This is a genomic window from Streptomyces sp. NPDC057474 (genome assembly GCF_042802555.1).
Taxonomy (GTDB): domain Bacteria; phylum Actinomycetota; class Actinomycetes; order Streptomycetales; family Streptomycetaceae; genus Streptomyces.
In genome coordinates this window covers 56273-98120 of record NZ_JBHVDX010000008.1, presented here as the reverse complement: position 1 = coordinate 98120, position 41848 = coordinate 56273, and the positions used below count along the sequence as shown (strand labels likewise).

36 protein-coding genes and 1 pseudogene (1 of these 37 only partly in view) are annotated in these 41848 nt (G+C 71.2%); 14 read left to right on the top strand and 23 right to left on the bottom strand.

Annotated elements, in window-relative coordinates:
• Positions 1-1026 (bottom strand): lytic polysaccharide monooxygenase (locus ACFU53_RS03965; RefSeq protein WP_383985776.1); only part of this gene is annotated, 1026 nt, incomplete at its 3' end.
• Positions 1027-1306: 280 nt separating this feature from the next.
• On the opposite strand from ACFU53_RS03965, the gene ACFU53_RS03960 reads away from it, so the two are divergent.
• Positions 1307-2077 carry a dienelactone hydrolase family protein gene (locus tag ACFU53_RS03960; protein ID WP_383985774.1) on the top strand — a complete coding sequence of 257 codons (771 nt, stop codon included), beginning with the start codon at positions 1307-1309 and terminating at the stop codon, positions 2075-2077.
• Positions 2074-2535, top strand: a complete 462-nt coding sequence (locus ACFU53_RS03955; RefSeq protein ID WP_383985772.1) for a GNAT family N-acetyltransferase — start codon at positions 2074-2076, stop codon at positions 2533-2535. Before ACFU53_RS03960 ends, ACFU53_RS03955 begins: the two co-directional genes overlap by 4 nt.
• Before the next feature lie 80 nt (positions 2536-2615).
• Here the strand turns inward: ACFU53_RS03955 and ACFU53_RS03950 are convergent, their stop codons facing one another.
• Entirely contained in the window at positions 2616-2750 is a 135-nt protein-coding gene (locus ACFU53_RS03950; RefSeq protein WP_086751667.1) for a hypothetical protein, read from the bottom strand.
• A gap of 137 nt (positions 2751-2887) precedes the next feature.
• Between ACFU53_RS03950 and ACFU53_RS03945 the strand changes: the two genes are divergently transcribed.
• Positions 2888-3547, top strand: coding sequence for a class I SAM-dependent methyltransferase (locus ACFU53_RS03945; protein WP_383985770.1), 660 nt, complete (start codon positions 2888-2890; stop codon positions 3545-3547).
• Between the two features lie 81 nt (positions 3548-3628).
• On the opposite strand, the gene ACFU53_RS03940 is transcribed toward ACFU53_RS03945, so the two are convergent.
• Complete coding sequence (locus ACFU53_RS03940) at positions 3629-4141, bottom strand: DUF402 domain-containing protein (protein WP_383985768.1); 513 nt, start codon at positions 4139-4141, stop codon at positions 3629-3631.
• Positions 4122-5051 carry a GNAT family N-acetyltransferase gene (locus ACFU53_RS03935; protein ID WP_383985766.1) on the bottom strand — a complete coding sequence of 310 codons (930 nt, stop codon included), beginning with the start codon at positions 5049-5051 and terminating at the stop codon, positions 4122-4124. The genes ACFU53_RS03940 and ACFU53_RS03935 overlap by 20 nt, the downstream gene beginning before the upstream one ends.
• 71 nt (positions 5052-5122) lie before the next feature.
• Between ACFU53_RS03935 and ACFU53_RS03930 the strand changes: the two genes are divergently transcribed.
• Positions 5123-5491 carry a GntR family transcriptional regulator gene (locus ACFU53_RS03930; protein WP_383985764.1) on the top strand — a complete coding sequence of 123 codons (369 nt, stop codon included), beginning with the start codon at positions 5123-5125 and terminating at the stop codon, positions 5489-5491.
• 150 nt (positions 5492-5641) lie between these two features.
• Here ACFU53_RS03930 and ACFU53_RS03925 read toward each other — a convergent pair whose 3' ends face one another.
• Positions 5642-6412 carry a DUF72 domain-containing protein gene (locus ACFU53_RS03925; RefSeq protein WP_383985762.1) on the bottom strand — a complete coding sequence of 257 codons (771 nt, stop codon included), beginning with the start codon at positions 6410-6412 and terminating at the stop codon, positions 5642-5644.
• 44 nt (positions 6413-6456) lie between these two features.
• Entirely contained in the window at positions 6457-7551 is a 1095-nt protein-coding gene (locus ACFU53_RS03920; RefSeq protein WP_383985760.1) for a DUF5925 domain-containing protein, read from the bottom strand.
• A gap of 167 nt (positions 7552-7718) precedes the next feature.
• Between ACFU53_RS03920 and ACFU53_RS03915 the strand changes: the two genes are divergently transcribed.
• On the top strand, positions 7719-9140 hold the full coding sequence (locus ACFU53_RS03915) for a xylan 1,4-beta-xylosidase (RefSeq protein ID WP_383985782.1): 1422 nt from the start codon (positions 7719-7721) through the stop codon (positions 9138-9140).
• A gap of 67 nt (positions 9141-9207) precedes the next feature.
• Here ACFU53_RS03915 and ACFU53_RS03910 read toward each other — a convergent pair whose 3' ends face one another.
• From ACFU53_RS03910 to ACFU53_RS03880, 7 genes are all read right to left on the bottom strand, one after another.
• The gene (locus tag ACFU53_RS03910; RefSeq protein ID WP_383985758.1) at positions 9208-13101 is read right to left on the bottom strand and encodes a lipopolysaccharide biosynthesis protein; all 3894 of its coding nucleotides are present in this window, start codon (positions 13099-13101) and stop codon (positions 9208-9210) included.
• Positions 13094-13909 (bottom strand): polysaccharide deacetylase family protein, encoded by an 816-nt coding sequence (locus ACFU53_RS03905; protein WP_383985756.1) that lies wholly within the window; start codon positions 13907-13909, stop codon positions 13094-13096. Before ACFU53_RS03905 ends, ACFU53_RS03910 begins: the two co-directional genes overlap by 8 nt.
• Entirely contained in the window at positions 13906-14928 is a 1023-nt protein-coding gene (locus ACFU53_RS03900) for a glycosyltransferase (RefSeq protein WP_383985754.1), read from the bottom strand. Before ACFU53_RS03900 ends, ACFU53_RS03905 begins: the two co-directional genes overlap by 4 nt.
• The gene (locus ACFU53_RS03895; RefSeq protein WP_383985752.1) at positions 14925-15770 is read right to left on the bottom strand and encodes a glycosyltransferase family 2 protein; all 846 of its coding nucleotides are present in this window, start codon (positions 15768-15770) and stop codon (positions 14925-14927) included. Before ACFU53_RS03895 ends, ACFU53_RS03900 begins: the two co-directional genes overlap by 4 nt.
• A 354-nt stretch (positions 15771-16124) precedes the next feature.
• A complete protein-coding gene (locus ACFU53_RS03890) occupies positions 16125-17246 on the bottom strand; it encodes a GNAT family N-acetyltransferase (RefSeq protein WP_383985750.1) in 1122 nt (373 codons plus the stop codon).
• A gap of 3 nt (positions 17247-17249) precedes the next feature.
• The gene (locus ACFU53_RS03885) at positions 17250-17639 is read right to left on the bottom strand and encodes a hypothetical protein (protein ID WP_383985748.1); all 390 of its coding nucleotides are present in this window, start codon (positions 17637-17639) and stop codon (positions 17250-17252) included.
• A gap of 206 nt (positions 17640-17845) precedes the next feature.
• Complete coding sequence (locus ACFU53_RS03880; RefSeq protein WP_383985746.1) at positions 17846-19051, bottom strand: S8 family peptidase; 1206 nt, start codon at positions 19049-19051, stop codon at positions 17846-17848.
• A gap of 314 nt (positions 19052-19365) precedes the next feature.
• Between ACFU53_RS03880 and ACFU53_RS03875 the strand changes: the two genes are divergently transcribed.
• Positions 19366-20172 (top strand): SGNH/GDSL hydrolase family protein, encoded by an 807-nt coding sequence (locus ACFU53_RS03875; protein ID WP_383985744.1) that lies wholly within the window; start codon positions 19366-19368, stop codon positions 20170-20172.
• Here the strand turns inward: ACFU53_RS03875 and ACFU53_RS03870 are convergent.
• The 4 genes from ACFU53_RS03870 to ACFU53_RS03855 form a co-directional block, all read right to left on the bottom strand.
• Positions 20156-21928, bottom strand: coding sequence for a serine/threonine-protein kinase (locus ACFU53_RS03870; protein WP_383985742.1), 1773 nt, complete (start codon positions 21926-21928; stop codon positions 20156-20158). The genes ACFU53_RS03875 and ACFU53_RS03870 overlap by 17 nt on opposite strands.
• A gap of 60 nt (positions 21929-21988) precedes the next feature.
• Positions 21989-23779 carry a nickel transporter gene (locus ACFU53_RS03865; protein ID WP_383985740.1) on the bottom strand — a complete coding sequence of 597 codons (1791 nt, stop codon included), beginning with the start codon at positions 23777-23779 and terminating at the stop codon, positions 21989-21991.
• On the bottom strand, positions 23776-25350 hold the full coding sequence (locus ACFU53_RS03860) for a tetratricopeptide repeat protein (RefSeq protein WP_383985738.1): 1575 nt from the start codon (positions 25348-25350) through the stop codon (positions 23776-23778). The genes ACFU53_RS03865 and ACFU53_RS03860 overlap by 4 nt, the downstream gene beginning before the upstream one ends.
• A 137-nt stretch (positions 25351-25487) precedes the next feature.
• The gene (locus ACFU53_RS03855; RefSeq protein WP_383985736.1) at positions 25488-27008 is read right to left on the bottom strand and encodes a DUF4331 domain-containing protein; all 1521 of its coding nucleotides are present in this window, start codon (positions 27006-27008) and stop codon (positions 25488-25490) included.
• Between the two features lie 265 nt (positions 27009-27273).
• On the opposite strand from ACFU53_RS03855, the gene ACFU53_RS03850 reads away from it, so the two are divergent.
• The 3 genes from ACFU53_RS03850 to ACFU53_RS03840 all read left to right on the top strand — a co-directional run bounded on the left by ACFU53_RS03850 (position 27274) and on the right by ACFU53_RS03840 (position 29084).
• Complete coding sequence (locus ACFU53_RS03850; protein WP_257547173.1) at positions 27274-27816, top strand: sigma-70 family RNA polymerase sigma factor; 543 nt, start codon at positions 27274-27276, stop codon at positions 27814-27816.
• 82 nt (positions 27817-27898) lie between these two features.
• Positions 27899-28702, top strand: a complete 804-nt coding sequence (locus ACFU53_RS03845; protein ID WP_383985734.1) for an anti-sigma factor domain-containing protein — start codon at positions 27899-27901, stop codon at positions 28700-28702.
• A gap of 115 nt (positions 28703-28817) precedes the next feature.
• The gene (locus tag ACFU53_RS03840; RefSeq protein ID WP_383985732.1) at positions 28818-29084 is read left to right on the top strand and encodes a hypothetical protein; all 267 of its coding nucleotides are present in this window, start codon (positions 28818-28820) and stop codon (positions 29082-29084) included.
• A gap of 47 nt (positions 29085-29131) precedes the next feature.
• Here ACFU53_RS03840 and ACFU53_RS03835 read toward each other — a convergent pair.
• From ACFU53_RS03835 to ACFU53_RS03825, 3 genes and pseudogenes are all read right to left on the bottom strand, one after another.
• Positions 29132-29377: pseudogene (locus ACFU53_RS03835) on the bottom strand (hypothetical protein); the annotation flags it as partial.
• A 223-nt stretch (positions 29378-29600) separates the two neighbouring features.
• Positions 29601-30383, bottom strand: a complete 783-nt coding sequence (locus ACFU53_RS03830) for an ABC transporter permease (RefSeq protein ID WP_383985730.1) — start codon at positions 30381-30383, stop codon at positions 29601-29603.
• Positions 30380-31348, bottom strand: coding sequence for an ATP-binding cassette domain-containing protein (locus ACFU53_RS03825; RefSeq protein ID WP_383985728.1), 969 nt, complete (start codon positions 31346-31348; stop codon positions 30380-30382). The genes ACFU53_RS03830 and ACFU53_RS03825 overlap by 4 nt, the downstream gene beginning before the upstream one ends.
• 63 nt (positions 31349-31411) lie before the next feature.
• Here ACFU53_RS03825 and ACFU53_RS03820 point away from each other — a divergent pair, with 63 nt between their 5' ends.
• Positions 31412-32119 (top strand): TetR/AcrR family transcriptional regulator, encoded by a 708-nt coding sequence (locus tag ACFU53_RS03820; RefSeq protein WP_383985726.1) that lies wholly within the window; start codon positions 31412-31414, stop codon positions 32117-32119.
• A 105-nt stretch (positions 32120-32224) separates the two neighbouring features.
• On the opposite strand, the gene ACFU53_RS03815 is transcribed toward ACFU53_RS03820, so the two are convergent.
• From ACFU53_RS03815 to hmgA, 3 genes are read right to left on the bottom strand one after another with little or no spacing between them, the layout of a single operon-like run.
• Positions 32225-33418, bottom strand: coding sequence for a type ISP restriction/modification enzyme (locus ACFU53_RS03815; RefSeq protein WP_383985724.1), 1194 nt, complete (start codon positions 33416-33418; stop codon positions 32225-32227).
• Positions 33419-33430: 12 nt separating this feature from the next.
• The gene (locus tag ACFU53_RS03810; RefSeq protein WP_383985722.1) at positions 33431-34180 is read right to left on the bottom strand and encodes a GntR family transcriptional regulator; all 750 of its coding nucleotides are present in this window, start codon (positions 34178-34180) and stop codon (positions 33431-33433) included.
• A gap of 28 nt (positions 34181-34208) precedes the next feature.
• Positions 34209-35525, bottom strand: coding sequence for a homogentisate 1,2-dioxygenase (gene hmgA, locus ACFU53_RS03805; protein WP_383985720.1), 1317 nt, complete (start codon positions 35523-35525; stop codon positions 34209-34211).
• A 308-nt stretch (positions 35526-35833) separates the two neighbouring features.
• Between hmgA and ACFU53_RS03800 the strand changes: the two genes are divergently transcribed.
• The 4 genes from ACFU53_RS03800 to ACFU53_RS03785 form a co-directional block, all read left to right on the top strand.
• Positions 35834-36451, top strand: coding sequence for a TetR family transcriptional regulator (locus tag ACFU53_RS03800; protein WP_383985718.1), 618 nt, complete (start codon positions 35834-35836; stop codon positions 36449-36451).
• A gap of 240 nt (positions 36452-36691) precedes the next feature.
• Complete coding sequence (locus ACFU53_RS03795) at positions 36692-38947, top strand: molybdopterin oxidoreductase family protein (RefSeq protein ID WP_383985716.1); 2256 nt, start codon at positions 36692-36694, stop codon at positions 38945-38947.
• 121 nt (positions 38948-39068) lie between these two features.
• Positions 39069-40532, top strand: a complete 1464-nt coding sequence (locus ACFU53_RS03790; RefSeq protein WP_383985715.1) for a CitMHS family transporter — start codon at positions 39069-39071, stop codon at positions 40530-40532.
• Between the two features lie 78 nt (positions 40533-40610).
• On the top strand, positions 40611-41848 hold the 5' portion of the coding sequence (locus ACFU53_RS03785; protein ID WP_383985713.1) for an MFS transporter. The gene runs 19 nt beyond the window's last position; 1238 of the gene's 1257 nt are visible here — the first part of the coding sequence; it begins with the start codon at positions 40611-40613; the stop codon falls past the right edge of the window.

Genomic DNA, 41848 nt, shown 5'->3' with positions numbered 1-41848 from the left:
GAGAAGGGAGGAGCCGAGCGCCAGGACGGCCGCGCCGCCCAGGGCCACGTACGGGGTCACTCCCTCGCCGCCGGTGTCGGCGAGGCCCTCCTTGCCTCCGGCGGGCTCCGCGAGGCCGGCGGTGACGGCTCCCGCGGCCGACTCGTCGCTCGTCGACTTCGCGGTCGGTGACGCGTCGTCGGACGCGGCCTTCGCGGACGCCTTCGGTGTCGGGTCCGTCGCCGTGCTCGCGTCGTCGTCGCCGTGGCCGCCGTGGCCGCCGTGCTCGACGGTCGACTCGTCGGTACCGTCCTCGATCTGCTCATCGGAGGGCGCGGAGGCGCTCGGGGGAGGGGAGGAGGTGTCGTCGCCCGTGCCCGTGCCCGTGCCGGTGCCGGTGCCGCCGAAGGCGACGTCCGAGCAGGAGTAGAACGCCTCCGGGCTGTCCGAGCGCTGCCAGACCGCGTACAGCAGGTGCTTGCCGGAGCGTTGCGGGAGAGTGCCGGAGAACGTGTAGAAGCCGCCCGACGCGGCCGGGTCGGTGGCCGTAGCGACGGGGTTCGCGAGGTCGAGGTCGTCCCAGGCGAGCGGCTGGGACGGGTCGTAACCGGCCTTGGTGACGTACACCTCGAAGGTGCCCTTGTGCGGGGCCGTCACCCGGTACTCGAAGGTGTACGAGCCGGCGCGCACGCGCGTCGCCGACCAGTCGGCGCGGGCCAGGTCGAGGCCCTTGAACGCCTCGTTGCCCGCGCTGCACAGCTTGCCGTCCGGGATCAGCTCCCGGTGCCGGCCGGCCGCGTCGCCGATCCGTATGCCGTTCCAGTCGTAGAGCGCCTGCGTGCCGCCGGCCGTGACCGCCGCCCCGCAGGCCGCCGACCTCGGGCTCTCGGGGCCCTCCGCGTAGCACTGCGCCACCCGGCTCACCGGGTCCCCCATCGAACCGTGCGCCGCGGCCGGCCCGGCGCCGAACGCGGTCAGGGCGAGTGCGGCGACACCGACGACACCGGCGGTGGCGAACGCGGCGGCCTTGCGGTGGGCAGCGGGCATGGCGGGGCACTCCTCGAAGCGGTCCTGGGCGGCTCCGGGGTGGGTCCCGGGCACCGGGGGCGATCAGCAAGCTAGCCCCAATGAACCGTGGAATCGCCTGCTGAGGGCGGGTGCGGGGGATCCTTATGGTGGCGTTAAGGATGGGCTAACCGAGGGCTCAGGAACGAGGGTTCCCGTAGCGGCCGGTGATCCGTTTCTTACTTGGGCGCGGAACAATGCGGCTGCTCGCGTCAGTTCATGACCGGTTGAGGACCAGTCGCAGAGAAGAAGAGGAACGCCCATGACCGCTGTGCGCGGAACCACCGTGGACATCACCACCCAGGACGGCACCGCCGACGCCTACCTCGTCCACCCCGACGACGACGCCGCGCATCCGGCGGTCCTGTTCTACATGGACGCATTCGGGCTGCGGGCGCATCTGAGGGCGATGGCCGACCGGCTGGCCGGTGCCGGGTACACGGTCCTCGTGCCCAACGTCTTCTACCGATCGGGCCGGACCCCGGTGTTCGACCTGCCCGAGTTCATCGACCCGGCCGCGCGTCCGGAGATATGGGGCCAGATCGGCCCGGTCATGCAGGCGCTGACGCCGGGGCTCGCGCTGCGGGACGCGGCGGCCTACCTGGGGTGGCTGGCCGACAGCCCGCGGGCCGCTGCCGGGCCCGTCGGGATCACCGGGTACTGCATGGGCGCCCGGTTGGCCCTGCACACCGCCGGTGCCTTCCCGGAGCGGGTCGCCGCCGCGGCCGGCTTCCACGGCGGGCGCCTGGCGACCGACGCCCCGGACAGCCCGCACCTGGCGGCGGCCCGGATCACCGGCGAGGTGTACCTCGGTCACGCCGACGAGGACCCGTCCCTGCCGCCGGAACAGATCGACCTGCTCGACAAGACGCTCACCGAGGCGGGCGTCCGCCACCGCACCGAGGTCTACACGGGCGCCTCGCACGGCTACACCCAGTCCGACACCGCCGCCTACGACGCCGAGGCGACGGAGCGCCACTGGACCGCGCTGCTGGACCTGCTGGACCGCGCCCTCGCCCGGTCCCGGTCGTGACGGAGCTCCCGCACGGGCAGGCCATCAGGGCTGCGGGCCCCGCCGACGTGGCCGCCGTGAAGGCCGTGACCGACGCGGCCTACCACCACTACATCGAGCGCATCGGACGGGTGCCGCAGCCCATGGAGGCGGACCACGCGGCGAACGTGGCCGCGGGGCGGGTCTTCGTGACCGGGGACCCGGTGATCGGACTCGTGGTCGTCGAGGCGTACGAGGATCATCTGTTCCTCGACAACATCGCCGTCCGTCCCGACGCCCATGGTCGGGGCGTCGGGCGGCGACTGCTGGAATTCGTGGACACGCGCGCGCGTGCCCTCGGTCTGCCCGAGGTCAGGCTCTGTACGAACGCGCTGATGTGGGAGAACCAGAAGATCTACCCGAAGTTCGGGTACGAGGTCGTGGAGCGGCGTGTGGACGGGCCCTACGACCGGATCCACTACCGCAAGAGGCTCGCCTGACGGGACTCGTCGGACTCGTGGACTCATGGGAAGGGGTCTGACGTCGGTTCTCGTGGTCGGGCGGGCTGGAGGCGTGGTGCTCAGCCGTCCGGCCACCAGGTGCGCGCGATGTCCTTTCGCACTTCCCGGCGCTCGACGGGGCGTTCGTCGGCCTCGTCCCGCACCCGGCGGGACGTGGACTTCCTCAGGGGCTTCTGCACGGTCGTACGGCGCATGGCTGCCTCCTTGCGTCTACTGGGTTCCGCGCTTTCACGGAGGTAGACCTTTTCCGGGAGCGTTACTCATCGTTCGTGCTCTGTCAGTGGCGGCTGTCACCATCTGGACTGTCAGTGGCAGGTGTCACTCTGGCGGCATGACCAACATCGACGACGGTGAAACCTCCCGAGCCCTTGGAACACCGAAGAACCCGGCGGCAGATGACCCTTCGGAGACCATCGACTGGGACGCGGAAGCCCCCGCTTTCGACGACGAACCCGATCATGGCCTGCGGGAACCCGCTGTCCGGGAGGCCTGGGCGGCCCGGTTGCGGGACTGGCTGCCGCACCGCCCCTCCGACGTGCTGGACCTCGGCTGCGGCACCGGCAGCCTGTCACTTCTCGCGACCGAGCAGGGGCACCGGGTGACCGGGGTCGACGCCTCACCGGCCATGGTCACCCTCGCCCGCGGCAAACTCGCCGGGCGCCCCGCCGTGTTCCTCGTCGGCGACGCGGCGGCCCCGCCCGTGGGGGAGGAGCGGTTCGACGTGATCCTCGTCCGCCATGTGCTGTGGACCCTGCCCGACCCGGGCCGCGTCCTGCGGCGCTGGTGCGGACTGCTGCGGCCCGGCGGGCGGCTCGTGCTGGTCGAGGGGGTGTGGGGCACGGTCAGCCCGGTCGGCATACCCGCCGAGCGGCTGTACGGGCTGGTCGCGCCGCTCGTGTCCGACGCGGTGGTGGTGTGGCTGGGGGACGACTCGCCGCTGTGGGGGAAGCAGGTCGAGGACGAGCGGTACGCGGTGGTGGCCCGTCTCTGACCGCCTGCGTCAGCGCCGCCTGCGTCAGCGCCGCCTGCGTCAGTGCCGTCCGCGTCGGCGCGCCGTCCACGTCAGCGCCGTTTACGCCAGCAGAGACTCCAGGCCGCCTTCGCCGGTGGCGAGCGCTTCCAGTTCGTCGAGGGCGGCGACGGCGGCCGCCGCGGCCTCCGGGTCGCTCTCCGTGAGCCCGCTCTCCTCGAACTCGTCCTCGTCCAGCCGCAGTACGGTCCTGCCGTCGGCGGAGCGCCACAGGTCCAGGTCGAGGTCCTCGACGACGAGTTCCCCGTCGGAGAGCGTGGCGGGCCTGGTGATGTCGCAGTACCAGCCCTTCAGCGTGCCAGCCGCGTCATGGACCTCCTTCACGGCGTACCACCGGTCGCGCCAGTAGTACTCGGTGAAGACATCACCCGGCCCGAACCGCACGAACCCGAAGTCCCGTACGCCGTCGGTCGCCCAGGCGGCCTGGACCAGGATCCGGGTGCCGTCGTCGCTCAACAGGCGCGCGGGGTAACGGATCTTCGTACGGCCCGCCTTGAGCAGGACGACATCCAGCTCGTACGGCTCGTCCCCGGGCTCAGCCGAGTTCGCGGACATGACGCACCTCCGTCGCGCATACCTCGTACCCGAACCACTTGTTGATCGCGAGCATCGGGCCGTTGTCGGTGTCGTTGCCGGTGAACGCCTCCGTGTAGCCGGCGGCGCGGGCCCGGTGCAGGGAGTCGTTCTTGGCGAGCTTGGCGAGGCCCCGGCCGCGGAAGGCGCGGGCGGTGCCCGTCATGCCGGTGAAGTAGCGGTCCCGGCCGTCCGTGCGGACAGCGGTGAACGCGGAGGGAGTGCCGTCCACGACGACCACCGTGCTCAGGGCATGGTCGAGGAGCGGGTGGCGATAGGTCTCCGCGAGCCACAGCTCGTAGTCGTCGAACTCCGCGTCGAGGTCGCCGGGTTCATCCGCCGTCGTCTCCGCGTCCAGGTCGAACAGGGGGCGCGGGTCGTCGGCGAAGTCGGCGGCCGTGCGTAGTTCCACGCCCCTGGGCGGGGTCCGGAGCGGGGGGAGGGTGCCGTGGGCCAGGTCCAGGCGCAGGAAGTGCGCGGAGCGGCTGGGTGTGTAGCCGCGCCGCTCGGCGAACGCGCGGTTCTCCGGGGTGTCCAGCACCCACGACAGCAGCCGCTTCGCCCCCGCCGCCGTCAGCCGCTCCTCGGCGGTGCGCACCAGCAGACCGCCGGCGCCCCGGCGCAGCTGCTCCGGGTGCACGTACACGTTCAGGTAGCCCTGGCCGGGTACGGGGCTGTCGTCGGCGATGCCCATCTGTACCGTGCCGATCACCTGGCCGTCCGCCTCGGCGACCAGCTGCTGGTAGTGGGCCTCGGGAGTCGCGTGGGTGGCGTCGTGGAGCAGGGAGTCGGTGGTGCTGACCATGAAGGGCAGGGCCCGGCGTCGTACCTCGACGAAGGCCTCGGCGTCCGCGGGGTCGGCGGCGCGGAGGTCGCGCACGATCAATGTCATGTGTGCGCACGGTACGCGGGGCGCACGGTGGACTGCCTCCGAATTTCCGGTGGGTACGGGACAATCGCCGCGTGACCTTGAAGATTCGCATCGTGGAGGGGGGCGCGCCCTACGAGCAGGTGCGCGCCCAGATCTCGGAACAGGCCCGCTCCGGCGCGCTGCCCGTGGGATACCGGCTGCCGACCGTACGGGGGCTCGCCGAGCAGCTCGGGCTCGCCGCCAATACCGTCGCCAAGGCGTATCGGGCGCTGGAGACGGACGGGGTGATCGAGACGCGGGGGCGCAACGGGACGTTCGTGGCCGCGGCCGGCTCCGCCGCGGAGCGCGAGGCCGCGACGGCCGCCGGGGCGTACGCGGAGAGGGCGCGCCGGCTCGGGTTGAGTGAGGCGGAGGCTTTGGCGGCGGCCCGAGACGCCCTGCGGGCCGCGTACGCGGAGTAGAGCGCCGAGCCGGGGGTTCGCGCCGCTACGGCACCGCCGAAATCCGCCGCCGTGGCTGAGTGCCGTTGCGGCGGAAAAAGGTTGAGCGGTGGAGGGAAAGAGCGGCGGGCGGAAGTGAGAGCGGGTACAGCAGGGTGGCGAAGAGCTTCTTTACGTTCGTGCCGGATGTTCCGGCGTTCGTGTCGGCTTCAGGCCCGCCTTCCGCGCCGCCGTCGCGAACGTCATCGCGTCCTCCACGGCCGCCGCGTGCGGGTCGTTGTTGAAGTAGACGTATGCGTCGGTGGTGGGGGGCCAGGTGTCGGCGATGCGGTGGGCCCAGGTTGTCAGGGCTTGGCGGCCGTAGTGGGGCCAGGGGTGGGCTCGGCCCTGGTGGAGGCGGAGGTAGGACCAGTCGGTGGTGCGCCAGAGGGGGGTTGCCGGGCGGGAGTGGGTGTCGGCCCAGCACAGGGCCGCGCCGTGGGACTCCAGGACCTCGCGGACCTCGGGGGTCCACCAGGAGTCGTGGCGGGGTTCGACCGCGACCCGGGTGCCGGAGGGGAAGCAGCCCAGGCAGGTGTTCAGGAGATCCGCGTCGGCCCGTAGCGTCGGTGGCAGTTGGAGCAGGATCGGGCCCAGGCGGCCGCCCAGACCCTCCGCGTGGCCCATCAGGCGGTGCACCGGCTCCTCGGGGTCCCGTAGCCGCTTGATATGGGTGAGGTATCGGCTCGCCTTCACCGCGACCACGAAATCCCCCGGCACCCTCTCCCGCCACGCCTCGAAGTTCTCTCGCGTCGGCAGTCGGTAGAACGCGTTGTTGATCTCGACCGTGGCGAAGCGCGCCGCGTACTCCTCCAGCCACAGCCGGGTGGGGCAGCCCTCCGGATAGAGGGCGCCCCGCCAGTCCTTGTACTGCCACCCCGACGTGCCGACGAACAGGGTCATATGCCTATCAAAGCACTACCGGTAGTAGCGCTGCAGGTGAAGCACTACAGGTACAGGCCCGCGTCCGCCCCGTCCCTCGGCTCCGGGAGTGCCGTCGGTGACGTGCCGCGACGCAGTGCGTACAGCTCGGCCAGGGTCGCGCCCTCGCGGCCGACACCCTCGTCCGTGCCGAGCCAGCCCACCGCCTCCGCGCGGGTCAGGGCGCCCACCTCGATCCGGGCGAGGCAACGGCCGGGGCGGACCACGGCGGGGTGGAGGCGCTCCAGGTCCTCGTTGGTGGTGACGCCGACCAGGACGTTGCGGCCCTGGCCGAGCAGGCCGTCCGTGAGGTTCAGCAGACGGGAGAGCGCCTGGCCCGCCGTGTGCTTGGCCTCGCCGCGGATCAGTTCGTCGCAGTCCTCCAGGAGCAGCAGACGCCAGCGGCCCTTGCCCGTGGAGTCCTCCTCGCCGATCGCGATGTCCATCAGATAGCCGACGTCGGAGAAGAGCCGCTCGGGGTCCAGGACGCAGTCGACCTGGCACCAGTCCCGCCAGGAACGGGCCAGCGTGCGCAGGGCGGAGGTCTTGCCGGTGCCGGGCGGCCCGTGCAGCAGCAGGAGGCGGCCCGCGATGTCCTCGGGGGTCGTCTTCATCAGGTGGTCCATCGCGTCCGCCACCGGCGCCGTGTAGTTCGGCCGTACCTCTTCCCATGTGCCCGCCGAGATCTGCCGGGTCGTGCGGTGCGGGCCCCGGCGCGGCGAGACGTACCAGAAGCCCATCGTCACGTTCTCCGGCTGCGGCTCGGGCTCGTCGGCCGCGCCGTCGGTGGCCTGGCCGAGCACCTTCTCCGCCAGCTCGGCGGTGGTCGCGGTGACCGTGACGTCGGCGCCGCGGTTCCAGCGGGAGATGAGCACGGTCCAGCCGTCGCCCTCGGCGAGGGTCGCGCTGCGATCGTCGTCCCGCGTGGCCCGCAGCACCCGGGCGCCCGGCGGCAGCAGGGTGGCGCCGGACCGTACCCGGTCGATGTTCGCCGCGTGCGCGTACGGCTGCTCGCCCGTCGCGAAACGGCCGAGGAACAGCGCGTCGACGACATCGGACGGTGAGTCGCTGTCGTCGACGTTGAGCCGGATCGGCAGTGCGTCGTGTGGGTTGGCAGACATGTCGCCATGATCCGTCACCGAGGGCTCCCCGTGCATCCGCTTTCCGTAGTGCGCCGGTCGTGTCGGCGGGAGCCCGCGCTCCCCGTCCACACGGTTGGTCCGATTGCCCAGGAGTTCACCGGCGGAAGCTCCCCTACCACCACCCCGCGCGGTTACTGTTGCCCATGATGGGACGTCATGGGTGGAATTCGGGGGACCGGCGGTGGCGGCTCACCGCGCTTCTGGGCGTGGGCGCGGCCGCTCTGGCCCTCGTCGTGACCCTGCTCAACACACTTCCCGGGACCGGCGGCAGCACCGCCGGCACCACGCGCGACGGCGACAAGGTGCACGGCACGCCCGCCACCCCGTCCGGGGACACCGGGCCCGACGTGGGCTGGGGTTTCACCCACACCCAGTTCAGCGCGGACGAGGGCAGCAAGTCGGCCGTCGAGCGCGTCGAGGAACGTCTCGGTGAGCAGCCCCTGCCGCAGATCCAGCACATCATGGGCTGGGGCGCCGGCAACCCCGAACCCGTCGAGGGGCGTTACGACTTCGAGGAGATGGACCGGCGCATCGACTTCGTCCGCGCCACCGGCGGCACCCCCGTCGTCACCCTGTGCTGCGCGCCCGACTGGATGAAGGGTGGCAAGTCCGGCGCCGACAGCACCGACTGGAGTCAGGCCGCGCTGGAGACCGCGCCCGAGCCCGAGCACTTCGCGGACTACGCCGCCCTCGCCGCGACCGTCGCCAAGCGCTACCCCGACGTACGGCACTTCATCGTCTGGAACGAGTTCAAGGGCTTCTGGAACAACGCGGAGGCCCGCTGGGACTACGAGGGGTACACCGAGCTGTACAACCTCGTCCACAAGGCCCTGAAGAAGGTCGACGAGGACATCATGGTCGGCGGGCCGTACCTCGTCATGGACAGCCTCGACCCGCGGCAGAAGCAGGACGCGTCGACGTCGTTGAAGGGTCCGTGGGGCGTCATGGACCAGCGGATCCTCGACGCCTTCGCCTACTGGAACAAGAACAAGGTCGGCGCGGACTTCGTGGTGGTGGACGGGTCCAGCTACACCAACGACGACGATCTGATCCCCGACGAGTTCGCGGCGACCGACAAGTTCACGGCCGTGAGCGAGTGGGTGCGGGAGCGGTCCGGTGATCTGCCGCTGTGGTGGGCCGAGTACTACGTCGAACCCGCCGACGGCGACGACAACCGCCACGGCTGGTCGGAGAACCGCCGCGTCGCCGTGCAGGCCTCGGGGCTGATGGCCATGGCCCGCGGTGGGGCGACCTCCGGGTTCTACTGGAATCCGGAGGAGGAGAAGGGGCCCGAGTGCCCTGGGTGCCTGTGGTCTCCGACGGACACGAAAGAGGGCGGCGAGTCGCTTCCCATGTACGGGCTGTTGTCGCGGTTCAGCAAGGAGTTTCCGCCGGGGACGACGTACGAGACGGTGTCCGTCGCGGCGGACGACAAGCCGAACGTCCGGGTGCTCGCCGATGACAAGGTCGTGCTTGTGGTCAATACCCTCGACCGCAAGATCAGTGCGGAGATCGATGGTGAGAAGTTCGACATGGGTGCGTACGAACTGAAGTGGCTCGAAAGGTAGTCGGGGAACTGCCGGCCGTCCGTGGCTGGTCGCGCAGTTCCCCGCCCCCGAAAGGGGCTTCGGCCCCTCAAGTGGCGCCCATGGTCAGGAAGCGCTGCACCAGCGACGCCAGGAGGAGCGCCAGCAGCGGCAGGCTGAACCAGAAGCTGCTCTGGAGCCAGCGGAGTTGGCGAACACCGGGCCGCACTGACACCCGTACGACCTCACGGATGCTCAGCAGGACGATCAGGGCGATCGCGGCCAGGCCGCCCACCACCGACCACGGGGTCCAGGTGACCTGGGGGCCGATCGGGCCGGGGTCGGGGGCCGGAGCCTTTCCGGTCTGGTCGCGCGGCGCGAAGATCGTGGCGTCGGCGTTGGAGAAGACCTGCTTGAGGTCGTCGCGTTTGTCCAGGTTCTGGATGAGCCGGGACTCCCAGTTCCCGGAGTAGCCGGAGTCCATCTGGAGCGAGGTGACCTGGCTGCGGTTGACGATCAGATATGAGTTGGCGCCGGCGTTCTTGAGCGCCTTGGCCAGGCCGGACACCAGGACCGGGTCGCTCGGAGCGAGCGTCGGCACGTACTCGACCTTCTCCATGTCCCGTGCGCCCCACGGCATCGCGGGCGTCACGCTGTTCACCGGGTCGTCGCTGAGCCACAGGAGCCGTACGGTCGGGTCGTCGTGCGCGTAGACGTACTCCATGGCGGCGACCTCGCCCGGACGGACGCGCTCGAAGGGCTCGTTGCCCCAGCGGGCGATCAGGAAGCCGCCGATGAGGACGAGGCCGGCCATGAGGGCGGCCAGCGGTGCGAGGCTCACCCGGTCCTTGTCGCGTTCCTCGGCGGTGACGCCGGTGCGCGGGAACAGGGCGAGGCCGGCGAGCAGGGCGGCGCCCGGCAGGGCGAACATGAAGACCCGCAGGGCCATCTCACCGCCGTACGACTGCATGCCGAAGCCCAGGAAAGGCACGAAGGCCAGGACGAGCAGGGAGCGTTCGCGGTACTTGTTCTCGCGGCGGCGCCAGAAGCCGTAGCAGGCCAGGAGCATGACCGTGCCGGCGAGGGCCACGCGCGCGTAGAGGACGAGTTTGTGGGTCGAACTGCCCTCGCCGATACGGCCGGAGACCGAGGACGTGACGTTTCCGCCCACACCGCCGACCCCGCCGAAGAGTTCGTCGAAGTGGCCGGACCAGTACGGCTCGGCGAGGTAGCCCACCCAGACGGCGACCAGCACGGCGAAGAGGATCGGCAGGCCACGCAGTTCGGAGCGGCCGATCAGGACGAGGGCCGCGAGGACGCCCAGCATCACGAACGGGGTGAGCTGATGGGCCGGGACCGTCGCCGCGTACAACGCGATCAGGACCATCAGGAGGACGGCGCGCTGTCGGCGGTCCGTCGGCTCCACCTCCGCCTCGCCGGGGCGCACCCTGCCCCACAGCATGTGCGGGGCGCGGAACCAGACGAGGAGGATCGCGACGAAGGCCAGGTAGAGGAGGTAGGTGAAGCCCTGCGGGGAGAAGTAGTCCTGGCCCACCCAGCCGCTCAGGACGAAGATCCAGATGCCTGTCCACTTGGCGCGCCAGCTCGCCCGCATATGGCGGGTGAGGAGGAACAGCGGGGGCAGGTAGAGGAGTTGGATGGCCGTCGGCCACCAGCGGATGATCTCGGTGAAGTCGGTGACCCCGCAGGCCTCGGCGACGAACGCGGCCGCCGCGAAGAAGCCCGGCCAGCTCCAGCGGGCGTCCAGGTCGGGTACGGCCGCGCCGGTGCGGTCGATGTAGTCGATGAAGCCCAGGTGCTGCCAGGCCGTCGCGAACCGGGGTTCGGCCTCGATCACGGCGGGCAGCGCGTGCAGGGAGAAGACGGTGGCCAGCAGGGTGATCAGCAGCAGTCCGCGGTGTTCGCGGGCCGGCCACAGCAGTGAGGCGAACACCGTGGCCAGCAGCGCCGCCCCGACCAGCGTCGGCGTGGGCAGCACGGAGATCAGGCCGAGCCCGCCCATCCGGTCCAGGTCGGCGTCGTCCAGCGTCAGTGCGGGCACCCAGTAGAGCAGGAGCGCGGAGAGCAGCAGGAAGCCGAGGACCACACCGGTGATCGTGGGGTGCAGCAGCCGTTCGCGGAGGGGCACCCGGGGTGCCTCCTGGGCGGACGGCACCTCTTGGGCCGGGGGCGTCACCGGCTCCCGTACGGGCTTCTCCAGTTCCTCGGCCTCCCGTACCTCTCGTACCTCTCGTACGAAGGCCGGTTCCCGCACGGCCTCCTCGAACGGGGCGTCCACCTCCGGGACCTCCGCCGGGCCCAGGGACGACTCCGAGCCGGGCTCGCGTGCCTCCACCGGCAGGCCCGGCGAGGGCGGCAGCTTGAGCGGACGGGTCTGCCGGTCCTGGGCCCAGGCCGGCCGGTGGTCCTTGCGTACGGACGCCGTCCCGGTGGGCGGGGTGCCGGGGCCGGGCCGTACGTCCGGGCGGCGTTCCAGGTGGTCGAAGTCGAGGTGGATACCGAGGGCGAGCGTGTCCGAGTCGAGGCGTCGGTTCCAGGCGCCGCTCTGCTTCTTCGCGGCGGAGGCCACCCGGCCCAGGTCGGCGAGGTCGCCGTCCGGTGCCGCGTCCGCGGGCACCTCGGCGGGCCCGGCGGCGCGCAGGATCCGGTAGAGCCGGGGCGCGGCGATCAGCACGATCACCGCGAGGCTGGAGATCTCGGCGACGCCCGCGCCGGTCAGCCCCATGCGGGGGAGCAGGACCAGGGTCAGGCCGAGGACCAGGGCGCACAGCAGGCCCTGCAGCCAGGCGAGTCCGGCCGTGCGGCTCTGGGCGCGCAGCACCGCGAAGTACGTCTCCATGACGACCCGCAGGACCGCGCCGATCGCGAACCAGCGCAGCAGCGGGGTCGCCGCGTCCGCGTAGGCCTGTCCGAAGACGGCCAGGATCCAGGGCGCCCCGAAGAACAGCACCGCGCACACCGGCAGCATGATCCGGGCCATCCGCCGCAGCGCCGCCCGGGTGTTGGCGGCCAGGCGTGCCGGATCGTGCGCGCCCTCGACGGTCAGCGAGGCGCCCATGTTGATGGCGAGCAGGTTGACCGTGCCGCCGATGGTGGTGGTGATGTAGAAGTACGCGTTGTCGGCGGAGCTGACCTGGGCGGCGACGATCACCGGGACCAGATAGACCACCGCGAGCGAGAACAGCGAGCCGGTGTAGTCGCCCGCGAGGAAGCGGCCGATCTCCCTCAGCGACGGCGGGCGCGCGTGGTCCTCGGTGGCCTTCACATGCTTCGGGATCAGGCGCCGGAACACCAGCCAGCCCAGCGGCAGCACGGACATCGCGATCGCCGCGACCCAGGACACGAACACGCCCATGGTCGGGACCGCGGCGGCGAACAGCACCAGCAGCACCAGCTTCACCGCCGAGAACACGGTGTTGCCGACGGGCACCCACACCGCGCTGCGCAGCCCGGTGAGCACCCCGTCCTGGAGCGTCAGCACCGACCAGGCGACCACCGCGAGCACGAAGAACACGGCGTTGAGCGGATCGTGCAGGAAGCGGTACGACGGCCCCCACAGGCCCAGCGTCAGCAGGAACACGCCCGCCGCGAGCGCCACGGTCACCGAACTGCCCGCGTACGTGCGGAAGATCAGCCGGCCGGTGCCGCGCCCCGCGACCGGGATGAACCGGGCCAGGGCGCCCGTCAGCGTCAGCGCGGTGAGCCCGGCGAGGAGCTTCATCGCGGCGATCGCGGCGGAGCCCTGACCGACCGAGGCCTCGGTGTAGTAGCGGGCGGCGGCCAGCCAGAAGCCGAGGCCCAGCACGGCCGAGATACCGGTGTTCAGCATCAGGGCGTAGGCGTTGCGGAACAGCTGGTCGCCCCCCGCCCCCTTGCCCAGCCCGGGCAGTCGCAGCCTGCGGCCGGAGCCGGACTTCTGCTCGGTCTCCTCGGTCGTGGTGTCCTCGGCCTCTTGTGCCGTGGTGGTCGTCGTGTCAGACACGGGAACGGATGGCCTTCCGGACCTGTCGTGCTCTTCGGACCATGGCGTACCCCTTGGTCAGGGCACGGTCCCGGGCGAAGTTGCGGGCGATCGCGCGGCCCTCGATGAGCTGTTCGAACTCCGTGACTCCCGTGGAGCGCCGCACGGTGACCCGCCGCAGCGCGTACGGGCCCTGCGCGCGCCGGGCGAGCGCGTTGCCGACCGCGAGCGACTGGGTGAACCCCGTCTCCCGCACCGCGACGCGCACCCGGCGGCTGGAGTAGCCGTACGGGTACGCGAACGAGGCGGGCCGGGTGCCCAGTTCGTCGGCGACGATTCTCCGGCAGCGCCGCAGCTCGAACCGGAGCCGGTCGTCGTCCAGCATGTCGAGCTGCGGGTGGGTGTGGCTGTGCCCGCCGATCTCCACGCCGTTGTCGGCGAGTTCGCGCACCTGGTCCCAGCCGAGCATGGTGTCGAGGGCGTCGCCGTTGTCGTACGGGCCCTTGATCCAGCCCGTGGTGACGAACAGCGAGGCCGCGAAGCCGTGCTTGGCGAGGACGGGCAGGGCGTGGCGGTGCACGCCCTCGTAGCCGTCGTCGAAGGTGACCAGCACGGGCCGGGCGGGGAGCGGGCGACCGAGACGCCAACTCGCCGCCAGGTCCGCCGTGTCGACCGGTGTGAAACCCAGGTCGTCGATCAGCGCCATCTGCTCCGCGAAGGCCTCCGGGGTCACCGACAGATCCCGGGTGGCGTCGTTCGGTGCGGCGGACACGGCGTGATACATCAGGATCGGTACGGCTGCCGCCGCCGTCTCCGTCGATTCCGTCATGACGAGCCCCCCTCGCCCCCCTTGCCGGCCGCGCCGCCCGGAATCTCGCCGACCGAGAACGTGACCTCGCCCCTGCGGGCCCGGACGCTCCCGACAACGTACCCCCCGGCCGCCGCCGCCACCCCCGCGACGATCGCGCCCGCCCGTCCCGCGCCCCCCGCGCGGCCGAGCAGCGCGTCGCGCAGCCCGCGCGCCACCCCGGCGGGCAGTACCCGGGTGGTGTACCGGCGCTCCGACTCCAGCCCCTTGCCGGCGCCGACGCTCCGCGCCACCAGCGCCTTCGACAGGCCCTCCGCGTACGTACGCGTGCGGAAGTACCCGAAGCGCATCCGCACGTCGGGCACCCGGTGGTGGATCACCGCCCGGTCGTCGAGCAGCAGCACCGCGTCCGGTCTGGCCCGGGAGAGGCGGATGCACAGCTCCGTCTCCTCGCAGCCCAGCGGGCGCTTGTCGCCGTCGCGGCCGATGCCCGTGGCGAAGCCGCCGGCCGCCTCGAAGGCGACGCGGCGGAACGAGGCGTTGCCGCCGAGGACGTTGCGGACCTCGGCGACGCCGCCGGGCAGGCCCTTGTAGGCGCAGCCCACCACCCAGTCGAACTCCTCCGGGAACCAGGCCGGGCGGCGGCCGGACGCCCACGCGGGCACCGTACGGCCGCCGACGGCCATGACCCGGGGGTCGGCGTACCCCTCGACGAAGTACCGCAGCCAGTCGCGCTCGGCGACCGCGTCGTCGTCGAGGAAGGCGATGATCTCCCCGTACGAGGCGGCGATGCCCGTGTTGCGGCCCGCGGACAGCCCGCGGGGGCCCGCGTTGGCGAGCACCCGCACCTCGCCGCTCTCCCCGTGCTCTTTGTACTCCCTGGTCAGACGCTCAAGCAGGGCCTGGTTGTGGTCCACCACCAGGAGCGTCTCCAGGGCCGGCCGGGACTGCGTGCGCACCGAGGCGACCGCCGCGAGGATGTCCTCCCAGCGGTCCTCGGTGTACACACAGATCACGACCGAGACAGCCGGCTCGTTCAAGACGACTCTCCCCGACCGGCGGTGAGCATCGTCGCGTGCGAACGGCGGCGCAGCGCACGCCGGTTGGAGCGCTCCTGCAGGATCACCTTCAGCACACGCAGCCCGTCGCGCACGGCCCGCAGATTGCTCGCGCCGTGGATGCGCAGATACTCGTGGCTGGGGATCTCCTGGACCTTCAGGCCCGCCTTGACGACCCGGATGTTCATCAGGGTCTCCACCTCGAAGCCGGTGCAGTCGAGGTCGATCTTGTCCAGGCAGTGCCGCCAGAACGCGTTGTAGCCGTAGCACAGGTCGGTGTAGCGGGCGCCGAACTTGCGGTTCACGGTGGTGCACAGCGCCCAGTTGCCGAGCTTGCGGATCAGGGTCATGTCGTCGGTGCCGCCGCCGTTGGCGAAGCGGGAACCCTTGGCGAAGTCTGCGCCCGAGACGAGGGCGGAGACGTACGACACGATCTCGTGGCCGTCGGCCGAGCCGTCCGCGTCGACCATCACGATGATGTCGCCGGTGCACGCCTCGAACCCGGTGATCAGGGCGTCCCCCTTGCCCTTGCCCTGCTGCGGGACGACCTTGACGTCCGGCCACAGTTCGCGGGCCACCTCGACGGTGTCGTCGGTGGAGTTGCCGTCGACCAGGACCACTTCGTGGATCCAGCCCGGCAGCGTCTTGAAGACGTACGGCAGGTTCTCCGCCTCGTTCATGGCGGGGATCACCACACTCACCGGCGGCGCGATGGCCAGGTGGTTGGAGATCGGCCGGTACTTCGCGAGCGCCGACTCGTCGGCGCTGGTGGTATCGGACTCTGATGTGGATTCGGATATCGCCGGGCGCAGAACTGAGCTCATGAGTCTGGTCCCTCTCGTCCGGTGAACCACCCGCCCCTGGGTGGTCCGGCCATGTTCCGGTTCGAAAGGGGGGTTCTCACTTACGGCATGCCGAAATCGATCTCCGTATCGATCTCCGTGCATACCCAGTGAGCTGGCAAAAGCCGGCCGACTGTCGCGACTCGGCAGTCGGTCGCGCGGCACGACTCGGCAAATGGTGCGGTCACCGAGCACGGCACCCCCCTACCGCGCCCCGCGCCGGGACCGTCGCGCTCCTTGAGCCCTCCCCTAGGAGCATGTGCTGACGGACCGATGCGGGTGGATGTATGACGGTATTGATGATTGAGCCCGTATGGCAAGGCCTAGTACGAGGCCTCACGTTTTTGTTGTTGTGTCCGTTACCTGACCTCCCGACCGGATTCTGCCCATCCGTTTCAACAGTCTGTCGGCCGGTTCGAACAGTTCCGGCCGTGTCTGGACCGTGTTCCGCAGTGCCCGGACCGGTGCTCGGCGAGCCCGGTGCCCGAGTGCCACCGGATGGCGTCGGGTGACCCACCCCTCCGACACGGAGATCTCCCGTGTCTTCAGGGAATCCTTGTACTGCTTCTGTCCCCGGCCCAGATCCAGGTAGGCGATGCCGTCGGCGGCGCCCTCCTCGGCCATGTGCAGATGCAGGAGCAGGCCCGGCGAGAACTTGGCGAACGCCGGGTCGTAGGCCGGGAACCAGCATGTCAGCACCCGCTCGGAGCGCAGCCCGAAATGAGCCGCGACAGGCTTGCCGTCCGCGTACAGCACGGACAGCTGGCCGGCGAAGGAGTCGGAACGGGTGTGGAAGAGCCGGTGCACCAGCCGGGTGATCCACGGGTGCGCGAAGCGGTCGCTGCGACCCGTCCTGCGGTACTGCGCAGACTTCCAGGCCATCAGCGTGCGCAGGGCCTTCGGGTCGCGCTCGTCGTGCACATAGCGCACCTCGCTCACCGCGCGGCCGAGCCTGCGTTCCTTGGCGAGCGTCGAGCGGACGAACTTCGGTGAGTCGGCGCGCAGTTGGCCGAGATAGGCCTCGTAGCCCTGCTCCAGGTCCATGACCGGGGACGGGAAGGTGCCGGTGACATGGGCCGCGAACGGCGTCTGGCCCTCCGTCAGATGGTCGAACTCCCACACGGCGAGCCCGCAGGCACGCAGCAGCGCCTGGGCGTCCCAGGTGAACCCGGGGCGGTGGACCACGCCCTGGCAGTCGGAGAGGCCGAGACCGACGGCTCTGCCCACCCCGACGGCGGATCTCTGGTACGGGAAGAAGGCCGCCGGCTCGCCGTCCTCCCGGACGACCGCGATCCGCACCCCGCGCCGGCAGCGGCCCACCGCTAGCGCGAACTCCGGGGACAGGAACGGGTTCGCCAGCCCGGGCGCGCCGTGGAGATGGGCCTTCGCCTGCAAGGCGGTCCAGGCCGCCCGGTCGGCGGCGGTCAGTTCGCCGGGGCGGTACACACTGATGTCCACGTCTCAGGTCCGTCTTCTCTCCGTACGGCCGCGCAGGCGCCGTACCAGACTCGGCAGGAGAACGAGCGAGCTGATCACGGTCACGGCCGCGATCCCACCGGTCACCGACCACGAGTGGGTGGCGATCATGCCCTGCGCGACGAGGAGGTTCACCGCGATCGCGCCCGCGACGGACGTCACGACCCGGCCGAACGGCTCCAGTCCGCGCAGTACGGCCCCGATGGCGGCTCCTGGCGCGAGGAGGAGGAAGAACAGGGCGAACGGGCCGCGCAGCACCGAGTCCGCGTCGGCGAACGCGAGCGCCGCGCCGACCCCCGCCACGGCCGCGGCCACGCCCGCCAGCAGTGGCCCGCCACCGCCTGACAAAGATGGCTTGATACTGAAGGTCTGCATTGGCGACTTTGCCCCCTGAAGCGCCGGATGCCGGGCTTCAATGTCGCTCAGCGGGCGCGGGGGCGTCAATACGTCGAGACGCTCTACACGAGACCGTACGTCCATTTGTAATGCATCGGCAAAGGAATCCTCGGCCGCATACGAAGTTTCCCTGGAGGCGACCCGCGCCTCCAGGGAAACTTCTGTTCACAGTAGGGCAGTTGCCGTTACGGGACGATCTGCAGCAGACGGTTCGGGGAACCGGTGCCGGGGCTGGTGACCTTGCCGGTGACGGCGCCGGCGGTCAGGGCCGAGGCGACCTGGGCCGGGGTGGCCGAGGTGTGGCCGGCCAGGTAGACGGCGGCCGCGCCGGCGACGTGCGGGGTGGCCATCGAGGTGCCCGAGATGGTGTTCGTCGCGGTGTCGCTGGTGTACCAGCCGGCCGTGATCGACGAACCCGGGGCGAAGATGTCCAGGGTCGCGCCGTAGTTGGAGTAGCTCGCCCTGGCGTCCGTGTTGGTGGTGGCGCCGACCGTGATCGCCGAGGCGACGCGGGCCGGGGAGTACGAGGAGGCGTTGGCGCTGCTGTTGCCCGCCGCGACCGCGTAGGTCACCCCGCTGGCTATGGAGTTCGCCACGGCCGTGTCGAGCGCGGTGGACGCGCCGCCGCCGAGGGACATGTTGGCGACCGAGGGGCCGCTGTGGTTCGCGGTCACCCAGTCGATGCCCGCGACGACACCGGCCGTGGTGCCCGAGCCGGCGTTGTTCAGCACGCGCACGGCCACGATCTTCGCCTGCTTGGCGATGCCGTAGGTCGAGCCCGCGATGGTGGACGCCACGTGCGTGCCGTGGCCGTTGCCGTCCTGCGCGACGCTGTCGCCGTCCACGGCGTCGTAGCCGTTGACCGCCCGGCCGCCGAACTGGGCGTGCGAGATGCGCACGCCGGTGTCGATGACGTACGCGGTCACGCCGCTGCCCGCGGTGTCCGGGTAGGTGTACGTGCCGGAGAGCGGCAGCGACGCCTGGTCGGAGCGGTCCAGGCCCCACGGGGCGTTGGACTGCGTGGCGTCGGCGGTGAAGACCTGGTTCTGCTCCACCGAGGCGACCGCCGGGTCGGCGGCGAGTCTCTTCGCCTCGGTCGCGGAGAGCTCGGCCGAGTAGCCGTTGAGCGCGGACTTGAAGGTCTTCTCGACCGTGCCGCCGTACTCCTCGACCAGGTCCTTGCCCGCGCTCGACGCGGCCTTGAGGCCCGCGCTCTTCTTGAGCGTGACGATGTAGCTGTCCTTGATCGCGGTGGGGGAGCCGGCCGCGAGCACCTTGCCCTCGGCCGGGGCGGCCTGGGCGGGGAGCGCGGTGAGGCCGCCGAGCAGGGCGGCGGTCGCCATGGTGGTGACGGCGGCGACACGGATGTTCGTGCTACGCAGTTGTGCCATTACGAGGGATTCCTCCTCATAGGCGGCGCACGCCGAGGTGGGGCGCGCGTCTGTGGGGGGTGCGTGCGGGATCGCACTCACGGCCGGGAGCGTCGCGTTCCGCTCGCGGCTGTAAGCAGACTGGGTGATCTACGGGTACAGCTCAAGAGAGTTGAAGCGTTGTCATGTTTCTGTCACACATATGAAATCGAACGAGGGTTGAACACGGTGGGTACGTTCCGTTGAGGCAGGGAAAGTATTGACATGAACACTTCCGATCAACACGCGTAGTTGCTACGACGGTTGAGGCAGAGATCCTGCTAAAGGGAGGTTCCATGAGACGTTCCCGACTTGCGGCATACATGACCTCGCTCCTCCTCGCCGTCGGCGTCACCCTCACCGGGGCCGCGACGGCGCAGGCGTCCGGGCAGGCCGTCGCCACCGGCTATGTGGCGCTCGGCGACTCCTACTCCTCGGGTGTCGGCGCGGGGAGCTACATCTCCTCCAGCGGCGACTGCAAGCGCAGCACGAAGGCCTTCCCGTACCTCTGGGCGGCCGCCAACGCCCCCGCGTCGTTCAACTTCACGGCCTGCTCGGGCGCCCGAACGGGTGATGTTCTGGCCAATCAGCTGGGGCCGCTCGGCGCGGGCACGGGGCTGGTCTCCGTCAGCGTCGGCGGCAACGACGCCGGCTTCGCCGACGTCATGACCACCTGCGTCCTCCAGTCCGACAGCAACTGCCTCTCGCGCATCAACACGGCGAAGGCGTACGTCGACTCGACGCTCCCCGGCCAACTCGACAAGGTCTACTCGGCGATCAGCGCGAAGGCACCGGCCGCCCATGTGGTGGTGCTCGGCTATCCCCGCTTCTACCAGCTGGGCGGCACCTGCCCCGGCCTCTCCCAGGCCAAGCGGTCCGCCATCAACAACGCGGCCGACCATCTGAACACCGCGATCGCGAAACGCGCCGCCGACCACGGCTTCACCTTCGGCGACGTCCGCTCCACGTTCACCGGGCACGAACTGTGCTCGGGCAGCGCGTGGCTGCACAGCCTCAACCTGCTGAACGTGGGCGAGTCGTACCACCCGAAGGCCGCGGGTCAGTCGGGAGGCTATCTGCCGGTGTTCAGGAACGCGGCCTGACGGCCCCGGTCAGGGCTGCCTCGTCGAGGGCTCCGGCCTCGTCGTCGTAGTCGGACTCGGAGTCGCTGTATTCGTCAGGGTTCTCCGGGTCGTCGGAGGGGGAGGTCCCGCCCGTGGTCGGGGCCTCCGTCTCGCACGTCACCGAGAACGCGACCGAGTTGGACTTGACGTTCACCGGCCCGCGGACCTCGACGCTGATCTCGTCCGCGTAGGTCCCGTTCGTCGAGACGAGGACCTGGTCCTGCTTGGTCCTCTCACCGCCGGACCCGAACGACAGCGACTTCCAGCCGGGGTCCTCGACCTCGCCGCTCTTCGCCACCCAGCGGTAGTCGACGTCCACGGGGACGCTGCCCACGGTGAACGTCGCGGTGAAGGTGGGCACCTCGGCGTCCGGCGGCGGACAGGCGCCGGAGTAGTCGGTGTTCGCGCCCTCCACCGTCACCTCGACCGACTGCGCGGGCGGCTTACTGGTCGGTTTCTCCTCGTCGGGTGTGTCCGAGGGGGTGTCGCCGTCGTCGCTCGTGTCGTCGCCCCCGCCGGGCTCCTCGCCCGTGCCGCCGTCGCCTGTCTGGTCGTTGGTGCCGCCCACCGTGCCCGCCCCGTTGGTGGGGTTGCCGTCGTTCCCGCCGTCGTCACGGTTGACCAGGGCGTACGTCAGGCCCGCGATGGCGAACGCGATCGCCGCGATACCGGCGACCAGGAAGACGAGGGCGCGGCGGTTGCGGTCCGGCTCGCGGGTCGGCACCGCGGAAGGGTGGGTCGCGGCGGCCGGGGCGGGATGCGGCGGGGTCGGCGTCCCGAACTGGTTCGTGCCCGGCCCCGGCCCCGGGCTCGTGCTCGCGCCCGGGAAGGCGGCCACCGTCGGGCTGTACGGGGCCGACGCGACCGTGTCGGAGCGCGGGGTGCCTCCCCCGGAGGGGGTCCCCCCGGCGCCGATGATCCGCAGGTCCTGCTCGGCCTGCTCGGCGGAGATCCGGTCGGCCGGATCCTTGCGCAGCATCCCCTCGATCACCGGGGCCAGCGGACCGGCCCGGTGCGGCGGCGGAAGCTCCTCGTCGACGACCGCGCGCAGGGTGCTCAGTGGGGTGTTCTGCCGGAACGGCGAGTTGCCCTCGACCGCCGCGTACAGCAGCACACCGAGCGACCACAGGTCCGACTCGGGGCCGAACGCACGGCCGAGCGCGCGCTCGGGGGCGAGGAACTCGGGGGAGCCGATGACCTCGCCGGTCATGGTCAGCGCGGAGCTGCCCTCGACCGTGGCGATGCCGAAGTCGGTGAGGACGACCCGGCCGTCGTTGGACATGAGCACGTTGGCCGGTTTCACGTCCCGGTGCAGCACCCCGGCCTCGTGCGCGGCGCGCAGCGCGGACAGCACCTCGGCGCCGATGTGCGCGGCGCGCTGCGGGGAGAGCGGGCCCTCGGCGTCCAGGAGATCGGCGAGCGAGACCCCGCGCACCAGCTCCATCACGATCCACGGGCGGCCGTCCTCCATGGCCACGTCGTACACCGTGACGACATTGCGGTTGGCGACCCGGGCGGCCGCCCACGCCTCGCGCTCGAGGCGGGCGTACATCCGCTCGACGTCGGACACCGCGATACCGCCCGGCGCCCGCACCTCCTTGACGGCGACCTCACGGTGCAGCACTTCGTCGCGGGCCCGCCACACGGTTCCCATGCCGCCCTCGCCGAGCGGGGTCAGCAGCCGGTAGCGGCCCGCGATCACACGTTCACTGCCCGGTTCTTCGGACACGGCCATCCCCCGTCACTCGCATCCGCCTGAAATCTCCACTCCGTGCGATTTCTCCGCAAAAGTAGCTCAGCCGAGTGCGGATGTTGCCCCCCTGAACACCAAACCAGCCCCCAGGGCGACGACAAGCAACGCCGACGCCAGCGGCACGGTCCTGCGCACCAGCGCCGCCGTCGGTCCGCCGAGTCGACCCTCGCCCTTGTCCATCACCCGCGTCACCCAGCCGCCCGCCTTCACCACGGCGTACCCGGCCGCCGTCAGCGTGAGCGCCAGCCCGATGCCGTACGCCAGCACAAGCAGCAGCCCGAACCACGCCTTGCCCAGCGCCGCCGCGCCGACCAGCACGACCACGGCCGAGGGGCTCGGCACCATGCCGCCCGCGAAACCGAGCAGGATCGTGCCGCGCAGGGTGGGCGCGGTGGGGTGGGTGTGCGTGAAGCCGCCGTGGGTGTGCGTGACGCCGCCGCCGAAGAGGGAGCGTTTCTGGTCGGGAGCGTGGTCGTGGCTGAGGGAGTGACCGTGACCGTGGTCGTGGGTGTGTGCCTCGGCCGGTGCGTGCTCGTGTGTGTGGGTCGCGGCCGACGCGTGGGCGTGGGTGTGGGTTTCGCTGTGCGCGTGGGTGTGCGAAGGGGCGGCCTGGGCGAGTACGAGCTCCCGGTCGGGCTCGGGCGCATGGTCGTGCGTGTGGGAGTGCCCGGCCGCGTGGCTGTGCTCGTGCTCGTGGTCGTGGCTGTGGGAGTGCCCGTGGTCATGGTCATGGTCATGACCGTGCTCACGGTCGTGATCGTGCGTGTGTCCGTGACCATGAGCCTTCGCGTGCGTGAGCGTCAGCTTGCGGTTGAGCCACGCACGTCGTGCGAGCGTCACGCCCGCACCCATCACGAACAGACCGCTCGCGATGCCCAGCCAGGTGATCACGGACGGGGCGGCGGCGGAGCCGGCCAGGACGAGGAGGCCGAGGGCGACGACGCCCAGGGTGTGGGTGACCGTCACGGACGCGGCCATGGGGAGGACGTCGCGCATCCGGGCCCGGTCGCGGGCGGCGGCCGTCGCGGCCATCAGGGTCTTGCCGTGGCCCGGGCCGAGCGCGTGCATGGCGCCCAGGAACATGGCGATGCCGAAGGCGAGGGCGCCGAAGCCGAGGGTGAGGTCCTGGCTGGAGACGAGGTCGTCGAGGGCCCGCGTCCAGCGGTCCGCGCCGCGCGGGAGGATCGAGGAACCGGGCGCGTCGCTCCGCTGCTCGGCCAGCGCCGGGCCGCCCGGCCCCACCTGGAGGGAGGCCGTCGCCGTGTCCTCCGGTGACTGCAGCAACTCCTCGGGGTAGCCGGTGAGTTGCTTCGAGACCGACTCCTCGGGCACGTCCGACCCGGCCAGGGTCATCCGGTCGCCCTGAGCGGTGACCTCGCGCCAGCCGGGCCCGGAGTCGACGGCGGCGTGGAAGCGTACGTCGGTGGCCCGGTCCGGCAGCGGAGCCGTCAGCCGGCACTCCACGCGCAGCGTCTTCAGGCCCGCCTGACCCGGCTGCTCCTCGGCCCGGCTCGACTTGAGCGCCACCTCGACGGCGCTCCCGTCGACGGTGACCTCGCTGCCCTCGGCGGCCTTCTCGCACCGCTCCCGGGCCCAGTTGCCCACGCCCTGCCGCTCGAGGGCGGGTGCGGCCTGGGTCGCCGGGATCTCCGCAAGGTCCTCGACATGGAAGATCTTCAACTCGCCGGGGGCGGCGACCAGGCCGTCGTACCGGTTGACGGTGAAGTTGCCGAGCGGGTGCGCGCTCGCCGTCCCGGTGGGGACGAGGACGAGAGCGCAGACGGCCAGGAAGACCGCCGTGCAGGACGCGAACGCGCGCCGGGGAGAGGTCACTTGGCGGTCTCCAGAGCCTTCAGGGCCTTGCGGGCCTGCGCCGCGCCGAGCGGCGAGAAACCGGCGTTGAGGCCGAGCGCCGCCTTCAGCGAGGCCCGGGCCTCCTTCTTGTCGCCGGCCGCGTACTCGACCATGCCCCGGTGATACAGGAACGTCGCGTCCTTGTAGCCGGTGGCGATGGCGCGGCGGGCGTACGGCAGGGCCTCCTCGTCGCGGCCGTTGACGTGCAGCGCCCAGGCGAGGGCGTCCGCCGTGTGGACCGTCTCCCGGCGCTTCCATTCGGCCTCGGCGGCCCGCAGCGCGGCCTTCTCGTCGCCGTGGTCGGCGGCGGCGAGCGCGGTGTCGAGGTCGGCGTTGACGCCGTTGGACCGGGCGATGGCGGTGTAGGCGTCCACCAGCGCGTACTGGTCGCCCGCCTTGGTCCTGTCGCCCTTCGCCTCGTACAGCTCGCCGAGTACGACGAGCGGTCCCGGCAGCGGATACGCGGACACGACCTGCTCCAGGCCGCGGATCGCCTCCGCGCTGTCGCCGCTCGCGGCCTGGGCGCGGGCGCGGCCCTCCAGCGCCGGGAGATAGGTGTCGTCGGCGCCGAGGGCGCGGGCGTAGAGGTCGAGCGAAGTCTTGTAGTCGCCCTGCTTCCAGGCGAGTTGGCCGAGCTGGGTGGCCACGTAGGCGATGTCGCCCCGCGTGGCCGCCGAGTCGAGGGCCCGTTCCAGGACGCGCCGGGCGGTCTTCACGTCGCCGCGCAGCTCGTACACGTAGGCGTACCGCGTGAAGACGGGGATGCCGGGGCGGCGGGTGTCGGCGAGTTGCACCGCCTTCAACGCGTCGTCGTAGCGGCCGAGTTCGACCAGGGCGTCGATGCGGCTGCACAACGCCCGTTCGCTGTACGGGTTCTCCTTCAGTGCCCGGTCGGCGTAGCCCAGCGCCTCCTTGAACTCGTGCCGTGCGGCGGCGAGGGCGGCGAGGCCCGCGAGCGCCGGGTCGTTGTCCGGCCGCAGCTCCAGCGAACGCTCCAGGGCCTTCTCGGCCTGCGGGTAGCGGGAGGGGTCGCCCTTGACGCGGGCCTGTTCGACGTAGGCGAGGCCGAGCGTGGACCAGGAGCCGAAGTCCTTGGGTTGTTCCTTGAGATGGGCCTGGAGCCGCTCGACCGCCGTGTCGAGATCGCCACTGGCGAGCTGGGCCGCCGAGACACCCGGCGAGGTGGACGCGGCCACCGTCCGGTCGTCGTCCTTGGCCCCCAGCGCCACCGCGAACCCGGTGAACGCGACGGCCAGCGCGGCCGCGCACGCGGTGAGCCGCAGCAGCCGCCGGGCCGGCTCGGGCGCGGGCCGGCGGTCGGGCTCGGCGATGTCGCGTCCGGGGTGGGCGTTGGACGTGGGGGCGGGCTCGGCGATGTCGCGTCCGGGGTGGGCGTTGGACGTGGGGCCGGGCTCGGCGATGTCGCGTCCGGGGTCGGCGTTGGACGTGGGGGCGGGCTCGGCGATGTCGCGCCGGTCGTTCTCGGGAGCCCCCTCGCCGGGACGCGGACGCCCGTCCTCCGACGCGTTCTCGTTCGTACGCGGGGACATGCCCTCTCCTCAACATCCTTGCCGAGTGCGGTGGTGGTGATCGTGGGGCGCGGCCCGCGCCGTGGGGGATGGATACGAGCGGGCCGCGCCGGTCTCGGTGGACCGGGCCCGATGGAGGTGGGCCCGGCCGGGGTGGGCTAGTAGTACGCGCGGTCGTTCCGGCGGCGCCACCACAGCAGGCCCGAGCCGATGAGCAGGACACCGGCCGCGCCGGCGCCGGCCGAGGCGGCGATCAGCGTGGTGTCGTCGGTGCCGCTCTCGACGCCGGTGCCGATCGCGCTGCGGACGCTGTTCGTGGTGTTGCCCTTGACGGTCTTGCCACGCGAACCGGCCGTCGGCAGACCGACGTACGGGAAGGACTTGCCGAACTTCTTGTCGTTCTTGTTCACCGCGTCACCCAGGTCGTTGGGTGCGTCGACCAGTTCGCCCTCGACGACCTGCAACGCGATGTCGATCACGTCGTCGGTGAGCCGGCGTCCGTTCGGGAAGCCCTGGTTGTCACCGTCCAGCACACCGAGCCGCTTCGGCTTCTTGGTGGGCTCGATGGAGGTGTTGAGGCGCAGCTGCTCCGACGGGGTCACGTGCGGCGGCTGGTTGAGGCCCTCGACCCCCTTGAGGAAGACGTCGACGAGGTCGTTGCGCGGCTCGGCGGGCGCCGGGATCTTGTAGATCGCCTCGATGAGCTTGGGCAGTTCGGGCTCGGTGACGTTCTTCAGGAACTGGGCGTCGTCCACCGGCGAGGACGCGTTGAACTCGTCCTTGTCCCCGATGGGGTTGACGACCTCGTTCACCAGCGGCATGCCCAGGCGCGACACCTGGTGGTACTGGCCGTCGGCGCCCGCGCGCTGGGTCGTCGACCAGATGCCCACGATCGGCTGGTCCTTGGACTCGACGAGCGCCTCGCTCGGGATCTGCAGGGCGATCGAGTTGACGTTGTAGCCCTTGAGCGTGTCCCGCCCGACCTCGGAGAGGTCACCGCCGTACAGCAGGTCGAAGACGCGCAGGTCCAGGAAGAACGGGTCGTCGGCCTGACCGGCGTACGTCGTCACCCCGCTCGCCGTCTTGTAGACCGCCTCGTCGCGCAGCTTCTTGAAGTCCGGCATGGACGCCTTGCCGACGTTCGACGGCGCCACCCACACGTCGTCCGCGAGCTGCGTCTTGGAGACCGCCTTGCGGTTCTTCAGCTTGATGAGCTCGATGTCGTACGTCTGCGTGATGTTCAGGTCCGGGTCGTCGAGGCTCTCCACGACGCCCGTGTTGTACAGGAAGGTCTTGTCGTTCTTCGTCTTCGTCTTGAACGTGTACCGGAAGATCAGGTCTTCCTGCGCGTCGCCGTCCTGGTCGACGCGGATGTCGTACTGCGCCTCCTCGGAGAAGGTGAAGAAGTTCGGTCCGCCCGCGGGCTCCTCGAAGGGGATCCAGTTCGCGATGACCGTCGTCGTGTCCGGCGCGTCCGGGCTGACGAACGCGTACACGTCGGTGTTGTCGAACTGGGGCTCCCCCGAGATCAGCGGGGCCTCCCGGTGGCTGGAGGCGGATGCCGCCCCCGGTTCCAGCACGGTCACGCCGGCGGCTGCGAGCCCGCCGGCGGCCAGCGAAGCACAGATGAGGGACGCGACGCTCCTGCGTCCCGAGCCGCTCCTGGAAGTAGGTGTCATGCCGTCCGTCCTCTGTCCCAACTTGCCTGACGAACGCCATTCGGAGCGATCGGCAAGGTGGATTGGTCGAATCCCAAACGTTCTTACGGCGCGTTTGAAAGGTTGTTTCAGCGGAGAGCGGGATTCGTTGATCCGATGTTCGGATCGGTCGACCGGCGACCCGCGTTTTGGGCAGGCTGATCCGTAACCCCATCCGGAGGTGGGTTGGTTGCGAATGCCTTACGCGCGGGGATGGCCGTGCTCGGTCGGAGGCGAGGGGGAGCGAGTGGAGGCGGACAAGCTTCTGGTCCGGGTGGCCGGAGGCGACCAACGGGCGTTCGAGGAGCTGTACGCACTGGTGTCCGGCCCGGTGTTCGGGCTGGTCCGTCGGGTCGTGCGGGACCCCGCGCAGTCGGAGGAGGTGGCTCAGGAGGTGCTGCTCGAACTCTGGCGTTCCGCGGGCCGGTTCGACCCCGCCCGCGGCAGCGCGCTGTCCTGGATACTCACCCTCGCGCACCGGCGCGCGGTGGACCGGGTGCGCAGCGCCCGCGCCGCCACCGAGCGCGAGCAGCGTGAGGGACGGCGCAACCACCACCCCGCCTTCGACCAGGTCGCCGAGGAGGTCGAGGCCGGACTCGAACGCCAGTGGGTGCGCCACTGCCTGGAGAAACTCACCACGCTCCAGCGCGAGTCCGTCACCCTCGCCTACTACGACGGCTACACCTACCGTGAAGTGGCCGAGCGGCTCTCGCTGCCGCTCGGCACGGTCAAGACCCGTATGCGCGACGGACTCACACGGCTGCGCGAATGCCTGGGAGGAGTCGCATGAGCGCCCTGATCGGCCTCGTGGAACGGGAGGCCGCGTTCGGTCGCGCGGCGTGTGGGGCGTGCGTGCCCGGGGGAGGCGCGGCATGAGCCTGTTCCGCCGCGAGGACCTCCACTCGCTCGCCGCTCCCTACGCGCTCGACGCCCTGGAGCCCGACGAGCGGCGCCGCTTCGAGAAGCATCTGGAGCGCTGCGACCGCTGTCCCGCCGAGGTGCGTGCCCTGTCCGAGGACGCGGTCCGCCTCGCCTGGTCGACGGCCGCCCCGGCACCCGCGGCGATGCGCGACCGGGTCTTCGCCGCCGTACGCACCACACCGCAGGCGGCTCCGGCCCAGGCGCGCCCCCAGCAGCATCTGCCACCGCATGTGTGGGGCACCGCGCCGCCGCCGAAGTCGCGCGCCCGTGCGCCCCGGATGCGCTCTTTGCTCGCCCCGCTGGCCACTGCCACGGCCGCCGCCGCACTCGTCGTGGCGTCCCTCTTCGCCGTCCAGGCCGACCGCACCCAGGACCAACTGGCCGCCGAGCGCGCACAGGCGAGTGAGATCGCCCACGTTCTCGCCGCGCCGGACGCCCGCGCGACCAGTGACCGGGACACGGAGGGCCATGCAATCGGAGTGATCGCTTCCGCCGAGGAGGGGAGCGCGATCGTGACCCTCAGCGGATTCGAGGACCTCTCGAACAACCGGGTGCATCAGCTCTGGCTCATGCGCCCCGACGTGCAACCACGCTCCCTGGGTCTCTTCGACGGCGACACGCCCTTGGTCACCAGTGGGATGAACACCGATGCGACGTCACTCGCGGTGACCGTGGAACCCGACGGTGGGTCAGCGCAACCCACCAGCCAGCCAGTTGTCCAACTCGCCCTGGAATCGGTCGGATTCGGAGAGTAATCAACAATGCCGTGACAGGGTAGATGAATACCGGGACCGTGATTCCCGAGTGCTCCAACGGGGCGATATGGTTACGCTGCCCGGGCCGGGTGGACTCGTACGGGTGGGGAGTGACATGGAACAGATAGCAGTGCGCAGGGCGCGAGTCCCTGCGATCACATGCGGGAGCAGCGCGACCAGTTCGCGTCTCGACCGCCATCTCTCGGTGCTGAGCGGCCCCGCCGTGCCGCAGCGCGATGCGGCCGAGGCGACCTCGCTGATGAGAGAGCTGACGTCACGTTCCCCGCAGGAGCGCAGCAGCCGCAAGGACACGCGCCTCGGCCGGGTCTCGCTGTTCGCACCCCTGAAGAGGCTGCGCCGCTCGCTGTTCGGCAGCCGCTAGCACCACAGCACCACAGCACCAAGGGCTTTCCGGCAGGAGGCCCGCGCTCAGGCGATCACGCCGTCCCGGCGCAGCGCTGCGATCTCTTCGTCCGTCATCCCCGCGGCACGCAGCAGCGACCCGGAGTGCTCCCCAAGCGCGGGCACCGCGCCCGTCCGCGCCTCGTCCCCGCCCGGCAGCGAGGGGAGTCCCCCGGTTCGAGCGAGCCCGAGAAGTGGGGGAGCGCGGCAGTGCCCTGAGCGCCCCACCGGTGACTCCACTTCCCGCCACCGGCTCGGGGTCCCCAACTCCGGCCCCAAGTACCCGTTCGGCGAACCGCCGCCACTCCCGGTCGTTTTCGAGATGTCCACCGCGATCAGCCGGAGGTGCGACGTGGCGCACGGCGTGGCCGCGCCGGGCCGCCGCGCCGTGCGCGAGGTTCTCCGCGGACACGTCCGCGTCCGCCACCAGCCGTCGTTTCACGACGGCCGGGCCGCACGGTCCTTCAGGTCCAGGGCCGTGGATTTCTGACCCGGCTCACTTGGGTCCGGCAGCGTACGTGCGGACCGCGAGCGGCACGAACACCGCGAGCAGGAGTGCGCACCAGACCAGCGACCCGGCGACGGGATGGGTCACCGGCCAGGCGGCTCCCTCCGGCACCGGCGCGTTCCCGAAGAGGTCGCGCAGGGCCGTGGCGACCGCGCTGATCGGGTTCCACTCGGCGACCGTGCGCAGCCAGCCCGGCAGACCCTCGGTCGGGATGTACGCGTTGGACAGCAGCGGCAGCAGGAAGGTCGCGCCGCCCAGCTGCCCGGCCGCCTCCTCGTTCCGGGTGAGGAGGCCCAGGAAGATGCCGATCCACACGGCAGTGAACCGGAACAGCAGCAACAGCCCGAGCGCGCCGGCCGCCGCGAGGGCGCCGCCCTCGATCCGCCAGCCCACCGCGAGCCCGACCAGCAGGAACAGCACCGTCCCGGCGGCCGTGACGAGGACGTCCGCCAGCGCCTGCCCCAGCGGGACGGCGGCCCGGCTCATCGGAAGCGTCCGGAAGCGGTCCATCACGCCCCGGTGCGTGTCCTGCGCGGCCTGGAACATGCCGGTCATGATCCCGCCCGCCGCCGTCGCCACCAGCAGACCGGGCACCAGGAACCGCCGGTACTCCTCGCCCGGCACCGCGAGGGCGCTGCCGAAGACGTATCCGAAGAACAGCAGCATCGAGATGGGCATGGTCTGGGTGAGGATCAGCAGCCCCGGGTTGTTCCGGACCCGCCGCAGCTGCCGGCCCAGCATCGCGGCGCCGTCGTACGCCAACGCGTTCATGCCGCACCCTCCTTGAGGTCGGTGAGGTCGGTGGCTGTGCCCTCGGTGAGGCGGAGGAACACGTCGTCGAGGGTCGGCGGGCGCAGGCTCGCGTCGATCAACGGCACGCCCGCCGCGTCGAGTTCACGCACCAGCCGGGGGAGCGTGAGTGTCGGGTCGAGCGTGACCGCGCCGACGGCGTGTCTGGCGTGGTCGAAGGAGGGCTCGGCGCCCGTGAGGTGGTCGAGGACGCCCGCCGCCTCGGTCATCGCGTCCGCGTGGGCGACGACGACCTCCGCGTACGAGCCGATGAGCGCCTTGAGTTGCGGCGGCGAGCCGCTGTGCGCGATTCGGCCCCGGTCCATCAGTACGATCTGATCGGCGAGTTGATCGGCCTCCTCCAGATACTGCGTGGTCAGCAGCACGGTCGTCCCCTCCGCCTTCAGGGCGCGCACGGCCTCCCAGATCTGGTTGCGGCTGACCGGGTCCAGCCCGGTCGTGGGCTCGTCGAGGAAGAGCACCGCCGGGTGCCGGATCAGGCTGGCCGCCAGGTCGAGACGGCGGCGCATGCCGCCCGAGTACGTGGAGGCCGGCCGGTCGGCGGCCTCGGTCAGGCCGAAACGGTCGAGGAGTTCGCCCGCGCGGGCCGCCGTGCCGCGGACGCGGTGCAGCCGGGCGAACAGCCGCAGGTTCTGCCGCCCGGTGAGGTCACCGTCCACCGACGCGTACTGCCCGGTCACCCCGATCGCCCGCCGGACCGCGCCCGGCTCTCGCACGAGGTCGTGGCCCGCGACCCGCGCCGAGCCCGCGTCCGGCCGAAGCAGCGTCGCCAGCAGCCGTACGGCCGTCGTCTTGCCCGCCCCGTTCGGGCCGAGCATCCCGACCACCGTGCCCTCCGCCACGGCCAGATCGAGGCCGCGGACGGCATGGATGTCCCCGAAACGCTTCTCCAGACCCTCACTAAGTACAGCGTACGTAGTAGTCATGAGGTGACCTTAGCGCACTACGTACGCTGTACGTAACTAGGATGGTGGCCGAGGTGATGATCGATGGCTGGCCGAGCGGCCGAACCCGAAGTGATCTGGGCGCGCCCCGAGCGCACCGGCCGAGGCCCGAGGCCCGCGTTCAGCCGAGCGGACATCGCGGCGGCGGCCGTGCGGCTCGCCGACGCGGGAGGTCTCGACGCGGTGTCCATGCGGCATGTCGCGGCCGAGCTGGGCTGCGGCACGATGTCGCTGTACAACTACGTGCCGCGCAAGGAGGACCTGTACGAGCTGATGGTCGACGCGGCCGGCGGTGAGCACGAGCTGTGGGAGCCGAGCGGGGACTGGCGGGCGGACATGCGGCGGGTGGCCTACCAGACGCGTGGGCTGATGCACCGGCATCCGTGGCTGCCGCGGCTGATGTCACCGGTGTACGGGTTCAGTCCGCACGCGCTGCGGTTTCTGGAGCACTGTCTGACCTGCATGGATGCGATCGACGCGCCCTACGGGACGAAGATCCAGCTGCTGGCGATGCTGAACGGCTGTGTGACGGTGTACGTCTCGAACGAGCTGGCGACGGCCGAGCGGACGCGGTCACTGCCGTGGTCGGAGGAGCGGGAGGCCGCGATGCGGATCGCCTATCTGGGCGGCCAGGTCGCGAGTGGGGCCTATCCGAGGCTGGCTGCGGCGTTTGCGGAGGACTCGGGGCCGATTGATTTGGAGGCCGCGTTCGAGTGGATGTTGGGGAGGGTGCTGGATTCGTTCGCGCCGTAGGGGTTTTGGGCGGTGGGCGGCTGCGGGCGTGTGGGGGCTGGTCGCGCAGTTCCCGGCGCCCCTGAAGTCGAAGCCCCTCCCCGGTGCTTTTGAAGTTCACCCTCCTCACAGCAGCGTGAACTGGCCCTCCGGGCCCTCCTCGTGGTGGTCCAGGACTGAGGCGGGTTTGCGGCATGCCTCCGGGACCGGGAGTACGCCCGCCTTGCGCAGGTCCGCCGTCGTGATCGGCTGCTCGACCGTCAACCCCGCCTGCCTCGGCCTCAGTTCCGCCAGCAGCGCGAGCACGGTGATCAGTTCCAGGAGCTCCGACGTCCAGGGCTGTGGCCAGGTCGTCGGGCGGATCGCCTCCAGCGTGCCCGGCTCCGCCTGTTCCGTTCTGCGGGTGAACCATTCCTCCAGGACGCGGACGCCGCCCACGTGGAAGTCCCAGGCCTCGGACGGCACGGGGGAGATGCGGCCCTCGTCGACGAGGAGGGTTTCCTCCTCGCGGTCGTAGAGGGGTTCGAGGGGGCGGGCGGGGAGCGGGGCGCGGACGTAGGGGCGGCGGCCGCCGGGGAGTTTGGGACGGTCGCCGTCGCGGCGCATGAGCCAGAGGGTGCGGCGGCCCAGCTCGACGCCGTGGGACCAGGCTTCGGGGTCGGTGGGGAGGGGGACCTCGACGCGATGGGGGCCGGGGCGCGCGGCCACCAGGAACCAGGCGAGGACGTCCATGGGATCGACGGGGCCGGTGCCGAGGCGTTCGCCGATGTACTCCGGCAGACCTGGCGCGAGGTTCGGCTCCAGTCCGCCCGGCCGTCGGTACAGCGGGCGGACGCGGCCGATGCGTGGGCCATGGGCGGGGAGAAGCGGTAGGACGGGTGAGGCGAGGAGGACGGGGCCCGACGAATCCGCGGCCGCCGTCTGCTCGACGACGAAGACCTGCCGCTCGTCCGCCACGCGCCACAGCTCGGGGCGGGCGGAGTCGATCAGGCGGTGGTCGGGGATGAGCCACTGTTCGTCGAAGGGGGCGGCCAGGATCCGTACCGGCTCGGGGCACGGGCCCGACTCGTGGGCCAGTCGGCCGGTGCCGCTGGACTGGCCCGGCAGCTGGGTCACCGCCGAGGTGAGGGTGCGGGAACGGGTGGGGGCGAACAGGGCCTCGCGGTCCGGGCCCTCCGCCTTCACCAGGGCGTCCCAGCGGGCTTTCAGGGATGCCGCGTCGGGGGCCGTCGGCCACCCCCGGCCCAGCCGTGGCGGTGCGACGGACCACGGCATGAGGTCCGCGAGCAGCGGAGCGTCGTCGGGCGTCACGCTGGGCATCGTAAGGCCTCGTCAATGCGCGTCGAGAGTGACCGTGAACGAGAAGCGGTCGCCGCGGTAGTGGATGACCGCCACGTCGAGGACGCGGCCGGAGTCGTCGTAGGTGACGCCCGTGTAGTGGAGGATCGGGCTGAGCAGGGGGACCTGGAGGAGGCGGGCCGTCTCCGGGTCGGCGATGCGGGCCTCGACGGTGTCGGTGATCCGGCCGATGGCCACGCCCACGACATCGCGCAGGACCTTGGTCATCGGCCAGCGGAGCAGATCGTCCCGGCCGATACGTTCGGCCAGCTCGGGGCGGACGTAGTTGCGGGCGTGGTTGGTGGGCTCGCCCGTCTTCTCGTCGCCGCGCAGCCGGTGGTACGTGGCGACCTCGGTCAAGTCCGGGAAGTACTCCGACAGTTCACCCGACAGGGGGGTGCTGCCCTGGTCCAGCAGCTCGGTCGTCATGCCGGACTGCTGGGCCACGATCGCGTCCACCGAGCCGAGCAGGCGTACGGGCGAGCCCCGCTGGGCGCTCGGCTCGATGAACGTGCCGCGCCGGCGGTGCCGGGTGATCAGCCCCTCGCCCTCCAGCTCCTTCAGCGCCTGCCGCATGGTCAGCACGCTCACCCCGTAGTGCCCGGCCAGCTGCTCCTCGGTGGGCAGCCGCAGGGGATCACGGGGCGACCGGCCGAGTATCGAGGCACGCAAGGACTGCGAGACCTGATACCAGAGCGGCAGTTTGCGGTTCAGGACGATCGAGTCCGGAGCGAATGAGGTCACGACGGTATCCGTACCCGGCGCGGCGCGTTCAGCGCAACGGGCCGAAGTGGCGTTGGAGCCCGGACCACACGTCGTCGTACCCCTGCTGCAGCTGCTTCGCGCGGGCCGCCTGCGCGGTCATGAGGATCGGCCAGCGCGTCTCGAACATGAAGGCGAGCCCGTCGTCGACCCGCTGGGGCTTCAGCTCCGCCGCGCTCGCCCGGTCGAAGGTCTCCCGGTCAGGGCCGTGCGCCGACATCATGTTGTGCAGCGAGCCGCCACCGGGCACGAAGCCCTCCGCCTTCGCGTCGTACGCGCCCTCGATCAGGCCCATGTACTCGCTCATCACGTTCCGGTGGAAGTACGGCGGCCGGAACGTGTCCTCGCCCACCAGCCAGCGCGGCGCGAACACCACGAAGTCCACCCCGGCCAGCCCCGGGGTGTCCGACGGCGAGGTCAGCACCGTGAAGATCGACGGGTCCGGGTGGTCGTACGAGATCGTCCCGATGACGTTGAAACGGCGCAGGTCGTAGACGTAGGGCGTGTAGTTGCCGTGCCAGGCGACCACGTCGAGCGGTGAATGGTCGTAGGTGGCCGTCCAGAGATTGCCGCAGAACTTGTTCACCACCTCCACCGGGCCCTCCACGTCCTCGTACGCGGCCACCGGCGCCCGGAAGTCACGGGCGTTCGCCAGGCCGTTGGCGCCGATCGGGCCGAGGTCGGGGAGGCGGAAGGGGGCGCCGAGGTTCTCGCAGACATAGCCGCGGGCGGAGGAGTCCAGGAGGTCGACGCGGAAGCGGACGCCCCGGGGGATCAGAGCGACCTCGCCGGGCTCGACGTGGAGCAGACCGAACTCCGTGCGCAGGAGGAGGCCGCCGCGCTCCGGGACGATCAGGAGTTCGCCGTCCGCGTCGCTGAAGACACGCTTCATGGAGGAATCGGCGTGATACAGGTGCACGGCCATGCCCGTGCGCTGGGCCGCGTCGCCGTTGCCGCCGAGAGTCCACAGGCCGCCGAGGAAGTCGGTGCCCGTCGGGGGCACCGGGAGGGGGTTCCAGCGGAGGCGGTTGGGGTCGGGGACCGTCTCGGTGAAGGGGGCCGTGCGGAGGGTGCCGTTGTCCGTGCGCGTGAACGCGGGGTGGGCGGCCGAGGGGCGGATCCGGTAGAGCCAGGAGCGGCGGTTGTGGGACCTCGGTTCCGTGAACGCGGTGCCGCTGAGCTGCTCCGCGTACAGGCCGAGCGGGGAGCGCTGCGGGGAGTTGCGGCCGTGCGGCAGCGCGCCCGGGACCGCCTCCGAGGCGTGTTCGTTGCCGAAGCCGGAGAGGTACTCCAGCCCCTCGGCCGTCTTCCTCGCGTCCCCGCTCATGCCCGCTCCCTCACGCTCCTGATTCCTATGCTTCACCGTAGGATTCAGGCGGGGTGGGCGCAAGGGGACAGGTCGACAACCGGACGTCGACGGGACGCCGACGGGACGTCGGCAGATCGGGTGCATCGGGCGGAGGGGGAGAACCGGATCCGGAGGGGATCCGTCTTGTCAGTGCGGTGCTCTAGTCTCCCGGCAGGCCATGGACGTGCGGATGTCCGCTGTCCGTCGCGCTCCACCGCTGAGCGGGAGCGGCGGTACCGGCCGTACTGATATTCGGACAGCTCATCGGACCTCGGCGGAAAGGCACCATGAAGCCCGTGTCCCAGGCGACCTCCCTGCGCCGCGCACCCGTGCAGCGGCGCAGTGCCGAACGACTGACCAGGATCCTCGACGCCTGCGCCGACCTCCTCGACGAGGTGGGGTACGACGCGCTGAGCACCCGTGCCGTGGCGCTGCGCGCGGGTGTGCCCATCGGATCCGTCTACCGCTTCTTCGGCAACAAGCGCGCGATGGCCGACGCGCTCGCCGAACGCAACCTGGACCGTTTCACCGACCGGGTCACCCGCCGCCTCCAGGTGACGGGCGGCCGGGACTGGCGCACCGCGATGGACGCCGTCCTCGACGAGTACCTCGACATGAAGCGCAACGCCCCCGGCTTCGCCCTCATCGACTTCGGCAACCAGATTCCCGTCGGCGGCCGCCGACGGGAACCCAACCACCGCGTCGCCGACCGGCTGTCCGAACTGCTCTCCGCGTTCATCGACCGCACCCCCGACGAGGACCTGCGCCGCACCTTCCTCATCGCCGTCGAGACCGCCGACACCCTCGTCCACCTGGCCTTCCGGGTCTCCCCGGAGGGTGACGCGCGGATCATCCAGGAGATGCGGGAGCTGCTGCGGGCCTATCTCGCGCGCGTGCTGGACTGACGCCGGGCCGGACCCGGGCGCGGACTGTCCGAGCCGGGGCGCGGGCTGTCCGGCCCTGCCCCCGGCCGGGGCCGACCGGGCCCCGGCCCCGGTGACGGTCTCGCGAATTCCCGACAAGACTGCCGACAGGGCCTCCCCGTGTGGCATACCGGTCGGTATGCTCGGCCTCGGTGCCGCGCGCTTCCTCGTGCGCGGCCCCGTCCGAGCGTCACCGTCGCCGCCGCCCCTCCGGGAGGACCCGTGTCCACCACCACCGACTCCCGCACCGCCCTGCGCGTCTGCCCGCTCTGCGAGGCGACCTGCGGGCTCACCCTCACCATCGAGGGCACTCGGGTGACCAAGGCGCGCGGCGATCGGGACGACGTCTTCAGCAAGGGGTTCATCTGTCCGAAGGGCGCCTCCCTGGGCGCGGCCGACGGGGACCCGGACCGGCTGCGCACCCCGCTGGTCCGCAGGGACGGCGAACTGCGGGAGGCCACCTGGCAGGAGGCCTTCGACGCCGTCGCCGCCGGACTCGGGCCCGTCGTCGAGGCGCACGGACCCAACGCGGTCGGCGTCGTCCTCGGCAACCCGAACGTCCACACGGTGGCCGGCGCCCTCTACCCGCCCGTCCTCCTCGCCGGACTCGGCACCCGCAGCCTGTTCACCGCCTCCACCGTCGACCAGATGCCCAAGCACGTCTCCAGCGGACTGCTCTACGGCGACGCCCACGCCATACCCGTACCGGACCTGGACCGCACCGACCATCTGCTGCTCCTCGGCGCCAACCCCCTGGAGTCCAACGGCAGCCTGTGCACAGCCCCCGACTTCCCCGGCAAGCTCAAGGCGCTCAAGGCGCGCGGCGGCACCCTCACCGTCGTCGACCCGCGCCTGACCCGCACGGCCAAGCTCGCCGACCGGCACGTGGCGATCCGCCCGGGGACGGACGCGCTGCTGCTCGCGGCGATGGCCCATGTGTTGTTCGAGGAGGATCTCGTCGACCTCGGGGACCTCGCCCCGCATGTGCAGGAGGTCGAGGAACTGGCCGCCACCGTACGGGAGTTCACGCCCGAGGCCGTCGCCGAGGCCTGTGACGTCGACGCCGGGACCATCCGTGCGCTCGCCCGCGAACTGGCCGCCGCTCCCACCGCCGCCGTATACGGCCGCATCGGCAGCTGCACCGTCCCGCACGGCACCCTCGCCAGCTGGCTGGTCGACGTGCTCAACATCCTCACCGGCAACCTCGACCGGCCCGGCGGCGCCCTCTTCCCGCAGTCCGCGACCGACAAGACGCCCCGGCCCGCCGGACCGGGCCACGGCTTCGCGCTCGGCCGCTGGCGCAGCCGGGTCGGCGGCCACCCCGAGGCCAAGGGCGAACTGCCGCTCGCCGCGCTCGCCGAGGAGATCGACACCGCCACCCCTGACGGCAGCCCGATCCGCGCTCTCATCACCGTCGCCGCCAACCCGGTGCTCTCCGCGCCCGACGGCGACCGCCTCGACAAGGCGCTCGACTCACTGGACTTCATGGTCAGCGTCGACCCCTACCTGGGCGAGACCGCCCGCCACGCCGACGTGGTCCTGCCGCCGCCCCCGCCCTCCCAGGCCCCGCACTACGACTTCGCGCTCAACACCCTGGCCGTACGCAACCAGGTCCGCTACAACCGTGCCGCCGTGCCCCTGGAGGACGGCCGCATGCCCGAGACGGAGATCCTCGCGCGGCTCGTCCTCGCCGCCACCGGCATGCACGGCGCCGACCCCTCCGCCGTGGACGACCTGGTCATCGGCCAGACCCTGGGCAAGGCCGTGAAGGAGGCCCACTCGCCCGTCCACGGCCGGGACCCCAAGGAACTGGCCGCCCAACTCACCGGCACGGGCGGCCCCGAGCGCCGGCTCGACATGATGCTGCGCCTCGGCCCGTACGGTGACGGCTTCGGCGCCGAGCCGGACGGACTGACCCTCGCGCAGTTGCTCGCGCACCCGCACGGGATCGACCTCGGGCCGCTGAAGCCGCGTCTGCCGCAGCCGTTGAAGACGGTGAGCGGCAGGATCGAACTGCTGCCGCAGCCGATCGTCGACGATCTGCCGAGGCTCCGCACCGCCCTGCGGGAGCGCCCGGACGGCCTTGTCCTCATCGGCCGCCGCCACCTGCGGTCCAACAACAGCTGGCTGCACAACATCCCCGCCCTCACCGGTGGCACCAACCGCTGCACCCTGCACATCCACCCCGACGACGCCGACCGCCTCGCACTCGCCGACGGGGACGCCGTACGGATCAAGGGCGCCGGGGGAGAGGTCACCGCTCCCGTCGAGGTCACCGACGTCGTACGCCGCGGTGTCGTGAGCCTCCCGCACGGCTGGGGACACGACCGTCCCGGCACCCGGATGAGCCACGCCGCGATCGACCCCGGGGTGAACGTCAACCAGCTCCTCGACGGCTCCCTGCTCGACCCGCTGTCGGGCAACGCGGTCCTCAACGGCATCCCCGTGGAGCTCGCCCGAGCAGGCGCAACGCTGTGACCTGGAGTTCTGCTCTTATTGCTCGCATGTCAACGTCTTGTTAAGGCTTGTGGACCCGCCCTAACGTCGTCGCACCGCCGGTGCCCTGGTGGGAGTTCAAGGGCGAACGTTAGGTATCCACATGTTGACCATCCTCGGCTTCGCCATGATCGCGACCTTCCTGGTCCTGATCATGATGAAGAAGATGTCGCCGATCGCGGCGCTCGTGCTGATCCCGGCACTCTTCTGCGTGTTCGTCGGAAAGGGAGCACATCTCGGCGACTACGTCATCGAGGGGGTGGGCAACCTCGCGCCCACCGCCGCGATGCTGATGTTCGCCATCGTCTACTTCGGCCTCATGATCGACGTCGGTCTCTTCGACCCGATCGTCCGGGGCATCCTGAAGTTCTGCAAGGCCGACCCGCTGCGCATCGTCGTCGGCACGGCCCTGCTCGCCGCGATCGTCTCCCTGGACGGCGACGGCTCGACCACCTTCATGATCACCGTCTCGGCGATGTACCCGCTGTACAAGCGCCTGAAGATGAGCCTGGTCGTCATGACCGGTGTCGCCGCCACCGCCAACGGCGTGATGAACACGCTGCCCTGGGGCGGCCCGACCGCCCGCGCCGCCACCGCGCTCAAGCTCGACGCCGGCGACATCTTCGTCCCGATGATCCCCGCGCTCCTCGTCGGCCTGCTCTTCGTCATGGTCCTCGCCTACGGCCTCGGCCTGCGGGAGCGCAAGCGCCTCGGGGTGCTGAGCCTCGACGAGGTGCTGGAGCAGGAGAAGATCGTCAAGGACGAGAAGGAGACCGAGTCCGAGGAGACCGTGCTCGTCGGCGCGGGCGCCTCCGCCGCCTCCGGCTCCGGATCCGGTGACGACAAGAGCCGTACGGCGAAGACCACCGGCGGCGCGGGCTCCGGCACCGACGCCGACTCCGAGGACGACGAGGACGACGTCCGTCTCCAGGGCCTGGACCCCAACCGCCCGACGCTGCGCCCCAAGCTGTACTGGTTCAACGCGCTGCTCACGGGCGCGCTGCTCACCGCCATGATCATGGAGTGGCTGCCGATCCCGGTGCTCTTCCTGCTCGGCGCCGCGCTCGCCCTGACGGTCAACTTCCCCAACATCCCCGACCAGAGGGCCAGGCTCGCCGCCCACGCCGACAACGTCCTCAACGTCTCCGGCATGGTCTTCGCCGCCGCCGTCTTCACCGGCGTCCTCCAGGGCACCGGCATGGTCGACTCGATGGCCAAGTGGATCGTCGACGGCATCCCGGCCGGCATGGGTCCGCACATGGCCCTCGTCACCGGCTTCCTGAGCCTGCCGCTCACCTACTTCATGTCCAACGACGGCTTCTACTTCGGCGTCCTCCCGGTCCTCGCCGAGGCCGGCGCCGCCCACGGTGTCTCGCCGCTGGAGATCGCCCGCGCCTCCCTCGTCGGCCAGCCGCTGCACATGTCCAGCCCGCTGGTGCCGGCCGTGTACGTTCTCGTGGGTATGGCGAAGGTCGACTTCGGCGACCACACCAAGTTCGTGGTGAAGTGGGCCGCGGCGACCTCGCTGATCATCCTCGGGGCGGGCGTGCTGTTCGGCATCATCTGAACCGTGGAACCCGACTCCCTTGCACCGGAGCGAAGTTTCCTCGAACCGGCGTGAACTTCCTCAAGGAGGACCCGCATCGTGAGGCCCGGTAGGAACCGCGGCTGGCTGCTCCGCCTCGTCATCGCCTTCAGCTTCGCGCAGGGGGCGGTGTCGATGGCCCGGCCCGCCGTGTCCTACCGGGCCCTCGCGTTGGGCGCCGACGAGCGGGCGATCGGTGTGATCGCGGGGGTCTACGCCCTGCTCCCGCTGTTCGCCGCAGTGCCGCTCGGCCGCAGGACCGACCAGGGCCGGTGCGCGCCCCTGCTGCCCGTGGGCGTCGTCCTCATATCCGGCGGCTGCGTCATGAGCGGCCTGGCGAACTCGCTGGTGGCGATGGCCGTGTGGAGCGGCGTGATGGGCCTCGGCCACCTCTCCTTCGTCATCGGCGCCCAGTCCCTGGTGGCCCGTCAGTCCGCGCCGCACGAACACGACCGCAACTTCGGCCACTTCACCATCGGCGCCTCCCTCGGCCAGCTGGTCGGCCCGATCGCCGCGGGCGCCCTGATCGGCGGCCCCGACATGGCCCGGACGAGCGCCCTGGCGCTGGTGGTGGCGGGTGCGGGGGCGGCGGTCTCGTTCACCTCGCTGTGGCGGATAGAGCGTCCGATCGAGCCCAAGTCCCGTACGGCGCAGGGCGAGCGGGTCCCCGTGCACCGCATCCTGCGTACCCGCGGCGTACCCGGGGGCATCTTCATCAGCCTCGCCGTGCTGTCGGCGACCGACATCCTCACCGCGTATCTGCCGGTGGTCGGTGAGCACCGGGGCATCGCCCCCTCGGTGATCGGCGTCCTGCTGAGTCTGCGCGCGGCGGCGACCATCGCGTGCCGCCTGGTGATGACGCCCATGCTGCGACTGCTCGGCCGCACCGCGCTGCTCACCGTCACCTGTGTACTCGGGGCAGTGTTGTGCGCCGGGATCGCGCTGCCGGTGCCGGTGTGGGCGCTGGCCCTGATCCTCGCCGCCCTCGGGTTCTGCCTCGGGGCCGGACAGCCGCTGTCCATGACCACGGTGGTGCAGGCCGCGCCGGACGAGGCCCGGTCCACCGCCCTCGCGCTGCGGCTGACGGGAAACCGGCTGGGGCAGGCCGGGGCGCCCGCCGCCGCGGGTCTGATCGCCGGTGTCGCGGGCGTGGCCGCGCCGTTCGTGATGCTGGGCGCGCTGCTGCTGGTGTCGTCGGTCATCGCCCTGCGCTCGCCCGCGCAGCCGGGGCAGGGGAGCGGCAAGCCGGAGAAGGAGACGGGGGAGGGGAAGGGCTCGCGGCCCGGTGCGTCCCTGGG

Coding starts and splice junctions, on each gene's coding strand:
- ACFU53_RS03895 (WP_383985752.1), bottom strand. CDS start 15,770: ATGAGCTCAGTTCTGCGCCCGGCGATATCCGAATCCACATCAGAGTCC.
- ACFU53_RS03940 (WP_383985768.1), bottom strand. CDS start 4,141: ATGTCCGCGAACTCGGCTGAGCCCGGGGACGAGCCGTACGAGCTGGAT.
- ACFU53_RS03830 (WP_383985730.1), bottom strand. CDS start 30,383: ATGAACGCGTTGGCGTACGACGGCGCCGCGATGCTGGGCCGGCAGCTG.
- ACFU53_RS03845 (WP_383985734.1), top strand. CDS start 27,899: ATGAGCCTGTTCCGCCGCGAGGACCTCCACTCGCTCGCCGCTCCCTAC.
- ACFU53_RS03920 (WP_383985760.1), bottom strand. CDS start 7,551: ATGTCTGCCAACCCACACGACGCACTGCCGATCCGGCTCAACGTCGAC.
- ACFU53_RS03950 (WP_086751667.1), bottom strand. CDS start 2,750: ATGCGCCGTACGACCGTGCAGAAGCCCCTGAGGAAGTCCACGTCCCGC.
- ACFU53_RS03855 (WP_383985736.1), bottom strand. CDS start 27,008: ATGACACCTACTTCCAGGAGCGGCTCGGGACGCAGGAGCGTCGCGTCC.
- ACFU53_RS03790 (WP_383985715.1), top strand. CDS start 39,069: ATGTTGACCATCCTCGGCTTCGCCATGATCGCGACCTTCCTGGTCCTG.
- ACFU53_RS03925 (WP_383985762.1), bottom strand. CDS start 6,412: ATGACCCTGTTCGTCGGCACGTCGGGGTGGCAGTACAAGGACTGGCGG.
- ACFU53_RS03825 (WP_383985728.1), bottom strand. CDS start 31,348: ATGACTACTACGTACGCTGTACTTAGTGAGGGTCTGGAGAAGCGTTTC.
- ACFU53_RS03840 (WP_383985732.1), top strand. CDS start 28,818: ATGGAACAGATAGCAGTGCGCAGGGCGCGAGTCCCTGCGATCACATGC.
- ACFU53_RS03880 (WP_383985746.1), bottom strand. CDS start 19,051: ATGGCACAACTGCGTAGCACGAACATCCGTGTCGCCGCCGTCACCACC.
- hmgA (WP_383985720.1), bottom strand. CDS start 35,525: ATGAGCGGGGACGCGAGGAAGACGGCCGAGGGGCTGGAGTACCTCTCC.
- ACFU53_RS03800 (WP_383985718.1), top strand. CDS start 35,834: ATGAAGCCCGTGTCCCAGGCGACCTCCCTGCGCCGCGCACCCGTGCAG.
- ACFU53_RS03935 (WP_383985766.1), bottom strand. CDS start 5,051: ATGACATTGATCGTGCGCGACCTCCGCGCCGCCGACCCCGCGGACGCC.
- ACFU53_RS03885 (WP_383985748.1), bottom strand. CDS start 17,639: ATGCAGACCTTCAGTATCAAGCCATCTTTGTCAGGCGGTGGCGGGCCA.
- ACFU53_RS03860 (WP_383985738.1), bottom strand. CDS start 25,350: ATGTCCCCGCGTACGAACGAGAACGCGTCGGAGGACGGGCGTCCGCGT.
- ACFU53_RS03875 (WP_383985744.1), top strand. CDS start 19,366: ATGAGACGTTCCCGACTTGCGGCATACATGACCTCGCTCCTCCTCGCC.
- ACFU53_RS03820 (WP_383985726.1), top strand. CDS start 31,412: ATGGCTGGCCGAGCGGCCGAACCCGAAGTGATCTGGGCGCGCCCCGAG.
- ACFU53_RS03945 (WP_383985770.1), top strand. CDS start 2,888: ATGACCAACATCGACGACGGTGAAACCTCCCGAGCCCTTGGAACACCG.
- ACFU53_RS03870 (WP_383985742.1), bottom strand. CDS start 21,928: ATGGCCGTGTCCGAAGAACCGGGCAGTGAACGTGTGATCGCGGGCCGC.
- ACFU53_RS03905 (WP_383985756.1), bottom strand. CDS start 13,909: ATGACGGAATCGACGGAGACGGCGGCGGCAGCCGTACCGATCCTGATG.
- ACFU53_RS03915 (WP_383985782.1), top strand. CDS start 7,719: ATGGGACGTCATGGGTGGAATTCGGGGGACCGGCGGTGGCGGCTCACC.
- ACFU53_RS03815 (WP_383985724.1), bottom strand. CDS start 33,418: ATGCCCAGCGTGACGCCCGACGACGCTCCGCTGCTCGCGGACCTCATG.
- ACFU53_RS03960 (WP_383985774.1), top strand. CDS start 1,307: ATGACCGCTGTGCGCGGAACCACCGTGGACATCACCACCCAGGACGGC.